This window comes from Streptomyces viridosporus T7A (assembly GCF_008704515.1).
Lineage (GTDB): Bacteria > Actinomycetota > Actinomycetes > Streptomycetales > Streptomycetaceae > Streptomyces > Streptomyces viridosporus.
Window position 1 is genome coordinate 230,687 of the sequence record NZ_CP023700.1, and the last position, 57,671, is coordinate 288,357.

The following is a 57,671-nucleotide window of genomic DNA, read 5'->3' on the forward strand; positions in this document are numbered from 1 at the left end:
TCGTGGCGGATCATCCGGCCGATGCATCGGCCGGGCAGCGTGCCGGAGCCGGAACCGCCCACCGGGGTGGACCTGCGCCCGCTGCACCCGGAGTCGGACACGGCGGTGGTGGCCGCGCTCGCCGACGCCGAGAAGGACGGCCGCGGCGCCGGCCGGGTCGGTCCGGAGGTGCTGGTGGCGGTCGAGGCGTCGGGGGAGGTGCTGGGCTTCGTGGCGTACTCCCCGCACCCCCTGGCCGGGGAGGCGCCGGACGGTCCGGGATCGGTGCACCTGCTGGCGCCGCCGACCCGGGGCGAGGCGCACGCGGTGTCACGGGCGCTGCTCGCGGCGGCGCTGAAGCGGCTGGCCGAGGCGGGCGTGCGGGAGGTGGAAATGTCGGTGGACCCACTGGACGAGCCGCTGGTGCGGGCCTGCCGCAGCGTCGGCTTCCACCACGACCAGACCGACGTGTGCTTCAGCGTGCCGGTCGACGCACCTGCCGCGGTCGTCTGACGGGCGCACCGGCACCGGCGGACGCGAGGCGGGGCTCCCCGAGGAGGAGGGGGCCCCGCCTCTCGCCTTCCGCGGACTCCCGGGCGCGTCCGGCAGCCTCCCCCCTCCCCCCGACACGGGCAGGCGCAGATCGACCCGCCGCCGGGACCACCCTGCACGCCCCTTCGCCCACCGGCCGGGCCGGGCCTCGCGGACCCGTCGCCCAGGGCCGGGGGAGGGCGCCGCGACCCGGCCGACGACCGAGAGTCCCTCGCCGTGTGCTTGACCTCAGAAACCTACAATCATAAGATTAAGTGAGCTTTTCGCAGACGGGTGCGTCCGGCGGCGAGCATGCGCCACCGGACCGCCCGCGGACCGGGGCCCACCTCGCCCACAAGATGCCCCACGCCCCACTCGTCGCCGTTCCCGTGCCTCCTCGGCGGGGTCGACGAAGAAGGGGAACCGACGTCGCGTGTCTCGCATCCCGCGTCGCGAGACCGCATCCGCCTCTGAGGTCCCGAGCCACCGCAGCGGCGCAAGGAACGCGGACAGTACAGGAGGACGACGTGACGGAATTTGATGCAAAGCGCGAAGAGCGAATTCGTCGCCTGCTCGAGCACCTGCGGAACGACACGACCGACCAGTTCGAGGGAACGGTCTCCTTCAGCCCGACGGAGTTCACCGACGCCGACCTCGCGGCCCGTGAGCGCGAGCTGATCTTCGCGCGGGTCCCGTCGATCGTCGCGCACGGCTCGGAGATCCCCGAGCCCAACGACTTCATCACCCTGCAGCTCCCGCGCAACAACGCCATCGTGGTGCGTCAGCCGGACGGCGGCATCAAGGCCTTCGTCAACCAGTGCCGGCACCGGGGCGCCCTGCTGGAGGAGGCGGCGTCGGGCAAGTGCCGCTTGTTCTCCTGCGGCTACCACCGCTGGTCCTACGACACCGACGGCACCCTGCGCACCATCACCCGCGACAACACCTTCGGCGACCTCGACCGCAGCCAGTTCGGGCTGCTCGAACTGCCCGCCGAGGAGCGACACGGCTTCATCTGGGTGATCGACTCGGTCGGCGCCGAGATCGACGTCGCCGCCTGGCTCGGCCCGGAGATGGACGAGGTCCTGGCCGGGTACAAGCTGGACAACCTGGTCTCCTTCCGTGCCGAGGGCTTCGACGAGCCGTGCAACTGGAAGCTGATGCAGGACGCCTTCCTGGACGGCTACCACATCCAGTACGCGCACCCGAACACCGCGGGCAAGATCGTCCACACCAATGTCTACGCCTTCGAGGACTACGGGCGGCACTGCCGCTGGCTGGCGCCCCGCAAGACGATCGACCGCTGGATCGACGAGGACCCGGGCGACCAGAGCCTCGCCAAGCACGTGACCGAGTCGCACCTGCTGCTGCCCAACAGCACCCTGCTGCGCCTGCCCGACAACCACTTCGAGCTGCTGACCTTCCGTCCCGACCCGGTCGACCCGGGGCGCTGCCGGATGGAGATGCGGGTCATCGTGCCGCGTCTGGAGGAGACCTCCTACGACGAGGAGACCTGGAACAAGCGCTGGCAGCGGAACTGGCAGATCCTGCTGGACGTGCTGCACGCGGAGGACTTCCCGCTGCTGCGCGGCTCCCAGCGGGCGCTGGCAAGCCAGGACGCCGGCCCCATGGTGTTCGGTCGCAACGAGGTCGCCAACCAGGTCTTCCACCGGGAGACCCAGCGGCTGCTCGCGGCCGACGACGCGAGCTGACGCCCGCACCTCCCCCGTGCCGGAGACCTCCCGGCACCCCTTCTCCCCCACCCCCGGCTCACGAGCCGCACCGGCCGGTCGGGGGCGGATGCCGCACACCCGCCGCACCCGCCCCCGACCGGCCCGGACCGGCCCGGACAGACAAGGACGGCACATGGGCAGCACGACGACACAGCGCCCCCTTCCCGAGAACGGCGTGCTGGACCTGTTCCGGCTGGACGGCAGGACCGCGCTGGTCACCGGCGCCAGTTCGGGGCTGGGCGCGGGCTTCGCCCTCGCCCTGGCCGAGGCCGGCGCACAGGTGGTCCTGACGGCCCGCCGCGCGGACCGCCTGCGCGAGACGGCCGAGCGCATCGAGGCGCTCGGCGGCGAGTGCCTGGTCGTCGCCACCGACGTGACCGACCCGGAGCAGTGCGAGGAGGCGGTGGCGGCGGCCGTCGCGCGCTTCGGGAAACTCGACATCCTGATCAACAACGCCGGTGTCTCCTCCGCGGTGCCCGCGCTGCGCGAGCGGCCCGAGGACTTCCGTCAGGTGCTGGACGTCAACCTGATGGGCGCGTACTGGATGGCCCAGTCGTGTGCGCGGGTCATGGGGCCGGGCTCCAGCATCGTGAACGTGGCCAGCGTGCTGGGCCTGATCAAGTCGGTGCTGCCGCAGGCCGCCTACGCCGCGAGCAAGGCCGGCCTCATCGGGCTGACCAGGGACCTGTCCCAGCAGTGGGCCGGGCGCCGCGGCATCCGGGTCAACGCCGTCGCACCCGGGTTCGTGGCCACCGAGATGATCGCCGAGATGCCCTCGGAGACGCTGGACGAGTTCCTGCGCGCGACCAGCCCGCTGGCCCGCACCGGCACCCAGCGGGAGCTCGACGCGGCCGTGGTGTTCCTGGCGGCCCCGGCCTCCAGCTACATCACCGGCACGACCCTCGCCGTGGACGGGGGCATGTCCGGGCACTGAGCGCCCGCGCCCCACCGGCGTCGCCGTACGCCGGCTCGGCCCCGCTCCGGTTCTCGCACCGGAGTCGGCCGGGCCGGCGCTCGTCGTTGCCTTCGAGCGGACGATCACTAACCTTCTTCCCATAGATCCTCTGCGCTTCCTTACGGGTGTACGCTCGACACCCGTCCGCGGCGACGCGACCCCGGAGGCGGACCGGCCTGACCGTGGCGACCCGCCAGCCCCCCGTCCGCGCGCCGCGAGATCCACCACGCACTCCACAACAGAACGCCCCGACCTGCAGCATCATTTGATTCGGGGCCCCTCCCCCGCTTCCCGCCGCCACCCCGACGAGGCCCCCGCGGGCACCGGGAGCGTGACACGACCGCGGCCGCCGGGAGGGCGCATCGCGCGAGGCGGAAAAATCCCCCGCCCGACCCTTGACCATAAACTACGGTCATAAGTTAAATGGCCACGTCTCACCCGAGTATTCCCGGCCGCCGCCTCTCCCGGAGGCACCGTCGGCCTCGTTGAGTTCCGCCACGCTCTCCTCTCCCCTGCCGTTCGGCCCGCAGCCGTCCGGCACCCCATCCTCCCGGCTGACCGGCCGCCGTCGATGCCACCCCGAGTGCCGTCGCCGAGGCCCGTCGGCCCGTCCTGACGCACCTACGGCCCGCCGCGCTCCGCACGCGGTCCGTCGTGTCCCGGCCGCCGCCCCTTCCTCGGGGCGGCCTCCGAGGGACACCGGGACACCGGGTCCGCGCCGCCTCCTCCCGTCGGGAGGGTGCCCGCGGAAGGAGAGCTCCACCACCCAGAACCGTCCACAGACCCCCGGGTCGGCGGACGTCTGCTCCACGACAAGGAGTTTCCCTTGACTCGACCCAGCTCGGCAGTGCGTCCGAGAACCTCGGCGGGTGCCCGGTCGGTGGTCTTCGCCTGTCTGGCGATCACGCTCATCGACGGACTGGACAGCGGCATGTACGGCGCGGTGCTGCCGACGCTGCTCCAGAACAAGCAGTGGGGCATCACCCTCGCCTCGGCCGGTGTCATCGGCAGCCTCTCCCTGATCGGGATGATGGTGGGCGCCCTGCTGTCCGGCTACGTCTCCGACCTCATCGGGCGACGCCCGACCGTGCTCGCCTGCGTCGCGAGCTTCAGCGTGTTCACCCTGCTGTGCGCGGTGGCCCCCAGCGTGGAGGTCTTCGGACTGTTCCGCCTGCTCGCCGGCCTGGGCTTCGGCGGGGCCCTTCCCTCGGTCATCGCCCTGACCATGGAGTACGTGCCGGTGGAGAGGCGGCAGTTCTACAACGGGGTCGTCCAGACCGGCTTCCCCATCGGTGGATGTCTGGTCGCCTTCCTGGCCATCTTCATGCTGCCGAACTTCGGCTGGGTCTCCCTGTTCGTCCTCGGCGGTGCCGTCGGACTGGCACTGCTCGCGATCGTCTACCGGCAGATCCCCGAATCACTCGCCTTCCTCAGCAGCCGGGGACGCCACGAGGAGGCGCGCGCCCTCGCCGAGCGCTACGGGGTCGAGCTGCCTCCGGAGCCGGCGGTCGGTACCGTGACGGAGAAGCCGAACTGGTCCTCCTCGCTGAAGCTGATGTTCGCCCCCGGGTTCCGGGTCGCGACACTGCTGTTCCCGGTGATCGGCTTCTGCGGGCTGCTGCTGGCCTACGGCATGAACACCTGGATCCCGCAGCTGCTGCGCGCCTCCGGCTACGACCTGGGCTCCGCGCTGACCTTCCTGGTCGCCTTCTACCTGGGCAGCACCATCGGCATGCTGGTCCTGGCCGGCCTCGCCGACCGCTGGGGCTCGCGTCCGGTGATCGCGGGCGGCTTCCTGTGCGGAGCCCTGGCGGTGACCTTCCTGACGATGCATCCCCCGCAGGCCGTCGTCTTCGCCATGGTGCTGGTGGTCGGGTTCTGCGCCTCCTCGCAGGCCGCGGTCGCCGGGTTCGTGGGCGTCTACTACCCGGCCGCGGCGCGCGGCACCGCTCTGGGTGCCTCGCTGGGCCTGGGTCGGCTGGGAGCCGTCTTCGGGCCGATCCTGGTGGGTCTGATCATGGGTTCCTCGCTCGGTACCTCGTGGGTGTTCTACTTCTTCGCCGCGGCGGCGCTGCTGGCCGCGCTGCTGATCGCGCTGGTGCCGCGGACCGGCATGCACGACCGCACCGCCCCGTCCACCGAACCGCAGGAGGCCGCCCCCGCCGCCTGACCCACGCCCCGCGCGCGACCCAGCTCCGCCCTCCCGGCGGTCGGCCACCCGCCGACCGCCGGGAGCGGCCGTCCGCCGCCGAACGATCGGACCGTCATGCCCCCTGCCGCACACACCCCCGACGGGCGGACGCCGCCCGACACCCGCGTCCCCTCCCCCTCGGCACCGGCTCCCGAGGAGAACGCCCCCGACGAGCACACCGCCCAGGGCCTCGCCGCCTCGCTGCTCGGCGGCTGGAACCTGGTCGACCACACCCGGCTGGTCGACGGACAGGTCGTCGGGCACCCGCTGGGGCCGGGGCCGCTGGGACGGCTGGAGTACCGGCCCGACGGGCGGATGAGCGCGCTGCTGATGCGTCGCGACCGCCCCTGGCCCGACGGCCTCTCCTTCACCCGGGCCACCGACGAGCAGCGGGGCGCGGCCGCCCTGGGCTTCGTCGGCTACGCGGGCCGGTACACGCTCCGCGGCGACCTGGTCCTGCACCACGTGGAGATGTCGCTGTACGTCGAACACGTCGGTGACGTCCTGACCCGGCGGATCTCGTGGGAAGGTCCGCGGCTCGTGCTGCACACCGAACCGCGTCCCACCCGCACGGGCGGCACCACGACGGACCGGCTGGAGTGGTCCCGCGATCCCGTCCGACCGGATCACCCCGCGTGAACGCCACCGGGCGCGCCCGACCCTGACGGTCGGGCGCGCCCGGTGACCTCCGCCCCCACGCATCAGAGGGTGTCCTCGCCGCCCAGCACCACAGCGCTGACCAGGGGGGCCGCGGGGCCGCCGGTGAGCAGCGAGACGCGGGCCCCGGGGACCTGGTTGGAGGAGGTGCCGCGCAGTTGCCGGACGGCCTCGGCGGCCAGACCGATGCCGTGCACGAACCCGCCCGCGATGTTGCCGCCGGCGGTGTTGACCGGGAGGCGGCCGCCGGGGGCGGTGAGGTTCTCGACGGTGAGCAGCTCCCCGATGTTCTCCCTGGTCACCAATCCCAGGTCGAGCATGACGGCGACGGCGGGGCCGGTGAAGTTCTCGTAGATCTGGGCGACGTCGACTTGTTCGGGGCGGATGCCCCCGTCCGCCCAGAGCTCGTCGGCCAGCGGGGCGAGGCCGGCCGAGGAGTAGTCACGGTCGTTCTCGTGCAGCTCGCCCCAGTCCTCCCCCGCGCCCTGGGCCCCGGACAGGACGTAGGCGGGGGTCTGCCGCAGGTCCCGGGCGCGTTCGGCGGTGGTGAGCAGCACGGCCCCGGCGCCGTCGTTCTCCCGGGAGGAGTCGAACAGCCGCAGCGGCTCGGAGATCATGCGCGAGGACAGGTAGGTCTCGTCGGTCAGCCGTACGTCCCGTCCGGCGGCCAGCGGGTTGCGCCCGGCGTGGACGTAGCAGGCCTGGGCGAACGCCCGCAGCGCCTCGGCCGGGACGCCGTCGTGCTCGATCATGCGCTGGGTGCGCAGGGCGCAGACCTGGGCGGGCGAGACCAGTCCGTGCGCGCGGTAGTGCTCGTCGAAGAAGTAGCTGGAGACGGCGGCGGACAGTCGTCCGCTCTGCTGCTGGGCCAGGGCACGGTAGACGATCACGTACCGGGCCTGTCCCATGGCCAGGGCGGTGGCGCCATGGAGGAGCGCGGCGCCCAGGCCGCCGCCTCCGCCGCCGGCCACCTGGGAGGCCCAGCGCAGGCGGCGGGTGCCGAGTGCGGGGGCGAGCGCGGTGGCGTCGGCGTCGTGGCCGTAGGTGGAGAAGCCGTCGACGTCGGCCGGGTCCACGCCCGCGTCCTCGCAGGCCTCGACGATGGCCTGCAACCGCAGGCCGTCCTCGTCCAGCGGCGCCTTGCCGCGCTTGTGGTACGGGGTCTCCCCGATGCCGACCACGGCCGTCGCGCCGCGCAGTGGGAACGTCATGCCGAGAGCCTCCAGCGCAGGACGGGGGTGTCATGGGTGAGCGGGCCCGCGGGCTGGATCACGCCGTGCAGGGCGGCTCCGATCCGCAGGGTGCTCTCGTCGTCGACGAGCATGCCCAGCAGGCGTACCGAGGGGACCTCGTCGAGTCGGGCCAGGACCACGGTGTAGGGGACGTGGTCGGCGAGTTCGGGCAGGAAGGGGTGCCAGGTGCGGGTCCAGGAGAAGACGGTGGCGGTCGGGGCGACGACCGGCCAGTCGAACGCGGCGCCTCGGCAGCCGGGGCAGATGCGTTGCGGGGCCCAGACGTGGCGGCCGCAGTCCCGGCAGCGGGGGATGCGCAGTTCGCCCCGGCGCAGTCCGTCCCAGTAGGGGCGGTCGGGGCCGTCGGGGTCCGGGGTGATCGGTCCGGCGGTGGGTGCCTCGGAGAGTTTCACGGGTGTCGGCCTTCCTCCGTCATGCGGTGGGGCGGGTCCTCGATGTCGGGCGGTCGCGCGGGGGCCGTCGGGCCCCGCGGTCGGGCCGGGCGCGGGCGGGTCCGAACCGGTGGGCCCGGTGATCCTCGGCGGCCCACTCCCCCACACCAACCTAAAGCTTTCTGGTTACCCACGACAAGCACATGCACTGAACCGCGACACCAGCGCAACCCTTGCCTGTTGAATCTTATGACATTAGGTTAATTCGACGGCCCTTCCTGCCGCCGTGCCGATGACCGCGGCAGCCTCGGCGTGCCGGGCCGATCTCATCGTGACGGGACAAGGAGCACCGATGACCAGCACAGTGATCGAGACGGAGGAGCCCCGTCCGGGCATCATGCTCGTGCGGCTGAACCGGCCGGACAAACTCAACGCCATGACCTCCGAGCTCATCCAGGGGTTGCACGAGGTGCTCGACCGTGTCCGGGACGACTCGCGGGTGCGGGCCGTGGTGCTCACCGGGGCGGGCCGGGCATTCTGCGCCGGCTTCGACTTCCGCGGTTACGGCGACGCGCCCGGCGCGGTGCCGGACGAGGGACGCCCGCAGGCCGGTCTGCGGGTGCAGGAGCACATCGTCGACCTGGGCGAGGCCTTCCGCCGGGTGCGCGCGCCGATCATTGCCGCCGTCAACGGGGCCGCGGCCGGAGGCGGCATGGCCCTGTCCCTGTTCTGCGACATCCGGGTGATGGCCTCCTCGGCCGCCTTCCACGCCTCGTTCATCAAGCGCGGCCTGGGCGGCGGCGACATCGGGGTCAGCTGGCTGCTGCCGCGTCTGATCGGCTTCTCGCGCGCCTCCGAACTGCTGCTCACCGGCGGCACCCTGGACGCCGCCGAGGCCGAGCGCATCGGCCTGGTGTCGACCGTGGTCCCGGACGAGGAACTGCTGGAGGCGGCGTTGGACCGGGCGTCGGCGATCGCCGAGAACAGCCCGTTCGGGGTGTGGATGACCAAGAGCGTGCTGTGGGCCAACCTGGAGAACCCGAGCTTCCGTTCGGCCGTCCAGCTGGAGAACCGCACCCAGATCCTGAGCACGATGACCGAGGACCACCAGGAGGCGGTCGAAGCGTTCCTGGAGAAGCGCCCGCCCGTCTACCGCAACCGCTGAGGCCCGCGTGGACGCACCCGACACGGAGCGCGCCGGCCGCCTCCCGGTCGCTCCCGCACACCGCGGAGGCACGCGCATGAAGGTCGGATTCCAGGCCGGCTACTGGGGCTCCGGCCCACCGGCGAAGGTCGAGCAGCGCCTGCACGAGGCCGAGGCGCTGGGCGTGGACAGCTTCTGGACCGCCGAGGCCTACGGCTCCGACGCCTTCACCCCCCTGGCCTGGTGGGGGGCGCGGACCTCGCGGATCCGACTGGGCACCTCGGTGGCCCAGATCTCGGCCCGCACCCCGACCGCGACGGCGATGGCGGCACTGACCCTGGACCACCTCAGCGGGGGCCGGGTGATGCTCGGCCTGGGCGCCTCCGGACCCCAGGTCGTCGAGGGCTGGTACGGGCAGCCCTACCCGCGGCCGTTGGAGCGCACCCGGGAGTACGTGGAGATCCTGCGCAGCGTCTGGGAGCGCCGTGAGCCCGTGACCTACGAGGGCCGCCACTACCGGCTGCCGCATCCGGGCGGCACCGGGCTGGGTAAACCGCTGCGGTCCACGGTCCACCCGCTGCGGCCCGACATCCCGATGCTGCTGGGAGCGGAGGGTCCCAGGAACGTGGCGCTGGCGGCGGAGATCGCCGACGGCTGGATCCCGCTGTGGTTCTCGCCCCGGAGCGACGCGTTCTACCGGGACGCGTTGCACGAGGGGTTCACCCGCCCCGGTGCCCGGCGCGGACCGGAGGACTTCGAGGTCGCCGCGGTCTGCCCGATCGTCGAGCACGACGACGTCGAGGTCGCGGCGAGGAGGATCAAACCGATGATCGCGCTGTACGCGGGCGGGATGGGCGCCAAGGGCGCCAACTTCCACACCGAGGTCTTCGCCCGGATGGGCTGGGGCGAGGCGTGCGCGGAGATTCAGGACCTGTATCTGGCGGGACGCAAGGAGGCAGCGGTGGAGGCCGTACCGACGGCGATGGTGGAGGACGTGGCACTGGTGGGACCGGTCGACAAGATCTGCGAGGAGATCGCCCGCGCGTGGCGTCCCACCTGTGTCACCACGATGATCCTGGCCGGCTGGCCCCGGTCAGAGGCGCGCGGGCGCATCCTGGAGGCGGTGCGCGGATGAACCTCGACCCCCGTACCCCCGTCCTGGTCGGCACCGGGCAGCTCAACCAGCGGGACGACGCCCTCGAACCGGTCGGCCTGCTGGCCGCGGCGGCCCGCGAGGCCGAGCGCGACTCGGGCGGCACCTCGCTGCTGAAGTCGCTGGACGCCGTCCGCCTGGTGCGCATGCTGTCCTGGCGCTACCGTGACCCCGGCGCCCTGCTCGCAGAGCAGGTCGGTGCCTCCCCCCGGGACACCGCGTACACCGCCGACGGCGGCAACAACCCGCAGGCGCTGCTGAACGGTGCCGCGTCGGACATCGCCGCCGGACGCGCCGACGTCGTGCTGATCGGCGGGGCGGAGACGTGGCGGACCCGGATGCGGCTGCGGGCCCGGGGCGAGCGCCCCGCCTGGACCGTGCAGGACGAGACGGTGCCGGCCGCACCGCTGCTGGGCGGCTCCGGTCCGCTGCTGGGCCAGGGCGAGAAGCGGATCGGGCTGGAGCCGCCGTCCTGGGTGTATCCGCTGTTCGAGCAGGCGCACCGGATCGACGCGGGCCGCACCGTCGAGGAGCAACTGCGGGTCGGCGCACGGCTGTGGGCGGACTTCAGCCGGGTGGCCGCGGACAACCCGCACGCCTGGATCCGGCGGGCGCACACGGCGGAGGAGATCCTGACGCCTTCGCCGGACAATCGCTGGATCGCCTGGCCCTACCCGAAGCTGATGAACTCCAACAACATGGTGGAGCAGGGGGCGGCGCTGCTGCTGTGCTCCGTGGAGGCCGCCCGCCGTCACGGGGTGCCGTCCGACCGCTGGATCTTCCCGCAGTCCGGCGCGGAGGCGAACGACACCCTCGAACTGGGCGCGCGCGGGGAGCTGCACCGCTCCCCGGCGATCCGGATCTCCGGGCGACGGGCACTGGAACTGGCGGGCACGGACGCCGGCTCCGTGGATCTGGTCGACGTCTACTCGTGTTTCCCCTCCGCGGTGCAGATCGCGGCCCGGGAACTGGGGCTGGCGCTGGACGACGCCTCCCGTCCGCTGACCGTGACCGGGGGGCTGACCTTCGCGGGCGGCCCCTGGAACAACTACGTCAGCCACTCCATCGCCACCATGGCCGCCCGGCTGCGGGACGCGCCGGGGGCGGTGGGACTGGTGACCGCGAACGGCGGCTACCTGACCAAGCACGCGATGGGCGTGTACGGGACGCGGCCGCCGCAAGCCGGTTTCCGGGCGCAGAACGTGCAGGCGGAGGTGGACCGCGAACCGCGCACCCGGGCGCTGGTGCAGTGGGAGGGCACCGGTGCGCTGGAGGCGTGGACGGTGCTCCACGACCGGGAGGGCCGCCCCGAGCGGGCGTTCCTGAGCGTGCGCACCTCGCAGGGCGGACGGACCCTGGCGGTGTGCCAGGAGGCGGACGACCTGGCCGAGATGACCGGACGGGAGCTGGCCGGCGTCCCGGTGCGGGTGGCCCTGGACGGCACCGCCCGGCTGGCGGACGCCGAGGACGCAGCCGGTCCCTGAGCCGGTCCGCGTGCAGGACGCCCCGGTCGGCTCCTCACCCCTCCAAGGCAAGAGGAGAGGGCGGAACCGACTGGGGCTTCGTCCGTTCCCGCGGTCGCGCGTGCGCGAGGGCCCGGTCGTACGTGTGCGACGACGTCACGCACCGGTGCGGAACCGACCACGCACCGGGACGGGACGCGTCGTCGTCGCACGCCGTCGTCACGCACCGGTGCCCGCGCCGCCCGAGGGGCGTGGCGCGGGCACCGAGGGGTTCGGGCGGGTCACTTACGGCCGATGAGGTCCCGACCGATGATCTGCTTCATGATCTCGTTGGTCCCACCGAAGATCTTCTGGATGCGGGAGTCCTGGAAGGCGCGCGCCACCGGGTACTCCAGCATGTAGCCGTAGCCGCCGTGCAGTTGCAGACAGCGGTCGACGACCCGGTTCTGCACCTCGGTGGCCCACCACTTGGCCTTGGCGGCGTCGACCACGGTGAGGTCGTCCTCGCCGTGGGCCAGGACGGCCCGGTCCACGAAGGCCCGGGTGACGTCGAGTTCGGTGCTCAGCTCGGCCAGTTCGAAGCGGGTGTTCTGGAAGTCCGCGATGGGCTGTCCGAAGGCTACGCGCTGCTGGGTGTATTCGATGGTGTCGGCGAGGACCGCGTCGGCGAGCGCGAGGGCGTGCGCGGCGATCGACAGGCGCTCCAGCGGCAGGTGCGAGACCAGCTGGCCGAAGCCGCCGCCGACGGTGCCCAGCACGTGGGAGTCCGGGACGAACACGTCGTCGAAGAACAGCTCGGCGGTGTCCTGTGCGTGCAGGCCGACCTTGGCGAGCTTGCGGCCGCGGGTGAAGCCGGGCATGTCGCGCTCGACCACCAGCAGGCTGAAGCCCTGCGAGCCGCCCTCCGGGTCGGTGCGCACCACGACGATGACCACGTCGGACTGGATGCCGTTGGTGATGAAGGTCTTGCTGCCGTTGACCAGCCAGCCGCCGTCCACGCGGGTGCCGGAGGTCTTGATGCCGCGCAGGTCGCTGCCGGTGCCCGGCTCGGTCATCGCGATGGCGCCGATGAGCTTGCCGGCGGCCATCCCGGGCAGCCAGCGCTTCTTCTGCTCCTCGGTGCCGAGCGAGGCGAGGTACGGGATGGCGATGTCGTCCTGGAGGGAGAAGCCGGACGCCAGCGAGGAGGCGAAGACCTTGGCCAGTTCCTCCTGGACGACGTTGCGGTAGCGGTAGTCGCTCAGGGCGGCCCCCCCGTGCTCCTCGGGTGCGGCGAGGCCGAGCAGGCCCTGTTCGCCCGCGGCGAGCCAGACGTCCCGGTCGATGAGACGCTGCTCGTCCCAGCGCTCCAGGTTCGGGACGACCTCCCTTCGGACGAACTCGGCGACGACCTCGCGGAACTCCTCGTGGTCGGCGGTATACAGGCCTCGTCTCATCGTGGCTCCTCGGGGCGTGGTGCGGGTGCGTCCGGCGTCATGGGGTGATGCCCCAGTCGGTGAGTACGGCGTGGGTGTCGGCGCCGGGGGTGGGTGGGGTGGTGGGTGGGGTGGGGGTGGTGCGGGAGAAGCGGGGTGCGGGGGCGGCCTGGGGGATGCCGTCGGGGGTGATGTGGGTGGTGCGGGCGGTGAGGTGGGGATGGGTGGTGGCTTCGGCGAAGGTCAGCACGGGGGTGACGCAGGCGTCGGTGTCGGCGAAGGCCTCGGCCCACTGGTCGCGAGTGCGGGTGGCGAAGACACGGGTGAACGTCTCGCGCAGTCGGGGCCAGCCCGCCCGGTCCTGGGGATCGGGCAGGTCGGCCGCCTCCAGACCCAGCCCTTGCAGCAGACGGGCGTAGAACTGGGGTTCCAGGGCGCCGACGGCGACGTGCCGGCCGTCGGCGCAGGCGTAGGTGTCGTAGAAGGGGGCGCCGGAGTCGAGGAGGTTGTGGGCGGGGGTGTCGTCCCACACGCCGGTGCCGCGGAACGCCCAGATCATCTGGGCCAGCGAGGTGGTGCCGTCCACGATCGCGGCGTCCACGACCTGGCCGGTGCCCGAACGGTGCCGTTCGTGCAGGGCCGCCAGGATGCCCATCACCAGGTAGAGGGAACCGCCACCGAAGTCGCCCAACAGGTTGAGGGGAACGGTGGGGCGGGCGCCGGAGGTGCCGATGGCGTGCAGGACACCGGTCACCGACAGGTAGTTGATGTCGTGCCCGGCCCGCTGCGCCCACGGCCCGTCCTGCCCCCACCCGGTCATCCGGGCGTAGATCAGACCGGGATTGCGCTCCACGAACGCCTCCGGCCCGATCCCGAGACGCTCGGCCACCTGCGGACGGAAACACTCCACCAGCACGTCGGCCCGCTCCACCAGCGCCCGCACCACCTCCAGACCCGCCGGGTCCTTCAGGTCGGCCGCCACCGAACGCCTGCCCCGCAGCAGCCAGTCCGCCGCGCCCTCGGGCACCGTGCGCAGACCCCCGCTCGGGCGCTCCACCCGCACCACGTCCGCCCCCAGGTCCGCGAGCAGCATCGCCGCGTGCGGCCCCGGCCCGATACCCCCCAACTCCACCACCCGCAGGCCGTCCAAAGGTCCGGGCATCATGTCCTCCTCGAGCCCCGCAGCGTGCGGGGCGGGCTTGTCGACGTTACGTGCGGGGGGGGAGCCGGTCAGCCGGCGGCGAGTGCGGCGACCCGCTCGACGAGCGCGATGCGCGCGGCCCGGTCGCCCGCGTCGGGGCCCACCGGCTGCAGGGACAGGGTGGTGACGCCGGCCGCGGCGTAGGCGGCGAGCCGCTCGGCGACCTCGTCCTCCGTGCCCACCAGGCACAGGGCGCGCACCAGTTCCTCGGGCAGCACCGCGGCTGCCTCCTCCTTGCGCCCGGCCAGGTAGAGGTCCTGGGTACGCCCGGCCTCCTCCTCGTAGCCGTAGCGGCAGGCCAGGTCGTTGTAGAAGTTCTTGCCCTTGGCACCCATCCCGCCGATGTAGAGGGCGAGTTGGGCGCGGACCGCGTGCAGCGCCTGTTCGGTGTCGGTGCCGACGGCGGCGGGGACGCCGATGCTGATCCCCAACTCGCCCAGTTCCGGGTCGCGTCGGGCCCGGCCCTCGTCCAGCGCGGGGCCGAAGACCTCGGCCGCCTTGCCGGGGTGGAAGAAGATCGGCTCCCACTCCTCGGCGATCTCGGCGGCCAGCGACACGTTCTTGGGGCCGATGGCGGCGAGCATCACCGGGATGCGGGCGCGCAGCGGGTGGTTGATCAGCTTGAGCGGCTTGCCGAGACCGGTGCCCTGCTCCGCAGGCAGCGGGATGCGGTAGTGCTTGCCCTCGTGGACGACGGCCTCGCGGCGCCAGACCTTGCGGCAGATCTCGACCAGCTCGCGGGTGCGGCCGAGCGGTGCCTGGTAGGGCAGGCCGTGGAAGCCCTCGATGACCTGCGGGCCGGAGGCGCCCAGGCCGAGGGTGAAGCGCCCGCCGGAGACGTAGTCGAGTCCGGCGGCCGTCATGGCCATCAGCGTGGGGGTGCGGGAGTAGATCGGCAGGATGCCGGAGGCGATCCGCAGCCGTTCGGTCTTGGCGGCGATGTAGCCGAGCTGGCTGACGGCGTCGAAGCTGTACGCCTCCGCGACGTAGACGACGTCCAGCCCCACGCGCTCCAGGTCGCGCAGTTCCTCGACGGCCTCGACGAAGCCGCCGCTGTAGTCCAGTTTCATGCCGATGCGCATGACGGGGTTCCCTTCCGTGGGGAGCCGGGTGGGTGCACCGGCGGTGCCGGGCGGGGACGGCGCCCACGGGTCCGCGACGCAGGTGCGGACCCGTGGACGCCAGGGGGACGGGAGGTCAGCGCGGACCCATCCGGATGGCGCCGTCCAGGCGGATGGTCTCGCCGTTGAGCATCGGGTTCTCCACGATGTGCGCGGCCAGCGCCGCGTACTCGACGGGGTTGCCGAGGCGGGCGGGATGCGGGATCTGCGCGCCGAGCGAGGCCTTGGCGTCGTCGCTCAGTCCGGACAGGATCGGCGTCTCGAACAGGCCGGGCGCGATGGTGACCACGCGGATCTTCAGCGAGGCGAGGTCGCGGGCGACGGGCAGGGTGAGCCCGACGACACCGCCCTTGGAGGCGGAGTAGGCGGCCTGGCCGATCTGGCCGTCGAAGGCGGCGACGGAGGCGGTGTTGACGATGACGCCGCGCTCGCCGTCGATCTCCTCGGCGCGGCTGATGCGCTCGGCGGCCAGGCGGATCACGTTGAACGTGCCGATCAGGTTGACCTGGAGGACCTTGGTGAAGTCGGCCAGCGGGAAGGCCCCCTGCTTGCCGACGGTCCTGATCGCGTTGCCGATGCCGGCGCAGTTGACGGCCACCCGCAGGGTGCCCAGTTCCTGGGCGACGTCCAGCGCGGCGGTGATGTCCTGCTCGCTGGTGACGTCGGCGGGGGCGAAGGCGACGCCGTCGCCGAGCCTTTCCGCGACTTCCTTGCCGGGCGAGGAGGGCAGGTCGACGATGACGACCTTGGCTCCGGAGGCGACCAGCTTCTCGACGGTGGCCAGGCCCAGGCCCGAGGCTCCGCCGGTGACCAGGGCGACGCTGCCGTTGATGTCCACGGCTGTTCCCTTCTTCTTACGAGGTGGGTGAAAGGGGGAGGGTCAGAGGCGCTCGATGACGGTGGCGTTGGCCATGCCGCCGCCCTCGCACATGGTCTGCAGGCCGTAGCGGCCGCCGGTGGCCTCGAGGTGGTTGAGCAGGGTGGTCAGCAGGCGGGTGCCGGAGCCGCCCAGCGGGTGGCCCAGGGCGATGGCGCCGCCGCGCGGGTTCAGGCGCTCGGGGTCGGCGCCCAGTTCCTGCTGCCAGACCATGGGGACCGGGGCGAACGCCTCGTTGACCTCGTAGGCGTCGATGTCGTCGATGCCGAGGCCGGCGCGGGCCAGGACCTTCTCGGTGGCGGGGATGACGCCGGTGAGCATGAGCAGCGGGTCGGAGCCGGTCACCGAGAAGGAGTGGAAGCGGGCCCGGGGACGCAGCCCCAGCGCCTCGGCCTTGGCCGCGCTCATGATCAGGGCGGCGGAGGCGCCGTCGGTCAGCGGGGAGGAGTTGCCCGGGGTGATGGACCAGTCGATCTCCGGGAAGCGCGCGCCCATGGCCTCGTCGCGGAACGAGGGCTTGAGGCCGCCCAGTCCCTCGACGGTGGTCGTGGCACGCACGGTCTCGTCGGTGGTCAGGGTGCGCTCGGTGCCGTCGGCGTCGGTGACGGTGATCGGCAGGATCTCGCTGTCGAAGGCGCCGGAGGCGGCAGCGGCGGCGGCCCGGGCGTGCGAGCGGGCGGAGAAGGAGTCCAGGGCGTCGCGGTCCAGCTTCCAGCGGGCGGCGATGAGCTCCGCGGAGATGCCCTGGTTGACCAGGCCCTCGGGATAGCGGGCGGCGACCGCGGGGCCGGCCGGGTCCTGGCCCTGCGAGCTGCTGAACATCGGTACCCGGCTCATCGACTCCACGCCGCAGGCGATGGCGATGTCGTAGGCGCCCGACATGACGCCCTGCGCGGCGAAGTGCGCGGCCTGCTGGCTGGAGCCGCATTGGCGGTCGATGGTGGTGCCGGGGACGGACTCGGGCAGGCCCGCGCCGAGGATCGCGTTGCGGGCGATGTTCATCGTCTGCTGGCCCGACTGGGAGACGCAGCCGGCGATGACGTCGTCGATCAGTGCGGGGTCGAGGTCGTTGCGCTCCACCAGGGCGCGCAGCACCCGGGAGAGGAGGTCGGCCGGGTGGATGCCCGACAGCTGCCCGCCGGGCTTGCCCTTGCCCGAGGGGGTACGGATCACATCCACGATCACGGCGTCGTTCATGGGACTTCCTTTTCCTGGGAGACGTGCGGACGGGGGTGGGGTGCGGACGCCCGCGGGGTCGCTGTGCGGGCGTCCGGGGTGGCCAAGGGCCGTAGGTCAGCGGCCGGTCCAGCGGGGTGCGCGCTTCTCGGCGAAGGCGCGCGGGCCTTCCTTGGCGTCCTCGCTGGCCATGAGGGCGCCCATCTCCTTGTTGTTGAGCGTCCACAGCTGCGGGTCCAGGTCCGAGCCGTAGGCGTGGCTCTCGCGCAGGAGCCGCTTGGTGCTCTGCACGGACAGGGGCGCGTTGGCGGCGATGGACTCGGCCAGTTCCAGCGCGCTCGCCAGCACGTGCCCGCCGGGCACGACGCGGTTGACCAGTCCCCATTCCAGGGCGGTCTGGGCGGTCATCGGCTCGCCGGTGTAGAGGAGTTCGGCGGCCACCTTGGCGGGGACCTGTCGGGGCATGCGGAACACGCCGCCGGCGGCCGCCATGAGGCCGCGCTTGACCTCCGGCAGGCCCAGGCGGGCCTCCTCGGCGGCGACCACAAGGTCGCAGGCGAGGACGATCTCGGTGCCGCCGCCGAGCGCGAATCCGTTGACGGCGGCGATCAGGGGCTTGTCGATGGGGTGCTGCACCAGTCCGGCGAAGCCCCACTCCTCGTGGCCCTCGGCCGACACCGGCCGTCCGGCGGCGAGTTCCTTCAGGTCGGCGCCCGCGCAGAACGCCCGGCCCGCGCCCGTGATCACGCCGACGCGCAGTTCGGGGTCGGCGGCGATATCCTCCAGTGCCGCGCCGACGGCGGCGGAGAGGGCGGCGTTCACCGCGTTCATGGCCTGCGGCCGGTTCAGGGTGATGATGCCCACGTGGCCGCGCCGCTCCAGCGTCGCGGCCGCCGCGGCCGTCTCCTTCGAGTTGCTCATGGGTGTCCTGTCTCCTGTGGTGTACGGGTGGGGCCGGTTGGCTGTCGCCGGTGCGGCCCGTGCGCCGGGCTCAGGCGGTCGCGGCCTGCGCGGGTCGGTAGACCGACTTCAGGGAGTGGTAGGGGGCAAGTCCCTCCGGTCCCATCTCGCGTCCCAGGCCGCTGGCCTTCACGCCGCCGAAGGGGGCCTGGAGGTCGACGCCGTACTGGTTGACGCCGATGGTGCCGGTGCGGATGCGGGCCGCGAGGTCCATGCCGTGGTCCAGGTCGGCCGTCCAGACCGTGCCGCCGAGTCCGTAGTCGGAGTCGTTGGCGAGGGCGACGGCGTGGTCCTCGTCCTCGTAGCGGATCACGCACAGCACGGGGCCGAAGATCTCCTCGCGCGCCACCCGCCAGTCGTTGTCCACGTCGGCCAGGACGGTGGGCCGTACGAACCAGCCGTCCGTCAGGCCGTCGACGGGTGCCGAGCCGCCGGTGGTGAGTCGGGCGCCCTCGCGCACGCCGAGGTCGACGTAGCCGCGCACGCGGTCCCGCTGGGCGGCGCTGACGAGCGGGCCGACCTCGGTCGACCTGTCGAGCGGGTCGCCGACGCGCAGGGCGCGGACGGTGTCGGTGACCGCGTCGACGATCTCCTCGTAGCGGGCGGCGGGGGCCAGGATGCGGGTGCTTGCGTGGCAGGTCTGGCCGTTGTTGGTGAGGCTGACGTCCAGCAGTGCGGCGGTGAAGGCGGCCAGGTCGGCGTCCTCGGCGAGGATCGCGGCGGACTTGCCGCCCAGTTCGAGGGTGACCGGGCGCAGCAGTCGTCCGCACTGTTCGCCGATGGCGCGGCCCGCCGCCGTGGAACCGGTGAAGGCGATCTTGTCGACGCCTGGGTGGGAGACGAGCTGTTCCCCGGCCTCGCGGCCGCCCGGCAGCACGTTCAGGACGCCGGGCGGGAGTCCGGCCTCCTGTGCGGCGTCGGCGAAGTAGAAGGCGTCCAGCGCGGTCTCGGGGGCCGGCTTGAGGACCACCGTGCAGCCGGCCGCCAGCGCGGGTCCGATCTTCATGGCGGCCAGTGACTGCGGGTAGTTCCAGGGCGTGATGGCGCCGACGACGCCCACCGGCTCGCGGCGCACGACGGTCTCCCCGATGAGGCTCGGCCGCACGTCCGTCTCGGGCAGTTCGCGCAGCAGTCGCGCGTAGTAGGCGACGGTCATCGAGGCGCTGAACCCGTTGACCGGGATCGAGAGCGACAGGGGCATCCCGTTCTCGCGGCTGACCAGCGGGGCGATCTCGCGTCCGCGGGCCTTCAGCGCGGCGGCGAAGCGGTCCAGCAGGTCCGCCCGCTCCTGGGCGGGCATGCTCCCCCACGGGTCGGCGAGTGCGGTGCGGGCGGCCGCCACGGCGGCGTCCACGTCCGCGGCGGAGGCCATCGCGGTCCGGCCGAGCACCTTGCCGGTGGCGGCCTCGATGACGTCCTGGCCGCTCCCGTCGGCCGGCTCGGTCCACCGTCCGCCGATGAAGAGTTGCCGTCGATCCAGTTCCATGGAGTTCCCTCGTTTCTTCCGCCTCGTTGGGTGGGCCGTTCCGCCGGGACGTGCCGGCTCCCTGACGGGCAGGGGTGACAGGCTCCAGGGGCGCGCGGCGGCGCGGGTGCGCGGCAGGCTCGCGAGAACGGCGACGGGCGCCGAAGCACGAGGGCAGCCTGCCTTCATTAAACTAATGGCTATAGATAATCATAGGGGCGCGGGGGTTCCGGTGCCAGCCCCTGCGCGGGTCCGTCGCCCGCGAGGCCCGGCCCGGCACCCGCACCCGCTCAGCCGTCGGGGGCCAGGTCACGCACGGCGCGCACGGGGTCCTTCGGGTCCCCCACGAGGTGGATCACGGGCGTGGTGACCCCGTTGTCGACGTACTCGTTGATCCGCTCCCGGCAGTGCTCGGCGGGGCCGTGGATCACCAGTTCGTCCACCACCTCGTCGGGCACCGCGCGCAGCGCCGCCCGGCGGTCCCCCTCACCCCAGGCCCGCCACATCGGTCCCAGGACATCATCGCGGCCCAGCCACTCGTGGAAGGCCCGGTAGACCGGGACGTTGAGGTAGGCGGTGATCATCCTTCGACCCAGGGCGCGGGCCGTCTCGGAGTCCGCGCCGGGCATCACGAAGATCCGCGCGACGATCTCCTTGGCCGGGTCGCGCTCGCGCACGTAAGGCGCGATCGTGCGCACGTCGCGCGCGGAGAGCCAGTTGACGATCGCCCCGTCCCCCTCCCGGCCGGCCAGCCGCAGCATGCCGGGGCGCAGCGCGGCGATCAGCACCGGCGGCGGCTCCTCGGGGACGAGCCGGGCGGTGAAGCCCCGGACCGCGAAGGTCTCGTAGGTCTCGTCCACCCGCTCTCCGCGCAGGGCGGCGCGCAGGAAGCGCACGGTGTCCCGGACCCGCTTGTAGGGCTCCTCGAAGGGGATGTCGTTCCAGTGTTCGACGATGACGTCGGAGGAGGTGCCCACGCCCAGGGCGAACCGCCCCGGCGCGGCCGCGGCCAGTGTCGCGGCGCTCATCGCCAGCGTGGCGGGCCCCCGGGTGAAGACCGGCACGATCGCGGTGCCCAGCCGGAGCCGGGGCGCCCAGGCGGAGGCCAGCGCCAACGGGGTGAAGGCGTCGGTCTCGTCCGCCTCCGCCGACCAGACGTCGGTGTAGCCCAGGTCGGGCAGGGAGGCAACCAACTCCTTCTGGTCCGCGATCGAGAGTCCCGCCACCGGGAGTGTGATGCCCCAACGCTTCGTCATGCCCGCTCCGTCGTGTGTCGTCGCCCCGGCCGCCGGTGCGGGCCTTCGCCCGTCACCGCGCCCGGCCGTCGCCTTGCCGCCGCGTGTCGTCCGTCCGGCGGACGGCGCCCCTTGCGCCGTCCCGCCCGGTCCGGCTCCGGCGGGCACCCGCACGTGCCCGCCGGAGGTTCCTCGACGCCGTACCGCGGGCCCCCGTCCGCACGCGATCGGGTCGATCGCGTGCGGACGGCGAGGGGGTGTGGCCCGCAGTCGCGCTGATGGTCAGGAGCTGCGCACCAGATCGCGGCTGATGATCTCCTTCATGATCTCGTTCGTGCCGCCGTAGATCCGCTGGATGCGGGCGTCCATGAACGCCTGGGCGATCGGGTACTCCTTCATGTAGCCGTAGCCGCCGTGCAGTTGGACACCGGCGTCGATGACCTTCCACTGCATGTCGGTGGCCCACCACTTGGCCTTGGCTGCGTCCACCGCGCTCAGCGTTCCGGCGTTGACGGCCCTGACGCAGCGATCCAGGTAGGCGCGGCTCACCTCGATGCTGGTGCGCAGCTCGGCCAGGGTGAAACCGACGCTCTGAAACTCCGCGATCGCCTTGCCGAACGCCTGCCGCTCACGGACGTAGTCGAGGGTCCAGCGGAACGCCGCCTCCGCCGAACTCTGCGCGGCCACCGCGATGCCCAGGCGCTCCCGGGGGAGGTTCTGCATCAGGGAGGCCAGACCGCTGCCCACCGGGCCGAGGAGGTTGGCGGCCGGGACGCGGGCGTCCTCGAAGAACAGCTCCGCGGTGTCCTGCGCCTGCAGTCCGACCTTGTCCAGCTTGCGCCCGCGGGTGAAGCCGGGGGTGTCCCGCTCCACCACGAAGAGGCTGTACCCCTTGCTGCCGGCGTCCGGATCGGTCCGCGCCACGAGCACGATCAGATCTGCCAGGATGCCGTTGGTGATGAAGGTCTTGGAGCCGTTCAGCACCCAGTGGTCGCCGTCGCGGACGGCGGTGGTGGTGATGCCCCGCAGGTCGCTCCCGGCCGCGGGTTCGCTCATCGCGATCGCCCCGACGGTCTCCCCGGTGACGAAGCCGGGCAGCCACCGCTCCTGCTGCTCCTCCGTCGCCAGGTTCAGCAGGTACCCGAGGACGATGTCGTCGTTGGTGCTGAACGAGGACTGCAGCGAGGACGCGCCGACGCGGGCGATCTCCTCGCACAGGACGACGCGGTAGCGGAAGTCGGGCTCGCCCGCGCCGCCGAAGCGCTCCGGCACCGAGAGGCCCACCAGTCCGGCCCGACCCGCCTTCTTCCAGGTCTCCCGGTCCACGCAGCGCTCCTCGTCCCAGCGCTGCATGTTCGGCACGACCTCCCGATGGACGAAGGACCGCGCGGTCTCGCGGTACGCCTCGTGGTCGGGCTCGAAGAGGTCACTGTCCATCAGCTCTCCTTGTTCGGGGCGGAATTGACGCGCCCATCGGGCAGCTGCACGGTCGGCCGCCGCCGGGGTGCGAAGGGGGCAGGCCCCGGGGTGCGCCGCCCGGTCGTGAGGGCGACTCGGCGGCGCGCCCCGGCGCACACGGCCCACCCCTCCCGGTCCTTGCGCCGGGGTGTGCCGGTGGCCCGGTTCGTCACAGATCCAGGACCAGGGTCGGTGACAGGCACCGGGACACGCACGGCATCATCGTCTTGCCCTGCCGGCGCTCCTCCTCGGAGAGCAGAGAGTCCCGGTGATCGGGACGGCCCTCGAGCACGGTCGTCTCACAGGTGCCGCAGGTGCCCTCGCGGCACGAGGTCGGCAGGTCGATGCCGGCGTCGTCGAGCACGTCGACGATGGAACGGTCGGCGGGCACGGTGGCCACGGTGCCCGTGCGGGCGAGTTTCACGACGAACCCTCCGGGCTCGGGGGCGTCGTGGAGTGTTTTGGGGGAGAACCGCTCGAGGTGCAGACTCCCCGGCGGCCAGGACGCGGTGAGTTTTTCCACCGCTTCCAGCAGCGGTTCCGGCCCGCAGCAGTACACGGCGACTCCGTCCCGGGGTTCGCCCAGGACCGACTCCAGGTCCAGCAGCCCGCACTCGTCCTGCGGCTGGATACGGACCCGGTCGGCGCGCTCACCGGCGAGTTCGTCGAGGAACGCCATGGAGGAGCGGGTCCGGCCACCGTAGAGGAGTGTCCATTCCGCCCCCGCCGCCTCCGCCCGGCGGATCATGGGCATGAGCGGCGTGATACCGATACCGCCGGCGATGAACAGGTACTCGGGGCTGTCGACGAGAGCGAAGTTGTTGCGGGGGCCACGGACCTGCACACGGTCCCCTTCCGCCACCCTGTCGTGGACGTGGGCGGAGCCCCCCCGGCCGGCCTGCTCGCGCAGCACCGCCACCTGCAATCCGGCCCGGTCTCCGACATCGCCGCACAGCGAGTACTGGCGTACCAGGCCGCCGCCGAGCACCAGATCGATGTGCGCACCCGGTTCCCAGAAGGGGACTTCGCCGCCGTCGGGGCACGCCAGCGTCAGGCGCACCACGCCCTGGGCTATCTGATCACGCCGTCGGACAACCAGATCATGAACACTCTCGTTCGCCGGCACCGCTCTCACCTCTCAAGCAGTTGCGGATCGACCGCTCGCCGCAACCAGATAATCTTATGACTGTAGATTAACTGCATCTACTGCGTGCCGCCACCCCCCTCTGCGAAGAAGACGGCTTCCCCCGTCCGGGGGTCCCCCGGGGTCGGGACGCACTGGACCGGGGACGGGAAGGTTCACGGAACCATCGCGAGGCGGCGGAGTGCGGGGGCCGGCCCCAAAGGCGGGACCGGCCAGGGAAAAGACGGCAGAATCTGCCCGACTCCCTGTCACGACGAGGAGAGGGCGACCCGGGCACGGCGGCGTCGCAGCCCGGCACGCGGAGACGCCCTCGACGCCCAGGGCAGACGTGGGCCCGACCGCGGTCGGCACGCACACGGCAGCCATTACGGCTCCCAAGTCCCGCACGACGCCGGCGCCGTCGCGTTCCAGCTCCGTCTCCGGGTGCCGCAGGACTCGCCCTGCGCGGCCCAGTGGGGGAACTTGGCGTGATTTCAGCCGGCCATCGGACCGTGCGCCGCCACCGTCAGCCCGGCCAGGTCCTTGCGCGCCTGCTTGGCACTGGGCAAGCCCGTCAAAGTCGTGACCATGTCAGCCATCTAGCCGCCGCCCGCACCTGCCGACACCGGGACCGAGGGGACGGCTTGCCGTCCACTGCCCCCGGCGACGTGGCCTCGCGGAGGCGTTGTCACGTTGGTGGGGGTGCGACCGGCTGATGGCGTGTCAGGGTGTGGTGTGGCCGGGTGGCAGTTTCGGGTCAGGCCGCAGCGGGCATGGCGGCGGCCCCGGTGATCTGCTCCCAGATCACGAAGCGGACGGTCATCTCGGCGCGGTGGCCGGCGGCGGTCATCAGGTGGCGGCGGGGCCGGAAGTGGGGTGAGATGCCGCTGAACGCGGCCAGGAACCGCTGGGCTCCGCCGACGCTGCGGAAGCCTTTCATGGCGCGTTCGCGCTGCCGGGTGGGCTGGTGGCTGTTCTCGGCCCGGTTGTTCAGGCCCCTGTGCGAGCGGTGTTCCACCGAGGGCATGACCTCGCGGTGCGCCGCGCCGTAGGAACGCAGCTTGTCGGTGACGACCACCCGCGGCACGGCGCGAGTCCTCTTCAGGAGCTTGCGGAAGAAGCGCCGGGCCGCGGCCTTGTTGCGCCGGTTCTGGACGAGGACGTCCAGCACGGTGCCGTCCTGGTCGACCGCGCGCCAGAGGTACTTCTGCTCGCCGTTGATCGTGAGGAAGACCTCGTCCAGGTGCCACTTATCGCCCGGCCTCGCACGCCGGCGGCGCAGCGCGTTGGCGTAGGACGGCCCGAACTTCAGACACCACCGGCGGATCGTCTCGTGACACGATGACGCCGCGCTCGAGCATCAATTCCTTAACCTCCCGGAAGCTGAGCGGGAAGCGGAAGCACAGCCAGACGCAGTGGGAGATGATCTCCACCGGGTACCGGTGGCCCTTGCACGACGGAGACACGGACGAACCCCTCCCCGGCACGATCAACTCCAAAATCATCTCAGGCCGGTCAGCCAACGTGACAACGCCCGCATCCGTCATGTCCGACGGATACCTTCGTGCCCGGTCGGGGTGATCGGCCGCGTTGCCGTACACGTGCGCGAGGCAATCGCACGATCGGGCGCCTGAGTTGAGATCAGCGGGCATGAGCGCGTACAACTGCGACAACCAGGCCTCCTGGTGCTGCTCGGTTCGGTTCGCACCTCCGAGCTACCAAGGGGCCCTGCCTTCATGCGCCGACCGCCAGAAGATCACCCCGGTGGGAAACCTGTTCGACTTGCACGTTCCATGATCGGTTGAGATACGGCTTCTCACTTAAGACCACCGGCCGTCGCACTCGGGACCCGGGTATGGCTCCGGAGGATTCTCGGCAGCGGCCTGGTCTCTCTCACTTGTAGCGATGGAGTTCGAACCAGACCATCTTGCCGGTGCTCAGCCGCGTCACGCCCCACCGCCGGGCCAGCCGGTTCACCACGTACAGGCCACGTCCGGCCTCGTCCATGGCTCCCACCAGCCGCAGCCGCGGCAGCTGCGGCACGTCGTCGCCGACCTCGCAGCGCAGCACGTCGGTGCGCAGCAGCCGCAGGGTGACCGGCCGGGTGGCGTACCGCACGGCGTTGGTCACCACCTCGCTGACCAGCAGCTCCACCGAGTCGGTCAGCTCCTCCAGGCCCCAGCGGGACAGCGCCCGCCGGGCGAGGCGGCGGGCCCGGCCGGGGGCGGCGTCCTCCGGCTCCAGGAACCAGTACGCCACGTCGCTCGGCGCGATCCCGTCGAAGCGGGCGGCGAGCAGCGCGATGTCGTCGTCCCGGTCGCCCGGACCGAGCATGTCCAGCACCTCGTCGCACAGCGCCTCCAGCGGCGGCGGATGGTCCGGGCCGGTCAGCTGCGCGGTCGCGGCGAGCTTCTCGCGCAGCTGCTCGATACCGGTCCACACGTCCCGCAGCCGGGACTCCACCAGCCCGTCGGTGTACAGCAGCAGGGTCGCCCCGGCGGGCGCCTCCAGCTCCACGGCCTCGAAGTCCACCCCGCCGACGCCGATCGGGGCGCCCGCGGGCACCCGCAGCACCTCCGCCCGGCCGCCCAGGTGCAGCAGGACGGGCGGCGGATGGCCGGCGTTGGCGATGGTGATGCGGTGCGAGACCGGGTCGTAGACCGCGTACAGGCAGGTCGCCATGTAGTCGGTGCCGAGCCGCTGGGCCTGCTCGTCGAGGTGGTGCAGCACCTCCTGCGGGGGCAGGTCCAGCCCGGCCAGGGTCTGCGCGGTGGTGCGCAGCTGGCCCATGAGCGCCGCGGACGTCATGGAGTGGCCCATGACGTCCCCGACGACCAGCGCGACCCGGTTGCCCGGCAGCGGAATGGCGTCGTACCAGTCGCCGCCGACCCGCGCGGTCTCCGCGGCCGGCAGGTAGCGGGACGCCAGCCGCACACCGGTGCAGCGGGGCAGGTGCTCCGGCAGCATTTGACGCTGGAGTTCGGCGGCAAAGTACGTCTCGCGCCCGTACAACACGGTCCGGTCTACGCCCAGTGCGCTGTGCGTGGCCAGCTGCGCTGCCACCAGTAGGTCGTCGGCTTGGAACGCTATACGTTGCGCACCACGCAGGAACAAGGCGACTCCGACTACACGGCGTTGGCCGCGCAGCGGTGCGAGAATTATGTGCCGCCCGGTGAGTAGGTCGAGTTCTTCCGCATCCCAACTGAGCAACGCCGCGAGAGCGGCGCGTGCGGTTGGTGTGTCCGAGAAAACCGGTCGCACCCCACGCAGCACCTCGGCGAGCGCGCTGCCCGGCCGCACCTCACACAGCTCGAGCCCCATCGCCTCCGGCTCGGAGGGCTCGGCCTGGGCGGTCGGCAGGAAGCCGCCCTCGGTGTCCTGCTCGGTCGGCATCCGATCGGTGCGCCGCAACCGCAGAACCAGCGGGCCGGTGGGCCGCTCGTCACCGACCGGCAGCGGCTCGCGCAGGTAGACAAGAATAACGTCCGCGAACATCGGCACGGTGGCCCGGCACAGCCCCATCACAACCTCGTCCAGGTCCATGCCCCGGGCGATCCGCCGGGTCGCAGAACCTATGTAGCGCAGACGATCAGCAGACAGGCGCGATTCGGTGACAGGAAGGAGAGCTTTAGAACTGACCAGATGGTTGTCCGGGGTTGTTCGGGACAACCCGGCGGGGTCTTCGACGGCTCGATGAAGGGGAGACTGTAATTCGGGTCTGTGCTGGGGCTGCGCCGGTACGATCTTCGTCGTAGGAGCAGCATCGAAGGCCGTGGCTGGGGCTGAGGGCGCCCGATACCCCATGTCATGGGCAGCCTGCTGAACGGTGTCGTGCTCCTCATCAAGCACGACACGGGCCTTCTCCAAGGCGAGATCGACGTCGTCGAGATCCGCATCATCGTCAGAGATCGCTTGCAAGCCGGGCTGAGGAACTTGCGGAGCCAGTTCCTCAGCAAAGTAGTGATATTCATCCCCCGCCCACTCTCGCAGCGCAGCGAGTTCGGCTTCCAAAGCCTGAATGCGACGTGCGGCATGGTCGGCAACCTGCTGGGCGGTGTCCCTCTCCTGCTCCGCACGAGCCAATTGCTGGCGCAAGTCGGTCTGCTGCCGCTGTGCACGCGATAGGCGCAGCTCCAGCGTTGTATGCGTCTCCGCGTCCGTTGGCGGCAGCACCTGCAAAGCATCGACCCGACGTTGCAGTTCCACCACCTTTGCCTGTGCCTGGCCGAGCATGGCGAACAGAAGGGTAGCGATCTGCAGTGCCTGTGCCCGGCTGCGTTCACTGGCCTCGTAGGCATGCCGGACGACCTGTAGTTCCTGATACACCTCGATGGTGCGGTCCTTGGCTGCCAACAGTTCATGGGCGAGGGCCAGCTCCTGAGTACCCTTCGCGAGCGGTGTTGGGCTGGTCCGGGCCCGTTGCCATAAGTCTCGTGCTGTCTGCAGGCGTTGCTCGGCGCTGTCGACTGGCTCGTCTGGGAAACAGACGTCAGCCACTGCCTCGACCAGGTCCCACGTCAGTGCTTCACCTGACAACAAATCACGCAGTCGTCGTAGTTCGGGCACTGTGCCAGTCGTGAAGTGGTCCGAGGTCAGACGTTGATGGAGCTGCACCACGGAGATGGATGCATCATCCAGCCAGGACCGTACCTGCTCAACCAACTGATTGATCTCAGCACACGATCCTCGCGGTGGTGCCCATGGCCGGCCCGGTCGTTTCCCCTTGGCGCCCACGCGCCCTCCCGCTCAGTTGTTCGCCGGACAACCCCCTGTTGTCGCCGAAGAACATTCAACCTGCTCAGCAGCGGGTTTTACTCGGGATCGTCCTAATCCCTTGCCCGTGAAACATCATCAAGGCGGTGCACTCGTGAACCATGGCTCCACAGCGTTCCTGCTTCTCGTCTTGGCGGTGGCCGTTCTGTTCGCCGCCGTCGCCGCGGTGATCGCCTTCGGCCTTGCCCGCTGGGAGGGAGCCGCCGTTCCGGCGGCTCTCTCGCGAAGCGGTGTCGCCTTTGCTGCCACCCTGACCTTGTGCCTGGCCGTTCTCGCCTCGCTGAGCCAGTAGCAGTAGCGACAGGTGCGCTACCTGCGGCCGGACTAGAGGTTGTCCCGTAACTGCTGGTCAGGGGCGAGATGATCTTGCCGTGGCTGGTGTGATCACGGCGTCGGAGCCCTCGTGGATAGGTCCGTTTGCCGGGCTGAGCCCGCGGCAGTTCGCCAAGCTGATCACCGCGCTGCGCCGTGAGGGGGCCGATCCGGTCCGCAGGGGCCGGCCGTGGTCGCTGACGTTGGAGGACCGGGTGCTGCTGGTGGCCGCGTACTGGCGCACCAACCTCACCCTGCGCCAGCTGGCTCCGTTGTTCGGGGTGTCGAAGTCGGCGGCCGACCGGATCGTCGCCCACCTCGGTCCGGCTCTCGCCCTCCAGCCCCGGCGGCGGTTCCGCAAGAACACCGTGCTGATCGTGGACGGCACGCTGGTGCCCACCCATGACCGGGCCGTGGCGGCCTCCAGCAAGAACTACCGCTACTCGACCAACCACCAGGTCGTCATCGACGCCGACACCCGCCTCGTGGTCGCCGTCGGCAGGCCGGTGCCCGGCAACCGCAACGACTGCCGGGCCTGGGAGGAGTCCGGCGCGAAGGCCGCCGTCGGTACCACTCCCACGGTGATCGCCGACGGCGGCTACCGGGGCACCGGCCTGACCATCCCGCACCGCCGCGAACCCGGCCAGACCGAACTCCCTGACTGGAAAGAGGCCCACAACCGCTCGCACCGCAAGGTCCGCGCCCGCGTCGAGCACGCCTTCGCCCGCATGAAGACCTGGAAGATCCTCCGCGACTGCCGCCTCAAAGGCGACGGTGTCCACCACGCCATGCTCGGCATCGCCCGCCTGCACAACCTCGCGCTGGCCGGATGACGCAGAAACCACCAAGTCACCAGGCACGTCAAAGATCATTTACGGGACAGCCCTTAGTGAGCCGAAGCTCAGGAGTTGTCACCAGCGGGACCGGCTGAGCTGGCGAATGGGGACGACCGAGGCAGCCTGGTTGTCACACGCGAGGCATCTGACTTGTCACAGGCGCTCATTCGGCAGTCTTTCTGTCACCAGAAAGATCTGTCGGGCTGTGCACCGGAAGTGGGAACGACGGGTGTGGCCCGGGACCTACGCTGGCGCTACCTTCCACCCCGTATAGGAGTAGCGTGCCGCCTGCCTTCGTTCACCGGATCACGAAGTACGACCCCGCCGACCGTGACGAACACGGCACCTACCAGGGTGCGGAGGAGGCGGTCAGCGACCACGGACCGGTCGAGGCCGCATACCTGGAGGCGATCTCCGCGTTTGCGGAAGCTGCGGGCATTGACCGGCTGGAGATTCGTGAGCCCTCCGTCACCGGGCACGTCCACTTCGGTGCCCAGCCGGCGGTGGAGGGGCACGGTCTCAGCGGGCTCTTCCCGGCTGACCTCGCCGGTTACCACGACGGGGCCGAGGTCTCCCTGGCGGTGGCCCTGGAGCTGATCCGCGTCATGCTCCGTGAGCAGGGCGCCTGGTGCCAGCTGGAAGCAGAAGACGTTTTCGCCGTGCACGTCGGATGGGACCAGTACGTGTACGTGGGCAGCGACCAGCCTTGCACAGTCGCCGTGGCCCGTACGCGGGAACTCGGCCTCTTCGCGGAACGGCTGGTGGCTTCCCCCTACGCCGCGGAACCAGAGGTGACAGAAGCCGCCGACGAAGGGTTCTGGGCGTCGGTGTGCACCGAGCTGGTGGCGCGACAGGGCCTGCTCCTGGAGGAAACCCATATCGTCAACGCCACACGCTGGCACCGTCTCACCGCGGAAAACCTCAACGCAGTGCGCGCCGGTCTCGGCCCGCGCGCCCTGCTGACCGTCTGGCCCGACTTGCAACCCGACGTCGGCGCGGTCCTGACCGCACTGCCGTCCGAATGGCATATCGAGTTTGTCTGGGAGACGGAGGACGGAACGATCAGAGACGTGACCGTCGATGAGACCCAGTACCAGGAGCTCGCTGCCCTGGTAGCCGACGCGCGAGCGGCCTGCGCTCTGTCCCTCTACACCGACGAACGCAGTCCACTGCTCCAAGCCGTTCTACCCGACAGCGACGGTGTGCTGCGCGCACGATGGTGACCATGAGCCGAAGCTCAGAAGTTGTCACGGCACCGGCTGACCTGGCGAATGGGGATGGTCGAGGCAGCCGGGTTGTCACACACGAGGCATCCGACTTGTCACAGACGCTCATCAGCAGCCTTTCTGTCACCAGAAACGAAGATCGGGAATCTGAGGTTCTCCGCAGGGCTTCGATGGGCTCATCGCTACACGTGCTGGGTCGGGAAGGGTAGTCGACGCCGCTGACGCCGGGTCGGTCTGGTCGCATCAGTGCAGCTGGGAGGACCTTTTCGTGCCGACGGGCGTCGACGCGGGCAGGTCCGGCCTGGATCTGGGCGACGGCTGGACGAGACGGTGGGCGGTCTCGTGGCGGGCAGGCGGGGACGATGCGTCCTGCTCGGTGCACGATCTCGTACAGGAGCCAGTGCTCACGAGCGACCCAATGCGGCACTTCACCTGGCGCCGGGACCAACGGCACCGTCCTGGCCTGCAGTTTCTGACCAGCACCGGCCGCGGCACCACGGCGCGGAGAGCCTGGAGGAGAGCCGGGTACTGCTGCCCCTGGACTTCGCCGGCGACGTGGTCGACGTCGTCTCGCAGCCGCTGAAGATCTCCTTCGGGACCTGCGGGAAGCGCCGCTCCCACACTCCCGACTACCTCGCGGTGACCCGCCACGGCGTCTGGCTGATCGACGTACGCCCCGAGCCTTTGATCAAGGAGTCGGACCGGGAGTCGTTCGCCGCAGCCGCCGAGGTCGCCGTCGTCTGCGGCTGGCGCTACGCGGTGGCCGCCCGCTGGCGCGAGCACGCCTTCGCAGGGCTGGACGCGATGGCGTCGCGGCGCCGGCTGAGGTCCGATCCGCTGAGGCTGCGGCCGGTGCTGCTCGCCGAGGCAGGGGGCGGGCGGAGGTTCGGCGAGCTCGCGGCGGCGACGGGCTGTGAGCCGGTCGCCCGGGCCCAGCTGCTTCACCTGCTGTGGTCCCGGCAGCTGGGAGTCGACCTGGCCAGCCCGCTCCAGGACCGCTCGCTCGTGCTGCCCGCCGGGGAGACGGCCCGGTGACCGCGGCGGCCGTGCTGGACCTTTCCCCCGGCGCCGGGCTGGTGCTGGACGGGACGGAGTGGACGGTCGAGCGCCGCGAACCGCACCTGGGCCGAGTCCAGTTGGTGCAGGACGACGGCACCCGCGAGCGGATGACTTTCCGGTTCCTGGCCAACCATCCGCAGTGCCGCCCGTCGTCGCGGACGTCGTCGGCGGGGGCCGACCGGGGCCGCCAGCGCAAGGCATCCGAGGACCTCAAAGCGGTCCGGCTGGAGCTGACCGAGCTGCGGATGGCCCACCTGCTGGAAGTCGCGACCGGGTTCCGCTCCGGCGACCCGTTCCACCCGGGCCCGGCCAAGCCGAGAGCCGAGTACGACCCGGCGACCACGACGCTCACCGAGCGTCGGCACGCGAAGGTGGCGGAACTCGCGGCCCTGGACCCGCAGCACGCGAGGCTTCTGGGGCTGGGCTCGGTTGGCTACCGCACGCTGATCCGGTGGGAGAACGCCCGCCGCCGGTTCGGGCTGGTGGGCTGCGCGGACGACCGGTGGCTGCGCCGCAGCGGCGGAACCCGCACGGTTTCCGAGCCGGTGCGGGAGGCGGTCCTGGCGGTCCGCGAGGAGACGAAGCGGATGGCGAAGGTGTCGATGCGGACCAAGGACCGCATGATCCGCCAGTACGTCCGCGAGGAGTTCGGGCCCGAGACGAAGGTGCCCAGCTACGACACCCTACGCCGGCTCTGGCAGGAGTGGTTCGGCCCCGGCGGCGCCCGGCAGCGCTACGCGAGATCGGCCGACCTGCCGAAGTCGGAGGGGCACGTCCTGGTGCACCGGCCGGGCCAGGTCGTCGCGCTGGACACCACGGTGCTGCCGGTCATGGTCCGCGAGCACGTCTTCGGCGATCCGGTGAAGATGCACCTCACCCTAGCCCTGGACGTCTGCACGCACTCGCTGGTCGCCTTCCGGCTGACGCTGGTCTCCGACACCTCGGTGGACGTCGCGATGGTGCTGCGGGACGTGACGATGCCACTGCCGATGCGGGCGGACTGGGGCGAGGACCTGGAATGGCCCTACCCCGGCCTGCCCGCCGCGGTGGTGGCCGAGTTCGCCGGGCACGCGGTGGCCGGCCTGCCGTTCTTCACCCCGGAGACGGTGACCACCGACCACGGATCGGTCTATCACAACCACCACCTGGTCGAGGTCGAACGGGTCCTCGGCTGCCAGGTCCTGCCCGCGCGGGTGCTGCGGCCGACCGACAAGGCCGCCGTCGAGCGGGCCTTCGGCGTGATCCGGCAGCTTCTGTTCGAGCACCTGGTCGGTTACACCGGCGTCGACGTCGCCGACCGCGGGGCCGACCCGGCCGCGGACGCGGTGCTGACGGCCGACCAGCTCAAGCACCTGATCGCAACCTGGATCGTCGGCGTCTGGCAAAAACGCAAGCTGGGCGAGTACGCCCCGGCCTGGGATCCGGACGGCTCGCACAGCCCGAACTCGCTGTTCGCGGCGTCGTTCGCGCAGACCGGCTTCGCGATGGACATCCCCTCCCCGGAGCTGTTCTACGAGCTGCTTCCCGCCCACTACGTCCGCATCGACAAGCGCCGCGGGGTGAAGATCCGCGGACTTTGGTACGACGACACCGACGTCCTGCGCGACTACCGCGGCGAGCTGTCGACGCGGGGCGGCAAGCACAAGGGCAAGTGGCTCATCCGCCGCGACCCGCGTGACCGGCGCCAGGTGTTCTTCCAGGACCCAATCAGCCGTGCCTGGCACCCGCTGCCCTGGACGGGCATCCCCCGGGCCGGTCAGATGCCGGCCTTCGGGGATGCGCGGGCCAGCGCCCTGCTCGCGAAGGCCGCCACGGCCGGGCTGAAGCCGAAGTCGGACACCGAACTGCTGCCGGTGCTGCTGGAGCTGATCGGCTCGCACATCCCGGTCAGCAAGTGGCCGACCCAGCTGGAGAAGTCCCAGCGCACCGAGCATGCCCGCGAGACCCACCAGGCCAGGGCCGCGCAGGCCGACCGGCCACCGAGCACGCCCGCACCGGCCCCACCACCCGCTCCCGCTCCCGCTGGGGAGGAGACGGCGACGGTGCTGAGCTGGCCGGGCCGGGCCCGCCAGACGCAGGAAGCGGTCGCCGGTGAACGGCGCCGGCGGCGGGAGGCCGTCCGGCCCGCTCCCGTCCCGCCGCCCGAGCTGGGCCACAGCTTCCGTGCCCGCAGCGTGTTCGTCCTGCCCGAGGACGACCTGGAGGAGGACCGTGGTGGACCAGACGACGCCGGATGAGCACGCGGTCGTCCCCTTCCTGCGGGCCGGCCCGCCGCCGGACCGCACCCGCTGGGAGGGCTGGCAGCAGTGGCGGAAGATCCGCGGCACCTTCGTGCCCGCTCCGCGTCTGAGCCTGGCCGAGCACCAGAGCCTGAGTCCCCAGCGTCGGGCCCTGCACGACCTGCACCGCACCGCGACGCACGTCAACATGCGGCTGCAGGAGACGCCGATGAGCGCGCCGGTCGCGAACCTGATGCGCGGTCGGCTGCAGAACAACGCGGTGAAGTTCATGCCCGGCACCCGCGACGGCTTGATGATCAACGGCGGCGGGTTCCAGGGCAAGACCGAGACCGCCTGCGACGCGGCCGCGTCCTTCGAGGACGTCTGGCGCGAGGTCCACCACCAGCTGCTGCCCGGCCCCGCTCCCGGCACCCGGGACGTGTTCGTCCCTGTCGCCTACTGCCGCCTGCCGGTCCGCGCGACACCCAAGGGACTCTGCAAAGCGATCTTGAACGTCTACGGCAACCCGCACCCCGGAACCCTCGACGACCTGGTCAGAGCAGTGCGGGACGCGATCCGGGACCATCACACCACCGCCCTGCTGATCGACGACATCACCCGGCTCCGGCTTCACCGCGAGGACGACCAGGACACCCTCGACCTGATCCGCGAACTGATGGACCTCAACGTCACCCTGATCCTGATCGGCGTGGACATCCCCGGCTCCGGACTCCTGCGCGGTGCCTACGTCGACCACCGCACCGGTCAGTGGGTCTTCCCCGACAACGGGCGAGGCGGGCGCCACAGCACCGCGGCCGCCACGCAGACCGGCCGCCGGTTCGACATGGTCGATCTCGACCCGTTCGACTACTCCACCCCGGCCGCCATCACTGCCTTCCTCGACCACCTGGCCGGCATCGAAGACCAACTGCGGCTCCTGCGGTCCTTCGAGGGCATGCTCACCAGTGGCGAGATGCCCGAGTACCTCTTCGGCCGCACCCGCGGCGTCGTCGGCCTGCTGCGGCGGCTGATCGAGGACGGCTGCACCGAGGCGATCCTCACCGGCGAAGAACGCCTCACCCCCGAACTGCTCGCGAAGACCACGATCCACCTCGGCAACCTGGACGACCTCGACCCCGGTGCCGGCGAGGTCCCCGACATCCCGCAGACCACCGCCCCGCCCACGAAGCCCCGCCGACGGCGCGGACGCAACACGGTCCTCGACGACCGCGGGAACAGGCCGGCCGCGGGTGACTGACATGGCCATGAGCTCCGGGCGGCGGCCCTTAGAACTCAGCCTCGACCCTCTCAAGGGCGAGTCCCTGACCGGTTTCGTCCTGCGTCTGGCCCACCGCCTGCACATCTCGCCCCACGAGCTCGCCCAGCTGACCGGCCTGACCGAAAAGGAGCGGCTCGGTCGGGCCCGGGCGTCACTCTCCACGCGGCTGCCCCCGCCGAGATCAAGAACTTCGCCGCCACCACCCGCCTGGACCCCCGCGAGGTTCGCGCGATGACGCTGGAACCTCTCGCCTCCCGCTATCCGCCGGCGGCCCGCAGCGTCGCCAACGTGCGGGCCGGCAAGGTCTACTCCATGCACACGGACGGATCGCTGTCCGCCACGACCGCCCGCTACTGCCCTCGCTGCCTCGCCGGCGACGGCTCCGACATCCAGAACGCCCACGGCGGGCCCTGGCAGATCCTCTGGCGCCTTCCGGTCGTCTTCGCCTGCCCGCTCCACGAGGTGTTCCTGGAACACCTCTGCCCCCACTACCACAAACCGGTCAACTCCAGCAGCAGAGCCCAGCTGTTTCCCCGTCCCGCCGCCTCCGAAGTCCACCCTGCCCACTGCCGGTCTTCCACGGATCAGGACATCCCGACCAGTCGGCCCGGCGCCCCCTGCGGGGCACGGCTTGCGCACCACCCACTGCACCATCACCGTCCCGGCCCCGCCCTGCTCGCGCTCCAGCACAAGATCCTTCGACTACTCCGGCCGGGCGGTCCGAAACAGCCGGCCCAGCAGTACTTCACCGAGCTCATCCTGCTCGCGGGACTATCATGATCTGCTGGCCGCGCGTCCAGCCGGTCGGCACCACCCGCCCACTCGCCGAAGCCGTCGACCGGCACCTCGCCATCCACGACGGAGTCGACTCCCGTCCCTACCGCTCCACTGGGGCGCCCGTCGACGCGTTCGCCTGCGCCGGCCTCCTCCAGGTCACCGACCGCATCCTGACCGCCGGCGACCTCCGCGAAGCGCTCTCCGCGCTCGCGCCCGAGGAGAACCGGACCCGCAGCGGGATCCCGCCCACACGGCACCTGATCTGGGACAAGAACTTCAAGAAGCACCGCAGCGCATGCTCCGAACGCTTCCAGCTCGCCGCCGACACGACCGTTCCCACCTTCCGACGCACCGGCAAAGGCGGACTCCGCCGCCCCTCCACCGGTGTCGGCCTGCGACCCGAACACATCCCTGCGTTCTTGCCCCAAGCGCTCGCCGAACATCACCTCAACTTCCTCTCGGCCATCGCCCCCAAGATGCGCCGACGCAGTGCCTCGGTCTTCCTCGTCCGACGCGCACGCGGCGGCAGCCTCGACGAAGCCGCCCAGTTCCTCGGGATCAACCCCCAGGGCAAGAGGAACGGCTACACACAGCTGCTGAACCGCCATCTCCGCGCCAGCGGTACGGCCCGCGACTTCGAACAGGCCCTCGACACCATCACCGCCGAACTCCTCGCCGGGCCTGTCATCGACTACCAGCGCCGACGCGAGGCCCTCGCCACCTGGACCCTGGAACCCGAGAACTGGCAGCACATCCTCGCCCAGCTCCCGGTCCTCACAAGCCACCGAAAACCCATCAGCGACGACCGCAGACGCCTGGCCGTCAGCGCCTACATCTGGACCCGCGCCACCGAAGGTGAGCCCGACTTCGCCCCCTGCCCACCGCACATCGCACCCGATCCAGCGCTACGCGCTGTCTGGACGCGGGAGCGGCACAACGTCTTCCACTGGCTCCGCACAACGGACTACCAGCCCTACTACGGCGCCCTCAAGCCGCTGCTCGAAGACCACGCCGAGCACCTGACCAAGGTGATCGACAGACGCTGAGCCTGAGCGTGATGGGCAAGGTCAGGACCGCGCGGTCCGGAACGTCAAATACCGACTGAAGGCTTCGTGGCTGTCGGGGGTGAAGCGCCACGCCAGCAGGGCCGACCGCAGCTCCGGCTCGGTCAGCCAGCCATGCCAGGCGACCTCATCGGGATCGGGGACCACGGCGTCCGGCACCACGGCTTCGTGCACGCCGAGCCAGTGAGGGCTCAAGCCGCTGCGGTTGAGGAACGTGAACAGCAGGCGCGGCAGCGCACGAATGCCCAGCTCTTCGGCCAGCTCCCTCGCGGCGGCCTGTTCATAGGACTCGCCGACATTTGCGGCACCACCGACCTCGACCTCATAGAGCCCGGGGAAGCGCGATACCTGCTCCGACCGTCGGTGGACGAGGATCCGTCCACGCTCATCACGACACACCGTCACGGCGACTCGGTGCAGCCAACCCTCCTGGATGGCCTGCCGGCGGCTGACCACCATCCCCAGCACACGATCTTGATCGTCGACACGCTCCACCAGTTCATCCACGACGCACACCCTGGCAGAGCCCACTGACACTGACGCGTCTCTGAGCCCGCAGAGGCCGACCCAGGAGAACCAGAACTTGGACGGACACGGATGACCACAGTTGTCGACCTGTCGCGCTCAGGCTCAACCGCCCACAGCACCGTCGGTGACAATCAGCCTGCCTATGTGACAACTATCGTGCTTCGGCTCAGCACGACGGCACCCGAAAGCGCCAGCATGCGCCGGACTACTTCGTGCGGCTGGCCGACGGCCGAGGCCGCGTCGTGGACGTGAGGGCCGACGATCAGGTCGATGACGCTGCGGCCGAGTCGTTCGAGGCGATGGAACAGGCCTGCCGAGCGGTGGGCTGGGAGTTCGTCCGGGTCGGGCCCCCCGATCCGGGTGGAGACCGTCGTCGCCGCGATCACTACCGACGTCCCCGCCGTCCCAGCTTCTGGCCCCGCCGGGACCGCGATCGTCGTGCAGGCACTGCTCCCGCGGACCAGCGCACCGACCCCGGCGAGCACCTCCTGCTTACTGAACTACTCAACCGCATCTGCAGGAGCGCCCCCTGTTCACGCGTCAGGGCGGCGGAGCTACGGCCAGGTGCTCTTGGAGCTCCCTGTGGCGGAATTGCCAGGCCGGTCCGGCTGTGCGCAGTAGGCCGGCCTGCTGGCACCGCCGGAGAAAGCTGGCCAGTCTCCAGGGGAGTCTCCCCCGTACGTGCAGACGGAAGATGGTGTAGCGCGTCCAGGCCCGGCCTCCGAGGCCGAGTGCGAGGCCGGACGCCAGCCCGGTCGCCAGGGCCGCCCCAGGATCGGCGACGAGCCTGTAGACCAGCCCGGTCGTCGTGCCGAACAGCGCTCCCGCGACAAGCCCGCCCACCAGGTCGCCGCGCAGCGGGGAGCCTGGATCGGTTCTGGGGACATGGCTGTTCATGGACAGGCACATGATCAGGGCGAACACCAGCCCGTACGCAAGGCCGACCGCGCCGCCGTAACCCGCCCCGGCCAAGATACCCGAGCGCATCTGGCCCCGGGCCGCGAAGTAGGCCCCGCCCACGGCTCCCAAGAGAGTGGGACCCCAGACTGTCCCGGCCAGTTCTTCCGCGACGCTCCGCAGCCCGAAAACGCTGCTCAGTCTGGGCATGCGCAGCGGGCGTGGGACCGGCCACGCACCTGCCTCCACGCACGACAGGGCTATCACGAGGAGGAGGGCGCCGGTGAGGTACATCCACGACTTAGAGGGCTGCTCGGGCAGCGCCCGACCGAAGGCGACCCACGCGCCGCAATTCAGCAGGACTGTCAGGAGCACGTCCTGTAAACGGATGGCTCGTGCTTTGACGAGCGGCCACAGGTCGTGCAGGACGAGGTCGCTGGAGGACAGGGCCCGGCCCTGCTCGGTGCGGCCGGCCGCGTTGGCGTGCAGGTAGCGGGCGAGCACTGTCAGCACCCGGCGGGTCTTGGCCGGATCGAGGGCCGGCACAGCGGCCGCCCCCGGGCCAGGAGTCGCCGTGACTGCGGCGTCGATGTAATGCGTGAGCAGGTGCTGGTGCAGGGTGCCGTTGCCGGCTCGCGTTAGCAGGTCCGCGGGCTGACGGCCGGTCGCGGGGTGGTAGACGGTCGCGGCCAGGGTCAGGCGCCAGGGAGTGTCCAGCGCCCGCCGCAGGGCAGTTGCCTCGGGCCGTACGGCCGTCACACTGGCGGAGGCCGGCGGGTCGAGCGCGTCCAGGACCGGCTGCCAGGCCGCGCGCCCCACGGAGGTGTCTGCCACGCGGTGTTCCAAGAACGCCCGGGCCTGGGCGGGGGAAACGCGGTCCAGCCGCACCAGGGCCATTGTCCGAGCCGGGACCTGGCCGTGCTCCAGCGCCTCGTACTGCAGGCGCCGGCAGGTCAGCACCACGGGCGCGGGCGCGGTGCCGAGCTGGTAGCGGTTCACCTCGGCCATTAGCGCCGCGGCGCGGGAGCCGGGACCGGGCGCATCGCCCGGGTCCAGCTCGTCCACACCGTCGATGACCGGCAGCACCAGCTGGGCCTCCAGCAGCAGTCGGGCCTGCGCGCGCTTCTGCTTCCAAGCCTGCTCCAGCTCGCGGGCGAGCCAGTCCTCGATCGTGCCGCCGGGCCAGGAGGTCGCGGTCAGCCGGACCGGAACCTGCACCGGTTCCCCGTCGGCACGCGCCCGGGCCAGGCCGATCACCAGCGCCAGCGCGGTCAGCGTCTTGCCCGCACCGGCATCCCCCGCAACTCCCGCACCGGGCGGCGCGGGAGTACCGGTCACCACCACCCGGCCGGGCGTCAGGCCCCGGTAGAAAGACACCACGTCCTCCAGCCGACCCGTCGCGGTCGCCCCGCGCACCCGCCCGGTCATGTCAGCGGTGAACGACAGGTCGATCACTCCGTTCACATCACCACCCAGCAACTGCGCGAACGCCTCCTGTTCCACTCGTACGACCGACCGCGCCAAGCCTGCGGCCACCTCGGCCGAGTCGTACCGGCGCCGCGCAGTCCACAGCCCAACGAGGGCGATGGCCAGTCCCACGGACGCGACGGCCAGCCCGCCCGGGTCAACGTCGCCCCAGCCCTTCTCCAGCGCCGAACGGACCGGCAAGACCACGCCCGACAGCAGTGCGATCGCGCCGACCGCAGCCGACGCCCTCCGCCCCCAAGTCCCCATGGCAGTAGACCTTCCCCACTCGACCCGCTCTGCGCAACATCCGGGCCGATGATCCGCATACGCACCGGGGACGGGGTCGGAGCGGTGGTGCGGTCCAGAGGTGACCACTCGTGCGATACGCACATGCCATGGGGCCGCCCCAGATGGAGGCGGCCCCACTGACGGAGATGAAGTCGTGGCTCGTGGAGCCGAAGACTGCGCAAGTCAGTCAGGCCCAAGGGCATCGTCGGGTTCCTGCGCCTGGGGCACTTCGGATCCAGGTGTGCTCGATGCGTCTGCCCGGCGACAGACGGCTGGACAAGTTCGAGGAGTCCCCCATGCCGTGCCGTTTTGGCCGCCGACCGAGCGGTGGGTGTGGACTCCGGAAGAGAAGTGCGATGAGGGGATGATGGCCGCCGTGATTCACGGCGGCCACGCGCGTCCTTTCAGTACAAGCAAGAAGCAATGAGCGCCGTTCCCGGTCTGGTTTACGCACGAACCCTGCCGCCCGAAGCTGGCTCATCGGTCCAACTTCAGTGACAAACGATCCAGGTTCGATGTCAGAGGACACCGGAGGAGGAGAGTTCTCCCCCTCCGGCGGCCGGACTCTGTCCACAGGGCCGCAATCCGAGCATCGGGTTCGAGGCCGCCGCGATCAGCGGGGCGGCCCGTACGTTGAGGAGCCGACATGCCCAACACCACGCCGCTCGCCCCGATGACCCCGCACGCGGCCATCAGCGCCTTCAACTACCTGTGCCGTTCAGAAACGCGTTGCTGCTGGTCAGGCTGCGTATCCGTACTCGTTGATAACGCCGCCGAGCACTCGGGTGCGGAGGAGTCGGCGCGCGGCCAGGTCGGTCGGGGGCGCTGGGTGCTTGTGGGCGAGGGGTGGAAGCTGTCCCCGGGCCTGGTGCGGGCGATGACGGCTGTAGTGCCGGGCGTAGGCGTCCAGGGCCTGTCGGGCGTGGGCCTCGCTGCATATCAGCAGGTGGTCGAGGACCTCGCGCCGCAGGGTGCCGATGACCCGTTCGCAGTGCGCGTTCATCCGAGGAGCTCGCGGCGCGGTCCTCACGACCTCGATGTCGTCGGCCGCGAAGACTGCATCGAAGGACTCCGTGTACTTCGCGTCCCGGTCGCGGAGCAGGAAACGCAGCGAGTCGGCCCGCACACCCAACTCGATGGCCGGGTTTCTTGCCTGCTGCACCGTCCAGAGCCCGGTGGGATGGGCGGTCACGCCGGCGATGTGCAGGCGGCGCGTGCCGTGCTCAAGGAAGACCAACGCGTACACCCGGCGCAGGTCGACGAGATCGATGTGCACGAAGTCGCAGGCGATGATGCCCTCGGCCTGCGCGGTCAGGAACTCACGCCATGTCGGCCCGCCGCGGCGCGGGGCGGGATCGATTCCGGCCGCCGTCAGGATCCCCCAGACCGTCGTGGCGCCGATCGAATGCCCCAGACGAACGAGTTCACCTTGGATCCGACGGCATCCCCACCGCGGATTCTCCCGGGCCAGCCGCAGCACCAACGCCTTCACCGCGCTCGCGGTCGGCGGCCTGCCCGGCCTGCTCCGACGCTTGCTGTAGTCCCACTTGCGCACGATAAGTCTGCGGTGCCACGCCAGCACAGTTGCAGGCGTCACCGGGAAAACGCGCGCCCACCGACGCCGCGGGATCAGCGCAGACAACGCCGCGAACCACAGCCGGTCCGCCGGCGCATACCGCACCGGTCCCTTGAGCTGCCTGCGCAGCACCGCGTTCTCATGCCGCAGCACCAGCAACTCAGCATCCTTTGCCGCGCGTCGGCGTAGCAGCACCGCCGGGACCGACAGCAGCTTCCGCGCCACGTGATACACCAGTGAGACGAGCATCCGGACAGGGTTCCAGGAGCTCATAGTGGCGCGCCCGACCCACTCCGAGCAACAGCGATGAGTTTCCGAACGGCACAGGCGAGCAGAGCCTGCACGCAGCGGGCCGTCGTCGGCGCGGCCGGGGCGGTAAACGATGTTCTGTTCCTCCACCATGCGTGGTCGGCCCGCCTGGTGAACTCCTGGCGTTCGGCCACGGAGTCCCGCCTCGACGCCGCAGAGCCCGTACCCGACGCGGCGCCCCAGCCTTCGAAGACCGCCGCGCCGCCTTCCTGAACCATGGGACGACCCGAACCGTCATGAGCCTGAGCAGCAGGGATCGGACGGGTGCGCCCGCGGTGCGGTATGTGTCCATGCCTCGCAGCGTGGCGGCGGAGGCCCGCCGGGGCATGGGCGGGATGGGCCGAATGGGTGGCCGAAGGCCTACGGCACGGGCTGCTCCGTGAACGTTTCGACCAGGGACATGTAGTCGGCCAGAAACGCCTCGGCCCATCGCGGTCCGAACCGCGAGGCGTCGGTGCGCAGTTCGACCACGACGCGCGCCCCCTCGTCACGCACGAGCAGCCGTACTCCCCCGCGCGGCACTTCGTCGCGGGGGATGCGGATCATGGTCACCCGCAGGGCACCGTCGGTGAACGCCCAGGCGGCTCCGGCCTCCGAGACGTCGAAGTTCACGTAGCCCGGCACCGCCGCCGGATCGTCCCGGTGACGCACGCCGTAGCGCTCCGGGTCGAGCTCCCTCGTCATCAGCGCGTGCGGCACCTCCTGGTGGCGCAGTGTGCCGAGGAGTGTTCCAGTCTCCCTACGGACGGCTTCGGTGAAGGGCGGCGCGTCCCGGAGATCGGTGCGCAGCACACACGGTGTGGCGAAGTAGCCCACGCAGTGTCGGATGTCGCGGCGGTGGCGGTTGCTGATCGAGCCCATCACGGCCACGTCCCCGGCCTGCTCGACGGTCATGCCGAGGCTCAGTCGGCGTTGGCGGACGACGTCCTTGAGCGCCGCGGCGAAGACGGCTGTCAGCGTGGCGCGCCGGAGGCGTGTCGCATCCCGCAGGCGGGTGGTCCGGGGCTCCTCGATCACGGCCCTGCGCACCAGGAGCCGACGCTCTGGTGCGGGCCTGCGCCCGTCATCGGTCGCGAGGTCGCGCAGGTGGGACCGCGGGATCGCTCCGACGCCGTCGAGTTTGCGGCGCCAGTACGCGAGGAGTGTGTCGAGCGTCCGCCCCTGGAGGTGGAGTCGTTCGGAATGGGCGAAGTCGGGGAACTGAGTGCGGACGGAGGGCAGGTTTGTGGCGTCGGGGCCGTCCGCCGAGTACAGCCTGAACAGTTCCTCGGCCATGACGGTGCAGGACTCGCCGTCGACGACGATGTGGTCGACCACGCATCCGACGAGGTGCAGCACCGGGGTGATCCGCACGCACAACAGCCGCACCAGCGGCCCGGTCGCCAGGTCGAACGGCGCTGCGGCGGCCTCGGCAACCAGTGCTTGGGCCTGCCGCAGCCCTGCGTCCGGAGCGTCGGACGTAACCTGCTCGACGTGGAAGCTGGTGTCCTGGGGCGGACGCAACTCCGCTGTGCCGCCCGTGCCATTGGGTTGCTCCGGGAAGACGAGGCGGAGGCTCTCGTGCCGCTGCTGCAGGGTTAGGAAGGCATGCCGCAGCCGTCCCGGGTCCAGTGCGCCCTCCACGAGGCAGCCGAACGTCAGCACGTTGTTCTGGAGATGCACGTGCCGCCCGGTGGCCAGTCGTTCTTCCTGGGTGAAGGAGGCGTGCAGGGCGGCGTCCCGGTCGGCCTCGACCATCTTCATCGCGTACACGACATTCCTTCCTGCGTGGCGAGCATGTCGGCCAGGTCGGGTGGGCATGTCCGTCCTTGCCCAGCGGCGAGCAGGGCCTCGTGGGACGGCCGCAGAAACTCGGGGTCGAAGCCCGCCGCCTGCCACTGCTCGTAGCGGACCCCGAAGCCGAGCCGGCACCACAGCCGGGCGTTGTGCTCCTCATGCCGGCCGGCGGGTTCGAGCAGGACGAGGGGCGTGGCGGACCAGAGGGAGTCCAGGAGGGTGCCGCCGCCCGGTTTGCTGACCATGGCCGCCGCCTGGCGGGCCAGGTCGAAGGAGGCGTGGTGCGCGGTGCCGCGCCGGTACCGCACCGAGCCGGGATCTTCACCCGGGTGGAGGCGGCCGAGGGGCGGGTAGCCGTCGTCGTGCCAGGGATGCCAGGACGGGTCCATTAGGTACGCGTGGGTGCCCTGCGGCGCGGTCACCGCCTCATCCGGCTCGTGGATGACGAGGTCGAGGGTGTGCCCGGCGGCGGCGAGGTCGGCGGCGCGTTCACGGTAGGTGCCCATGCCCCAGCCTCCGCCGTGGACGAGGAGCCGCCCACTGCGTTCGGCCCACGGCACCGGCGCCCGGCGGGTGACCGGGATGGTGCAGGGCAGATTGCCCGTGGCCCACGAGGCGAGCCTCACCACCTGCGCGTCGGCGGTCACGGGACCGGCGCGGCGGAACGACGGCGACTCCACGGAGTCGACATGGCAGACGGTCACCCGCGGCAACGGCAGGCCCATGCCGGACAGCCGTGCGAGCGGGCCCGTCCAGAAGCCGGAGAACACCACCACACGCTGGACCCCGAGGGCCGTCCAGCGCCGGTGCAGCTCCTCCAGCGCGGCGTCGTCGACTGCGGAGGAGGGGTCGGCGGCGAGCTGCTGGCCCGCCCGGGCCGCGCGGAAGTCCCGGTGGAACATGGTCCGGGAGGCCTCGATGCTACGCAGCCGGCCGGCGGGGAGCAGCCTCTCGACCACCTCCACGACGGCTTCTGCGCCGCGCTCACGCAGTCGTGAGGCGAGCAGCAGGCCGGGCACATGGACGCCAAGCGCTACACCCGAAGTGAGGAGGGCGATCACGGCTGGCCGGCCAGGGCCGAGGCCACCGCGTCGAGGCTCGCCGTCAGGTGCTTCCCCACAGTTCGGCGGGTCCAGGCGAGCTGCTCGGGAGCATAGCGGCGGGGTACCGCCTCGACGAGCATGATGAGGTACAGGTAGCAACGGTACAGGTCGAGCCGCAGGCGCACGACGTCCGTGAAAGCCACCTCGCCGCCAGCCTCGGCGTAGCCGGTCAGGAAGGCGTCGTCGCGCTCGATGTCGTCGAAGAGCGCGAGGGAGACGAACTCGGCTACCGGGTCGCCCCAGAACATCCGCTCCGCGTCGATCACTCCGGCGAGGGTCCTGGCGCCCGGGTCGCCGTCCAGAAGCAGGTTGCCCTGCCAGAGATCGAAGTGGACGAGGGCGGGCCGGGTGACGTCGGTCAGCACCTCTCCGGCTTCCGCAAGCAGCTCCCGTACCCGTGCCGTGGGCCTGGGCAGTTCGACGCCGTGGTGCTCGGCGTCGTCCAGGACGGCGCCGGTCATGGCGGTGAAGGCGCTCCGCCAGTCGGCCGCGGGCGGTCCGAACGGCCGGGCGGGATAGCCGTACTCCGGACCAGTGAGGGAGTGCAGCCGGGCGACGACGCGGCCCAGCTCCTGCCGCAGGGTCGTCCGCTCTCCCGCCGTGAGGGAGGTGTCGACCTCGCTCCAGGCTACGCCGGGGCATTCGGTCATCACGATGCCTGACACCACGGGCGGGCTGCCACCAGCCTCCACGTGCACCAGCTGCGGTACCGGTACGCCCGATACGTTCCGCGCCGCCCGGAAGAACTCCGCCTCGCCTCGCAGCAGATCGTGCTCGTACCGCAGCGCCGACCCGCTGCCTGCGGCCGGTGGCCGTTTAACCACCCAGCGCCGCCCGTCCCGCAGTACAAGCCGCAGCAGGGAGTTGTACGTGCCGCCGGTCATCGGCGCGCATGCCGCCACCTCCGCCGGCGTGACCTGGACCGCCGCGAGCAAGGCGGTGACCGCCGGGTCGAAGTCCTCAGGGCTCATGTGTGCTCCTTGTCGAGGGCGGCGGCACGGATCTCCCGCCGCGCCGTACGGTGAATGTGCTCCATGATGCGGATCCGGTCGCGCGTCGCCGCCGACTCGGCGCCCCAGTGTCCGGCCCGGCCGCTCAACAGCTCCGCGAGGCGTTCGAGTTGACGTGGGTAGTAGGACACCGGCTCGGTGCGTGTGATTTCCGTGTGGCCGGTCGTGGTGCGGATCGCGACGTTCAGCGCAACGGCGCCCGCAGCGGGCAGCAGGACTCCTCGAACCCGCACACGCGCCTCGTCGAGATGGAAGAGGTGCTCGGCGGTGTGCTGTGCGGCGAACGAGCAGGTCAGGGTGGCGGCCGCCCCGTCCGGCAGGGGCAGAACGGCCTCGAAGGCGTGGTCGACGCCGTGCGGCTCCGCACACCACGCGGTGCCGGTACCGCCGGACGACGGCAGCCCGACCGTCTCCTGCAGGGCCTGGAGCCAGTAGCTCGCCACGTCGTGGAAGATGCCGCCGCCCAGGTCGGGCCGGAGCCGGTAGCCCCCGGGCTCGGGCGTCCGGAAGGCGAACCGGCTCTGCACGTCCCGCAGGCGGCCGAACCTGCCCTCGCGCAGCACGCGCCGCACGACGTCGTGCCAGGGGTGGCCGAGGGTGGGAAGTGCTTCGAGGACCTGCCCGCCGCCCCGCTGCTCGGCCTCCCGCAGCAGGTCGTGCTCGGCGAGGGACAGGCACAGCGGCTTCTCCACGAGTACCGTCCTGCCCTCGGCGCACGCCCGCTGAGCCCACTGGACGTGCGCCGAGTTGTGGAGCGAGATGTAGACGACGTCGACGTCAGGTGCCGTGATCACGTCCTCGTAGCTCGGCAGCACCATGACACCGTGCCGCCGGCCGAACGCGGCCGCCCGGTCCCTGTCGGACGCCGCCACCGCGTGCACGGCGATGTCGTGCCTGTCGCGGCTCGGTGCGATCACGGCGCGCGCGGCGATACCGGTGGCGCCGATCAGTCCGATGCTCCAGTTCATGCCGCCCTCGCCAGGGGAATGCCGGCCGAGGCGGCGACAGTGCGGGTGGCCGCGCGCAGGCGCGGGAATGCGTCCGGCGGGCAGAGCGCCGCGCAGACCAGGCGCCCTCGCGGCGCAACGAGGGCGCCGCCCACGAGGAGGAGCACACCCGCGCCGCTCCCGCCCTCATAAAGCAGCCCTTCCTCGCGCAGTAGCTTCAGGAGGTGGTCCACGTCGAAGCCGTCGTGGATGGTCACGTCCTCCTGCCAGAGATGACTGCGTAGGCCGTGCTCGCGGACCCGGTTGTCGAGCCGGAGGTTCAGCCCTCCCATCGACATGCGGGCGTTCACCTCCAGGATCGGGATCCAGGTGCCGTCCCGGAGCACCATGGAGTCGACGCAGACGGGTCCGAGGTAGCCCTCCTCGGCGAGTGAGCGGGCCACCAGTTCCATGACCTCCGGGTGGGCGGGACGGCGCAGGTCGCCGACGAGGGCGTGGGGGACAGGGCCGGACATCTCGTGGCGGTAGCCGGAGTTGGCCAGGTGCTGAACGCCGAGCAGGCGCCAGGAGCCGTCGGGGTTGATCAGCAGGTGGCTGGAGAAGTCCGCGACGCGGTCGTAGAGCGGCTGCACCACGAACTCGACGGCGAGACCGCGGTCCTCCTGGCGGCGCAGATGGGCGACCAGCCGGGCGAGCCGCCGTTCCGAGGTCACCTCGAAGGTGCCCCGTCCGGCCACTCCGTAGCTGTCCTTGACAAGGACCACCGAGTGTCCTGGCTCGACGTATGACCTTACCGCTTCGGCGAGTTCGGCCGCCGACCTGACGACACGGCCAGCGCCGGGCAGGCCGTGTCGCGCGGCCAGCAGGCTGGACCAAGCCTTGCCGTTGACCCTGACCACTTGCTCGCCGCCGGGTACGTCGGTGGCGTGGCCGGTGAGGTCGGCCAGTGCGCCGGTCGCGGGGAGGACGGCGTACGGGTGCAGCCGGGCAAACCCGCCGATCCGACGCAGGAGTCCGGCATTCGCGAGCAGCCGGTGCTCCACGTCGGCGTCCGCATCGGGGCCGGGGTGCGTCCCGCCCGTGTGGTGGTGCTCGCACGTGTAACCCGCGGCTTCCCGTGCGGCGACGAGCGCCGGGGCGACCGGGTCCCGGGTGATCAGCAGGTCGCCCGGTTCGGCGGCGGCGAACAGGGCCTCGTCCATGCACGCCACGAGTCGGTCGGCGCCCGGGTCGGCGAGCTGTGGCAGCGAGGCGAGGCCCTCCGGCCGCCAACGTCGCTCGGCGTCGAAGGATCCGAAAAGGACGGCCCCGGTGCGGGCCTGACACGGTTCGTTCACTGTTCGCGCGCCGGCCGCCCGAGGACTTCAGCGGTGAAGAACCGCACCGAGCGCAGATGGTCCAGGCTGAGGCTCTCGTAGTCGAGCTCCACGTCGAACTCGTCTTCGACGCGCAGCAGGAACTGAATGGCCTGCAGCGAGTCCAGGCCGAGATCCTGGACCATGTCGGCGTCCACGGTGATCTCCTCCACTGGAATCCTGCCCTCCAGCACCTCCGCGAGCACGTTCCGTACGCGGGTCTCCGTCTCGGTGATCTCGGTCGCGCTGCTCATGAGGTGTCACACTCCGTTCAGGTAGAGAAGGATGCACTTGGAACAGACCGGCATCATGCCGGTCTCGGCGAGGACGGAGCGGACACGACGGAACCGCTCGCTCTGCCACAGCTGCGTCGTCGAGGATTCGTAGAGGTTGCCCACGACGAACTCCGGAAAGAACTTGCACGAGCTGACGTTGCCGTCCGCGTGCACCTCCATCCGGTTGGTGACCGCGAGGCAGCGGGTGCGCCGCTGCGCCGGGCGGGACGTGCCGAGAATGAACGGCTCAACCTCGTCCGGTTCCAGTTGGGGCTGGTAGCGGACCCGGGGGCGCCAGACGCGGCCGGCCAGCCGCGCCATGGAGTCACGCAGCACCGGCAGCAGGTCGGGAGGCAACTGGTAGGTGTAGGAGTGCCAGGTGGGGCGCGCGGTGCCGGTCTCCGGCGACAGCCATGCGAAGTGCTCGCTGTAGACGGAGTCCATCGCCTGCGCGACCTCGGGGCTGATGTACCAGGGGAACTGGAAGTAGACCGTGTTGACGTCCAGTTGCTCCGCCCACTCCATGAACTCGTACATTCGGTGGACCGTCACGTGCGAGACCATGCAGGACAGCGACAGCTCGCCCTGGAACTCGCCCTTGCGCTTCAGGTCGAGCATCGTCTCGATGTTCCGTGTGGTGCGTGCGAAGGTGCCCTTGCCGCGCAGTTCCTCGTGGTCCGCGCCGAGACCGTCCAGGCTGACCAGCAGGTTGAGGTCCCGTCCGATCCGCAGCAGGTCGTCCATCCGGCGCTGGAACAGCAGGCCGTTGGTGCACATGTTCACGGTGCGGGGGTAGCGCTCGATCAGGCGCGCCACCTCGGCGAACCCGCTGTGCATCAGCGGTTCGCCGCCCCACAGGAACAGCTTTCCGCGCACCGGCGCGGTGGCCTGCAGCACGTCCTCGACGACGGACAGGTCGAGTTCGGTGCGCTGCTTGTCGATTCCCCAGTCGCGGAAGAAGCCCTGCTCGTTCCACTGGTAGCAGTGGGTGCAGCGCAGATTGCACTTGTAGGTGAGTTGCAGACTGACCTCGCGGGGGACGTCCGAGGCATAGCCAGTGTCCTGGCGCAGCCGGGCCCGCGACTGGGACCGAATCGACACCGTGTGCTTGATGTCGGCGAACTCTTTGGCGGTCAGAGTACGGCTTGTCCGGGGGTGTCGCATTCCGCTCCTAGTGATCTCGGGCATGGCGTGTGTCGGGGGCCTGGCCGGCCGGGGCCTTCGGTTCCTGGGGCGGTCGGGTGGCCGGGAGTCTGCGCACGGCGGGCATGAGCAGCAGCGCCGCGCAGCCCACCAGGAGGGCCGCGGAGGAGGTGAACAGGACGGCGGCCGCACTCGTCCAAGCCGTCGCCACGCCGGTCAGTGCCCGTCCCGCCGGCATGAGGCCGATGGAGCCGATGACGTCGTAGGCATGGATGCGGCTCAGCGCGTGCGGCGGCGCGTGCGACTGCACGGAGGTTGCCCAGGCCACCGCCCAGTAGGCGTTGGCGGCACCGCCCGTCACCATGGCCACCGCAACCAGCAGCACGGGCAGATCTAAACTGATGACGACCGGCAGCGGTGCGAAGCCGAGCAGCGCCAGCAGGCCCGCGCGTAGCGGCCGGCCGGGTGTGGTCCACAGGGCGATTAGTCCGCCGAGTGCGGCGCCCAGGCTGAAGGCCGACATCAGCCACGCGTAGGACGAGGCTCCGAACCGATCGATGAGCAGGACGGCCTTCAGCACGTCGAACGGGCCGAAGACCACCAGGCCGAACAGCGAGAATACCGAAACCACGGACCACAACCACGGCCGGGCGGTGAACTCTTGCCAGCCTTCCCGCAGTTCGCGCCAGACCTTGGGAGGGGCCGTCACGGGGGCGACGCCTCCGAGACGGATGCCGGCCAGCAGCCAGGCACTCGCGGCAAAGGTGCAGGCGTCCAGTGCGATGACGAGCGCCGCGTCCGACATGGCGATGACAACCCCGGCAAGAGCGGGCGCGGTGAGCGAGACGACCGACTCCAGCGTGCGGATGGTTGCGTTCGCCTCACGGAGCCGTTCCGGTGCCAACTGCCGCAGAATGCCGGCCACTCCAGGCTGGTAAAAGGCCTGCGTCGCCCCGGAGACCAGCGAAAGCATCAGGATGAACCAGAGCGGCGGGCGGCCGGCTAGCAGCGAGAATGCCAGCAGCCCTTGGAGGACCGTACGGACGGTGTCAGCGGCGACCATCGGGATCCGGGCGTTGAAGTGGTCCAGGACCACTCCGCCGATGGGCATCAGCAGGACCACGGGCGCCAGGGAGGCCCCCATGACGAAGCCGACGTCGGCGACCCCGAACGACTGCTCGACCATGGCAGCGGCCAGGCCGATGGGAAAGACCGCGTCGCCGGCCCTGGAGAGCGCGCGGGCCACGACGAACCTGCGCAGTCCGGCGTTCAGCGCGAGAACTCTCCTCATTAGGGGGCGATCCAGCCTTTCTGTTCGGGAACGCGGCTACGCACCGGGAAATTTTGCATTCCTGGGCCGATCCGGATTCAAGCGCGTGAATATTCCCGTGTCAATGACGTATAAATTCGGCCACCGGTCGCACTCCGGTGCGACGCTACCCCTCGCCACTCGCCTTAACCGTCGCTGAACTGGGCTTCTACGCTCTTCGGTTGACGACGGGGCGCGGTGTGGGCCCCGTCCGGAGCGTGACACGTATCAAGACATAACACCCATGGCTGATATTTGCTCCGTTTGAAATGCGACTTGATTCAAGCCATGAAGAAAGCATGGCGGGGTATTTCAAAGAAGCCTGATAAATTCGGCGGCGCGACTGCCGGGAACCCCCGTGGGCAGCGTCAGCCAGCCTCCGGCGGGACCGGACGTGGCGCCATCAGAGAGATGTCGTTCACCCCATGCACCTCAGGGCCGTCCCGCCGCCCGACCCTGGTAGCACTTCTTTGCGTTGTGTGTTCCCGACGGGTAGTGGGCGGCTTCTCTGGGTCAGACTGGGGAAGTGGAACGGCTCCATGGCCTGCATGTTCCCGTCCCGCATCTGCTCGGCCATCGGCTGGACTGACTTCCGCTGGCCATCAAGCAGGAGGCCACGCAGAAAACCATTAGCAGTTCGTGCACCAGTTGCCGTGGGATCCGCTGCCGCCGCAGGGCATCGGTCCATGCCGCGCGACCCCGCCAGTCGGCGATCAGGTGGCTTTCGTCGTGTTCTGCTTCTTCCTGCCCGCGAGGAAGGCGCGGCGTCCGTCGCGTGCGCCGACGGCCTGCGCACCTGGGTTCCGGTGGCATCCAGACGCGGCTCAACGCCTTCGACATGGGCGTAGGCGAACGCATCCGCAGCGTCCGATACGCGAGCGAGCCCCGAACCGTGTCGGTCCGGGGCTCGCGGGCTGTTCGGGTCGCGGCTGCTAGTAGGACTCCGTTAGGCGTCATTTGCTGGTTGTGTCCGTCCGCGGCACGGTGGATGGATGGACATGCGGCAAGTGGAGGACCTACGGGCGGAGTTAGCCCGGTTCGTGGCGGATGTGTTCGCCTCGGTGCCGCGGCGGGATCAGCGGACGAAGGGCGACTGCTACCTGCGGGGGCTGATGCTGGACGGGCGGCGCAAGTCGGTCGCCGCGATGGCGGGCCGGCTGCCGGACGGCGATGAGCAGAACCTGCAGCAGTTCGTGAACCAGTCGCCGTGGGACCCGGTGCCGGTGCGGCGGCGGATCGCGGAGCGGATGGTGCCGTTGATCGGTCCGGACGCCTGGGTGATCGACGATGTGTCCTTTCCCAAGGACGGCCGGATGTCGGTGGGGGCGTCGCACCAGTACTGCGGTGCGCTGGGCAAGCAGGCGAACTGCCAGGTCGCGGTGAGCGTGCACGCCGTCACCGACGCGGCGTCCGTCCCGGTGCAATGGCGGCTGTTCCTGCCCAAGGAGTGGGACCGGGACACCGAACGCCGCCGGGCCGCCGGGGTGCCCCAGGGGGTGGGACACCGGGAGAAGTGGCGACTGGCCCTGGACATGCTGGATGAGCTGGCCGGCTGGGGGCTGACGCCTCCGCTGGTGGTGGCTGACGCCGGATACGGGCAGAACGCCGACTTCCGGGCCGCGGTGGCCGACCGGGGCATCCCCTTCGTGGTCGGTGTCCGCGCCGACCTGGCTGTTCAGCCCTATGAGGCCCAGCCCACCGCGCCGGCCTGGTCGGGTAACGGTCGCCGGCCCCAGCCCCGCTACCGGCAGCCGGCAGCGTCCGTGGGAGAGTTCGCCGCGGGCCCCGGGCTCTCGCAGTTCACCGAGGTCACCTGGCGTGAAGGATCCCGCGGGCCGATGACCTCCCGCTTCCGGGCGCTGCGGGTACGGCCGGCCGGCAGGCGCTCACGCCAGATCGCCCACGCCGCGGCAACAGCCGGACAGACGCAGTGGGACGGCGTCCTGCCCGATGTGTGGCTGCTGGCGGAGTGGCCCGACGGCGAAGACGGGCCGACCCGGTTCTGGCTGTCCGACCTGCCCGAGGACGTCCCCCTGGCCGATCTGGTCCGCCTGGCAAAGATCCGTTGGAGGATCGAGCACGACTACCGCGAACTCAAGCACGGCCTGGGCCTGGACCACTTCGAAGGCCGGTCCTGGAACGGCTGGCACCATCACGCCACCCTGGTCACCGCCGCCCACGCCTTCCTCACCGAGCAGCGACTGTCCCCAAAAGCCGGCACACCGGCCTCACCCTCTACCAGATCCTCGACGCTATCCAGGACCTGCTGAACTGCTGGACGGGCATCTGCACCACCTGCCACCGGCCGCTGCCCACACCCCGGACCAGACACCAGCCAGCAAGATCTGCAAAGACCTAACGGAGTCCTACTAGAAGACTGATGAAGATCTTGGGTTCTGGCCCCGCCGCGTCAGCGGTGGGGCCAGACTCGTGTGGTGGTTCAAGGGGAGTGGGCCGGGGAGACGGTCGGGCCGGACGTGTGGGAGTTCTGCCGTGAGTTGATCCCGGCAGGGAGTGTCTTTGCGTTCCTGGCGGAGCATCGTGCCGCGCTGTTCCCGGCGGAGATGTTCGCGGACATGTATCCGTCGGCGAACGGGCGGCCGAGTATGCCGCCGCAGGTTCTGGCCGCGGCGGTGGTTCTGCAGGACCTGCATGGTCTGTCGGACTTCGAGACGGTTCAGGAATTGCGGTGTGACCTGCGGTGGAAGGCCGCATGCGGGCTGGGCCTGCACGACACGGCGTTCGATCCGTCGCTGTTGTCGTACTTCCGACGGCGACTGGCCCGCTCGGCCCGTCCGCAACGGATCTTCGACACGGTGCGTGAGGTCGTGCAGGCCACCGGCGTGCTCAGGGGCAAGCAGCGCAGGGCTCTGGACTCCACCGTGCTGGACGACGCGGTGGCGACCCAGGACACCGTCACCCAGTTGGTGTCCGCGATCCGGGCGGTGATCCGTGAGGTCCCTCAAGCGGCCGGCCTCGCGACCGAGCACTGCACCGCGCACGACTACTCGTCGCCGGGCAAACCACGGATCGTCTGGAACGACGAGGAGGCCCGGGCCGCCCTCGTCGACGCTCTCGTCGGTGACGCGCTGCGGCTGCTGGGCCGTCTGCCCGAGCAGAATCTCGGGGAGAAGGCGGCGAACGCGGTCGGACTGCTGGCCCTGGTCGCGGGCCAGGACGTCGAACCCGCGGACAACTCCGACGGGCGGGACGGCCGCTGGAGGATCAGCCGGGGCACCGCGTCCGAGCGGATCGTCTCCACCGTCGATCCCGACAGCCGGCACGTCCACAAGACCCGCTCCCACTACCAGGACGGCTTCAAGGCCCACCTGGCCATGGAACCGGAGACCGGGCTGATCACCGCCGTCGAGCTCACCCCCGGAGCGGGGCCGGCCAACCACGAATCGGTCATCGGCCTTGGTCTGCTGGCCGACGAGGACCGTCCGCTCGACGTCCTGGGCGACACCGCCTACTCCACCGTCCAGGCCCGGGCCGCTCTCACAGCGGCCGGGCACCGGCTGTTCCTCAAGCCCGCTCCGCTGCGGCCGGTCGTCCCCGGCGGGTTCACCCCGGACGACTTCGTCATCGACACCGCGGGCGACACGGTGGTCTGCCCGCGGGGAAGAACCGCTGAACTGCGGCCGCCTTCCGGCATGCACCGGCAACGAAAGGCCTTCTTCCCGGCAGAGCAGTGCGCCGGCTGCGAACTGAGGCAGCGGTGCACCAGGGCCAAGGGCGACCGCATCGTCACGATCCGCCCCCGCCACGATCTGATGGCCGAGGCCCGCCGCCGGGCCGCCACCGACCCCGGCTGGCAGGACAGCTACCGCCGCTGGCGGCCACCCGTCGAGCGGGCTGTCGCCTGGCTCGTCCACCGGGGCAACCGGCGCCTGCGCTACCGCGGCACCATTCCGAACAACACCTGGCTCCACCACCGGGCCGCCGCCCTCAACCTCCGTCGCCTCATCAACCTCGGTCTCACTCACACCAACCACACCTGGCACCTCGGAACGGCCACCGGATGACCAGAAGGGCTGCCCGGCCTCCGGCCGGACAACCCCTCCAAGATCTTCATCAGTCTTCTAGCTTGATCTTTAACGTCGGCGTCGAATGGCGCCTCGAACTTGATCACTCGGTTCGGTATCCGGCGGACGCGGAAGCGGCCTTCGTCTGAACATGTGCTCCGACCAAGGAACACACACGCCCAGCACGAAGGCCGCAAGGATGAGTTTGCTGCACCGCGACGACCGGCAAGAGGCATTGGCGCAACTGTCACGCTTCCGGGGCGAGTTCTACGCCACCCTCACCGCTCGTTCGGATGCGTTGTTCGAGCTGGCCGACGCCGTCCTGTGCGGCGACGGACCGGTGAGATCGCTGGCCGAGCTGTCGCTGGTGGGCGAACACCGCCGCGGTCACGGCGGACTTTACGCGGCAGTGGCCCGCGGCCGGGTGGACGCGGACCGGCTGCGGCGGGCACTGACCACGGTGCCCCTGCCGCGGGCCGTTGACGGCCGGCTGGTCCTGGCCGTCGATGTCACCTGCTGGCTGCGGCCCGATGCCCACACCTCACCGGAACGGATCCTGTGCCACACCTACGGCCGGGGCAAGGACCAGCACATCCCGGTCCCCGGCTGGCCGTACTCCATCGTCTGCGCGCTCGAGCCCGGCCGCAGCTCGTGGACCGCGCCGCTGGACGCGCTGCGGCTGGCGCCCGGCGACGACACCGCCACCGTCACCGCCCGACAGCTGCGCGACCTCCTCGGGCGGCTGATCACGGCAGGGCAGTGGCAGGCCGGCGACCCGGATGTCCTCATCATCGCGGACGCCGGCTACGACGCACCCCGCCTGGCCTTCCTCCTGCGGGACCTGCCCGTGCAGGTCCTGGCCCGGATGCGCTCGGACCGCGTCCTGCGCAGGGCCGTCCCGCCCCGCCGGCCGGGCACCCTGGGCCGCCCGCCCCGGCACGGTGGTGAGTTCGTCTTCGGACAGCCCGACACCTGGGGCACCCCGGACACCGAGACCGTCACCGATACCCGCCTCTACGGCACCGCCCTCGCCCGCTCCTGGGACCGGCTCCATCCCAAGCTGACCCACCGCTCCTCCTGGGCCGCGGCCGACGGCACCCTCCCCATCGTCGAGGGAACGGTGATCCGCCTGGACATCGACCACCTGCCCAGCGGCGCCACCCCCAAGCCGGTCTGGCTGTGGTGGTCCGGCACCGACGCCACCGAAGCAGACGCCGACCGCCTCTGGCAGGCGTACCTGCGACGCTTCGACATCGAGCACACCTTCCGCCTGTTCAAGCAGACCCTCGGCTGGACCTGCCCGAAGATCCGCACTCCCGAGGCAGCGGACCGGTGGACCTGGCTGATCCTCGCCGCCTACACCCAGCTGCGGCTTGCCCGGCCGCTGGCGGCCGACCGGCGCCGGCCCTGGGAGAAACCCAGCACGCCGGACAGGCTCACCCCCGCCCGCGTCCGCCGGGACTTCCGGCACATCCGCCCCAAGGCCGCCTGCCCGGCCCAGGCACCGAAACCCTCCCGGCCCGGCCCCGGACGACCACCGGGCCGCAAGAACACCCGGCCGACACCCCGTTACGACGTGCACACACCCCGCAGAACACAGTCGGCGCAACGACGAACGAAGAAGTCGACCACCCCACGGCCCCGCCGCACAGGTTAAAGATCAAGCTAGGGCCTGTTGCGAAAGTGGATCTTGGTTGTAGATGATCACGTCCTGTGAGGCGTGGTGACCTGACGAACAGCCAGTGGGCCCGGCTAGAACCGTTGCTGCCGAGGGGCATCAAGCCGGGCCGCCCACCAGTGTAGACGCGGCGGCAGCTGATAGACGGCATACGGTGGCGGCCCCGGACCGGCGCCCCATGGCGGGACGTGCCCGAACGCTACGGCCCGTGGGACCGGGTCTACGACCTGTTCCGGCGCTGGCAGCGGGACGGCACCTGGGCCTGGATCGTCACCCAGCTCCAGGCCGAGGCGGACGCGAAGGGCCTGATCACCTGGGACGTGAACGTCGACTCGACGGTTTGCCGGGCTCACCAGCATGCCGCCGGGGCGGCGAAAAGGTGGCTCTCCCGGCACCGCACCCGGCTGCACGTGCGACTCCGTGTTTCACTTCCGACCCCCGAGTATCTGGTTGGTATTAATCATTTGTAGATCGAATGTAAATCGGGGCCCATGAGGATGCCTGTGCCGTCTGATCACAGACTGCTACGCCAAGAGGAAAGGCATACTCATGAGATACGGCAGAACCAGCCTGTGGGCTGCGGGTTCGGCCCTGGCCGCGGCGATGGCGCTCGTCGGCACCCTCGCCCCGGGCGCCAGCGCCGAGCAGCAGCGCGACGGTAACAGCGAGAAGAGCGTCCCGATCTCACAGGCTGTCGGCGCCGACAACCTGCGGAAGATGAACGAGCAGCGACCCCTCGTCGCCGCTGCGAGCATCCTGGCCAAGGCCCAGGAGCGGGGCCACTACGAGGGCTACACGGGCATCGGCCTTCAGGAAGACCACGTCACCCTGTGGTGGAAGGGCGACCTGCCCGAGCCCGTACAGCGGGCCGCGGAGCGGGCCCGCAGAACCGCCCCCGTGCACATCGTCGCCGCGGACCACTCGCTGGCCGAACTCAAGGACGCCTCCGAGCTGTTACAAGCCCGGCTGGAGAAGGACCCCT

The 57,671-nt window shown here is 70.8% G+C and carries 44 protein-coding genes and 5 pseudogenes (2 of these 49 running past the window's edge); 22 read left to right on the forward strand and 27 right to left on the reverse strand.

The genetic code is table 11. From position 1 onward, the window contains the following. The 5 genes from CP969_RS01220 to CP969_RS01240 all read left to right on the forward strand — a co-directional run. Nucleotides 1-492, forward strand: partial view of a GNAT family N-acetyltransferase gene (locus CP969_RS01220; protein WP_016828302.1) — the 3' portion only. 462 nt of this gene lie to the left of the window's left edge; only the last 492 of its 954 coding nucleotides appear in the window; its start codon lies off the left edge, out of view; the stop codon is at nucleotides 490-492. 545 nt (nucleotides 493-1,037) lie between these two features. Continuing rightward, on the forward strand, nucleotides 1,038-2,219 hold the full coding sequence (locus CP969_RS01225) for an aromatic ring-hydroxylating oxygenase subunit alpha (RefSeq protein ID WP_016828301.1): 1,182 nt from the start codon (nucleotides 1,038-1,040) through the stop codon (nucleotides 2,217-2,219). Nucleotides 2,220-2,373: 154 nt separating this feature from the next. Next, entirely contained in the window at nucleotides 2,374-3,174 is an 801-nt protein-coding gene (locus CP969_RS01230; RefSeq protein WP_016828300.1) for an SDR family NAD(P)-dependent oxidoreductase, read from the forward strand. Nucleotides 3,175-4,021: 847 nt separating this feature from the next. Continuing rightward, on the forward strand, nucleotides 4,022-5,365 hold the full coding sequence (locus CP969_RS01235) for an MFS transporter (protein WP_039831371.1): 1,344 nt from the start codon (nucleotides 4,022-4,024) through the stop codon (nucleotides 5,363-5,365). Between the two features lie 96 nt (nucleotides 5,366-5,461). Further along, a complete protein-coding gene (locus CP969_RS01240) occupies nucleotides 5,462-6,025 on the forward strand; it encodes a lipocalin-like domain-containing protein (RefSeq protein WP_016828298.1) in 564 nt (187 codons plus the stop codon). A gap of 62 nt (nucleotides 6,026-6,087) precedes the next feature. On the opposite strand, the gene CP969_RS01245 is transcribed toward CP969_RS01240, so the two are convergent. Further along, entirely contained in the window at nucleotides 6,088-7,254 is a 1,167-nt protein-coding gene (locus CP969_RS01245; RefSeq protein ID WP_016828297.1) for a thiolase C-terminal domain-containing protein, read from the reverse strand. Then, on the reverse strand, nucleotides 7,251-7,688 hold the full coding sequence (locus CP969_RS01250) for a Zn-ribbon domain-containing OB-fold protein (RefSeq protein ID WP_016828296.1): 438 nt from the start codon (nucleotides 7,686-7,688) through the stop codon (nucleotides 7,251-7,253). The genes CP969_RS01245 and CP969_RS01250 overlap by 4 nt, the downstream gene beginning before the upstream one ends. A gap of 331 nt (nucleotides 7,689-8,019) precedes the next feature. Between CP969_RS01250 and CP969_RS01255 the strand changes: the two genes are divergently transcribed. The 3 genes from CP969_RS01255 (at nucleotide 8,020) to CP969_RS01265 (ending at nucleotide 11,448) form a co-directional block, all read left to right on the forward strand. After that, nucleotides 8,020-8,832 (forward strand): enoyl-CoA hydratase/isomerase family protein, encoded by an 813-nt coding sequence (locus CP969_RS01255; protein WP_016828295.1) that lies wholly within the window; start codon nucleotides 8,020-8,022, stop codon nucleotides 8,830-8,832. 76 nt (nucleotides 8,833-8,908) lie between these two features. Continuing rightward, nucleotides 8,909-9,946, forward strand: coding sequence for an LLM class F420-dependent oxidoreductase (locus CP969_RS01260; RefSeq protein ID WP_026085555.1), 1,038 nt, complete (start codon nucleotides 8,909-8,911; stop codon nucleotides 9,944-9,946). Then, nucleotides 9,943-11,448, forward strand: coding sequence for an acetyl-CoA acetyltransferase (locus tag CP969_RS01265; RefSeq protein WP_016828293.1), 1,506 nt, complete (start codon nucleotides 9,943-9,945; stop codon nucleotides 11,446-11,448). The genes CP969_RS01260 and CP969_RS01265 overlap by 4 nt, the downstream gene beginning before the upstream one ends. A gap of 260 nt (nucleotides 11,449-11,708) precedes the next feature. Here the strand turns inward: CP969_RS01265 and CP969_RS01270 are convergent, their stop codons facing one another. The 12 genes and pseudogenes from CP969_RS01270 to CP969_RS01330 all read right to left on the reverse strand — a co-directional run bounded on the left by CP969_RS01270 (nucleotide 11,709) and on the right by CP969_RS01330 (nucleotide 27,262). Continuing rightward, nucleotides 11,709-12,863, reverse strand: a complete 1,155-nt coding sequence (locus tag CP969_RS01270) for an acyl-CoA dehydrogenase family protein (RefSeq protein ID WP_016828292.1) — start codon at nucleotides 12,861-12,863, stop codon at nucleotides 11,709-11,711. A gap of 37 nt (nucleotides 12,864-12,900) precedes the next feature. Continuing rightward, nucleotides 12,901-14,004, reverse strand: coding sequence for a CaiB/BaiF CoA transferase family protein (locus CP969_RS01275; protein WP_026085554.1), 1,104 nt, complete (start codon nucleotides 14,002-14,004; stop codon nucleotides 12,901-12,903). Between the two features lie 68 nt (nucleotides 14,005-14,072). Beyond that, entirely contained in the window at nucleotides 14,073-15,125 is a 1,053-nt protein-coding gene (locus CP969_RS01280) for an LLM class F420-dependent oxidoreductase (RefSeq protein ID WP_016828290.1), read from the reverse strand. Nucleotides 15,126-15,240: 115 nt separating this feature from the next. Further along, nucleotides 15,241-16,002, reverse strand: a complete 762-nt coding sequence (locus CP969_RS01285; RefSeq protein WP_016828289.1) for a 3-hydroxyacyl-CoA dehydrogenase — start codon at nucleotides 16,000-16,002, stop codon at nucleotides 15,241-15,243. A 42-nt stretch (nucleotides 16,003-16,044) separates the two neighbouring features. Continuing rightward, a complete protein-coding gene (locus CP969_RS01290) occupies nucleotides 16,045-17,238 on the reverse strand; it encodes a thiolase family protein (RefSeq protein WP_016828288.1) in 1,194 nt (397 codons plus the stop codon). A gap of 96 nt (nucleotides 17,239-17,334) precedes the next feature. Further along, complete coding sequence (locus CP969_RS01295; RefSeq protein WP_016828287.1) at nucleotides 17,335-18,138, reverse strand: crotonase/enoyl-CoA hydratase family protein; 804 nt, start codon at nucleotides 18,136-18,138, stop codon at nucleotides 17,335-17,337. Between the two features lie 70 nt (nucleotides 18,139-18,208). Further along, nucleotides 18,209-19,663: an aldehyde dehydrogenase gene (locus CP969_RS01300; RefSeq protein ID WP_016828286.1), complete on the reverse strand. Its 1,455-nt coding sequence runs from the start codon at nucleotides 19,661-19,663 to the stop codon at nucleotides 18,209-18,211. A gap of 269 nt (nucleotides 19,664-19,932) precedes the next feature. Next, complete coding sequence (locus CP969_RS01305) at nucleotides 19,933-20,898, reverse strand: LLM class F420-dependent oxidoreductase (RefSeq protein ID WP_016828285.1); 966 nt, start codon at nucleotides 20,896-20,898, stop codon at nucleotides 19,933-19,935. Between the two features lie 261 nt (nucleotides 20,899-21,159). Then, entirely contained in the window at nucleotides 21,160-22,314 is a 1,155-nt protein-coding gene (locus CP969_RS01310; protein ID WP_016828284.1) for an acyl-CoA dehydrogenase family protein, read from the reverse strand. Nucleotides 22,315-22,504: 190 nt separating this feature from the next. Further along, entirely contained in the window at nucleotides 22,505-23,398 is an 894-nt protein-coding gene (locus tag CP969_RS01315) for a PDR/VanB family oxidoreductase (RefSeq protein WP_016828283.1), read from the reverse strand. Between the two features lie 817 nt (nucleotides 23,399-24,215). Beyond that, nucleotides 24,216-24,963, reverse strand: a pseudogene (locus CP969_RS01320) (IS6 family transposase). A 388-nt stretch (nucleotides 24,964-25,351) separates the two neighbouring features. Beyond that, nucleotides 25,352-27,262, reverse strand: coding sequence for a SpoIIE family protein phosphatase (locus tag CP969_RS01330; protein ID WP_078495546.1), 1,911 nt, complete (start codon nucleotides 27,260-27,262; stop codon nucleotides 25,352-25,354). 3 nt (nucleotides 27,263-27,265) lie between these two features. On the opposite strand from CP969_RS01330, the gene CP969_RS33060 reads away from it, so the two are divergent. The 9 genes and pseudogenes from CP969_RS33060 (at nucleotide 27,266) to CP969_RS01375 (ending at nucleotide 36,985) form a co-directional block, all read left to right on the forward strand. After that, nucleotides 27,266-27,583, forward strand: a complete 318-nt coding sequence (locus tag CP969_RS33060; RefSeq protein ID WP_016828280.1) for a hypothetical protein — start codon at nucleotides 27,266-27,268, stop codon at nucleotides 27,581-27,583. A 742-nt stretch (nucleotides 27,584-28,325) separates the two neighbouring features. Beyond that, on the forward strand, nucleotides 28,326-28,523 hold the full coding sequence (locus CP969_RS01335; RefSeq protein ID WP_016828278.1) for a hypothetical protein: 198 nt from the start codon (nucleotides 28,326-28,328) through the stop codon (nucleotides 28,521-28,523). A 79-nt stretch (nucleotides 28,524-28,602) separates the two neighbouring features. After that, nucleotides 28,603-29,376, forward strand: a complete 774-nt coding sequence (locus CP969_RS01340) for an IS5/IS1182 family transposase (protein WP_026085552.1) — start codon at nucleotides 28,603-28,605, stop codon at nucleotides 29,374-29,376. 284 nt (nucleotides 29,377-29,660) lie between these two features. Beyond that, the gene (locus CP969_RS01345; protein ID WP_016828276.1) at nucleotides 29,661-30,602 is read left to right on the forward strand and encodes a hypothetical protein; all 942 of its coding nucleotides are present in this window, start codon (nucleotides 29,661-29,663) and stop codon (nucleotides 30,600-30,602) included. 558 nt (nucleotides 30,603-31,160) lie between these two features. Then, nucleotides 31,161-31,640 carry a hypothetical protein gene (locus CP969_RS33500; protein WP_016828275.1) on the forward strand — a complete coding sequence of 160 codons (480 nt, stop codon included), beginning with the start codon at nucleotides 31,161-31,163 and terminating at the stop codon, nucleotides 31,638-31,640. Continuing rightward, on the forward strand, nucleotides 31,637-33,901 hold the full coding sequence (locus CP969_RS01355; protein ID WP_016828274.1) for a DDE-type integrase/transposase/recombinase: 2,265 nt from the start codon (nucleotides 31,637-31,639) through the stop codon (nucleotides 33,899-33,901). Before CP969_RS33500 ends, CP969_RS01355 begins: the two co-directional genes overlap by 4 nt. Continuing rightward, the gene (locus tag CP969_RS01360; protein WP_016828273.1) at nucleotides 33,879-35,141 is read left to right on the forward strand and encodes an AAA family ATPase; all 1,263 of its coding nucleotides are present in this window, start codon (nucleotides 33,879-33,881) and stop codon (nucleotides 35,139-35,141) included. Before CP969_RS01355 ends, CP969_RS01360 begins: the two co-directional genes overlap by 23 nt. 132 nt (nucleotides 35,142-35,273) lie before the next feature. Next, nucleotides 35,274-35,942 (forward strand): annotated as a pseudogene (locus CP969_RS01370) (TniQ family protein); the annotation flags it as partial. Further along, a complete protein-coding gene (locus CP969_RS01375; RefSeq protein WP_016828271.1) occupies nucleotides 35,939-36,985 on the forward strand; it encodes a hypothetical protein in 1,047 nt (348 codons plus the stop codon). The pseudogene CP969_RS01370 and the gene CP969_RS01375, both read left to right, overlap by 4 nt. Before the next feature lie 21 nt (nucleotides 36,986-37,006). On the opposite strand, the gene CP969_RS01380 is transcribed toward CP969_RS01375, so the two are convergent. The 13 genes and pseudogenes from CP969_RS01380 to CP969_RS33515 all read right to left on the reverse strand — a co-directional run. Continuing rightward, entirely contained in the window at nucleotides 37,007-37,510 is a 504-nt protein-coding gene (locus CP969_RS01380) for an NUDIX hydrolase (protein WP_399474046.1), read from the reverse strand. A gap of 561 nt (nucleotides 37,511-38,071) precedes the next feature. Beyond that, entirely contained in the window at nucleotides 38,072-40,162 is a 2,091-nt protein-coding gene (locus CP969_RS01385) for an NACHT domain-containing protein (RefSeq protein ID WP_016828268.1), read from the reverse strand. A gap of 760 nt (nucleotides 40,163-40,922) precedes the next feature. After that, the gene (locus CP969_RS01390; RefSeq protein ID WP_016828267.1) at nucleotides 40,923-42,008 is read right to left on the reverse strand and encodes an integrase core domain-containing protein; all 1,086 of its coding nucleotides are present in this window, start codon (nucleotides 42,006-42,008) and stop codon (nucleotides 40,923-40,925) included. A 420-nt stretch (nucleotides 42,009-42,428) separates the two neighbouring features. Continuing rightward, entirely contained in the window at nucleotides 42,429-43,811 is a 1,383-nt protein-coding gene (locus tag CP969_RS01395; protein ID WP_223887141.1) for a condensation domain-containing protein, read from the reverse strand. Further along, nucleotides 43,808-44,809 (reverse strand): glycosyltransferase family protein, encoded by a 1,002-nt coding sequence (locus CP969_RS01400; protein ID WP_223887017.1) that lies wholly within the window; start codon nucleotides 44,807-44,809, stop codon nucleotides 43,808-43,810. The genes CP969_RS01395 and CP969_RS01400 overlap by 4 nt, the downstream gene beginning before the upstream one ends. Before the next feature lie 92 nt (nucleotides 44,810-44,901). Further along, nucleotides 44,902-45,918, reverse strand: coding sequence for a phosphotransferase family protein (locus CP969_RS01405; RefSeq protein WP_016828264.1), 1,017 nt, complete (start codon nucleotides 45,916-45,918; stop codon nucleotides 44,902-44,904). Continuing rightward, nucleotides 45,915-46,925 carry a Gfo/Idh/MocA family protein gene (locus CP969_RS01410; protein WP_016828263.1) on the reverse strand — a complete coding sequence of 337 codons (1,011 nt, stop codon included), beginning with the start codon at nucleotides 46,923-46,925 and terminating at the stop codon, nucleotides 45,915-45,917. Before CP969_RS01410 ends, CP969_RS01405 begins: the two co-directional genes overlap by 4 nt. After that, nucleotides 46,922-48,241 (reverse strand): peptide ligase PGM1-related protein, encoded by a 1,320-nt coding sequence (locus tag CP969_RS01415; RefSeq protein WP_016828262.1) that lies wholly within the window; start codon nucleotides 48,239-48,241, stop codon nucleotides 46,922-46,924. Before CP969_RS01415 ends, CP969_RS01410 begins: the two co-directional genes overlap by 4 nt. After that, nucleotides 48,238-48,513, reverse strand: coding sequence for an acyl carrier protein (locus CP969_RS01420; RefSeq protein ID WP_004993499.1), 276 nt, complete (start codon nucleotides 48,511-48,513; stop codon nucleotides 48,238-48,240). Before CP969_RS01420 ends, CP969_RS01415 begins: the two co-directional genes overlap by 4 nt. A gap of 6 nt (nucleotides 48,514-48,519) precedes the next feature. Then, on the reverse strand, nucleotides 48,520-49,635 hold the full coding sequence (locus CP969_RS01425) for a radical SAM protein (RefSeq protein ID WP_223887018.1): 1,116 nt from the start codon (nucleotides 49,633-49,635) through the stop codon (nucleotides 48,520-48,522). A 70-nt stretch (nucleotides 49,636-49,705) separates the two neighbouring features. Then, nucleotides 49,706-50,968: an MFS transporter gene (locus tag CP969_RS01430; protein WP_016828260.1), complete on the reverse strand. Its 1,263-nt coding sequence runs from the start codon at nucleotides 50,966-50,968 to the stop codon at nucleotides 49,706-49,708. A 547-nt stretch (nucleotides 50,969-51,515) separates the two neighbouring features. Then, a pseudogene (locus CP969_RS34725) lies at nucleotides 51,516-51,674 on the reverse strand (transposase); the annotation flags it as partial. Continuing rightward, nucleotides 51,644-51,890 (reverse strand): annotated as a pseudogene (locus CP969_RS33515) (transposase family protein); the annotation flags it as partial. The pseudogenes CP969_RS33515 and CP969_RS34725, both read right to left, overlap by 31 nt. Nucleotides 51,891-51,978: 88 nt before the next feature. Here CP969_RS33515 and CP969_RS01445 point away from each other — a divergent pair. From CP969_RS01445 to CP969_RS01465, 5 genes and pseudogenes are all read left to right on the forward strand, one after another. Continuing rightward, on the forward strand, nucleotides 51,979-53,256 hold the full coding sequence (locus CP969_RS01445) for an IS701 family transposase (protein WP_026085548.1): 1,278 nt from the start codon (nucleotides 51,979-51,981) through the stop codon (nucleotides 53,254-53,256). A gap of 207 nt (nucleotides 53,257-53,463) precedes the next feature. Continuing rightward, nucleotides 53,464-55,011, forward strand: coding sequence for an IS1182 family transposase (locus CP969_RS01450; RefSeq protein ID WP_106431109.1), 1,548 nt, complete (start codon nucleotides 53,464-53,466; stop codon nucleotides 55,009-55,011). A 199-nt stretch (nucleotides 55,012-55,210) separates the two neighbouring features. Then, entirely contained in the window at nucleotides 55,211-56,668 is a 1,458-nt protein-coding gene (locus CP969_RS01455; RefSeq protein ID WP_026085546.1) for an NF041680 family putative transposase, read from the forward strand. A 56-nt stretch (nucleotides 56,669-56,724) separates the two neighbouring features. Continuing rightward, a pseudogene (locus tag CP969_RS34145) lies at nucleotides 56,725-57,066 on the forward strand (IS5 family transposase); the annotation flags it as partial. 172 nt (nucleotides 57,067-57,238) lie between these two features. Continuing rightward, on the forward strand, nucleotides 57,239-57,671 hold the start of the coding sequence (locus CP969_RS01465; protein WP_016828255.1) for a trypsin-like serine protease. 761 nt of this gene lie beyond the right edge of the window; 433 of the gene's 1,194 nt are visible here — the first part of the coding sequence; it begins with the start codon at nucleotides 57,239-57,241; its stop codon lies beyond the right edge, outside the window.

What these genes read in the sequence shown, in the direction of transcription:
- CP969_RS01280 (WP_016828290.1), bottom strand. Translation starts at nt 15,125, where the DNA reads ATGCGCATCGGCATGAAACTGGACTACAGCGGCGGCTTCGTCGAGGCC.
- CP969_RS01240 (WP_016828298.1), top strand. Translation starts at nt 5,462, where the DNA reads ATGCCCCCTGCCGCACACACCCCCGACGGGCGGACGCCGCCCGACACC.
- CP969_RS01405 (WP_016828264.1), bottom strand. Translation starts at nt 45,918, where the DNA reads ATGAGCCCTGAGGACTTCGACCCGGCGGTCACCGCCTTGCTCGCGGCG.
- CP969_RS01305 (WP_016828285.1), bottom strand. Translation starts at nt 20,898, where the DNA reads ATGACGAAGCGTTGGGGCATCACACTCCCGGTGGCGGGACTCTCGATC.
- CP969_RS01420 (WP_004993499.1), bottom strand. Translation starts at nt 48,513, where the DNA reads ATGAGCAGCGCGACCGAGATCACCGAGACGGAGACCCGCGTACGGAAC.
- CP969_RS01310 (WP_016828284.1), bottom strand. Translation starts at nt 22,314, where the DNA reads ATGGACAGTGACCTCTTCGAGCCCGACCACGAGGCGTACCGCGAGACC.
- CP969_RS01445 (WP_026085548.1), top strand. Translation starts at nt 51,979, where the DNA reads ATGGACATGCGGCAAGTGGAGGACCTACGGGCGGAGTTAGCCCGGTTC.
- CP969_RS01390 (WP_016828267.1), bottom strand. Translation starts at nt 42,008, where the DNA reads ATGCTCGTCTCACTGGTGTATCACGTGGCGCGGAAGCTGCTGTCGGTC.
- CP969_RS01395 (WP_223887141.1), bottom strand. Translation starts at nt 43,811, where the DNA reads ATGAAGATGGTCGAGGCCGACCGGGACGCCGCCCTGCACGCCTCCTTC.
- CP969_RS01295 (WP_016828287.1), bottom strand. Translation starts at nt 18,138, where the DNA reads ATGAGCAACTCGAAGGAGACGGCCGCGGCGGCCGCGACGCTGGAGCGG.
- CP969_RS01265 (WP_016828293.1), top strand. Translation starts at nt 9,943, where the DNA reads ATGAACCTCGACCCCCGTACCCCCGTCCTGGTCGGCACCGGGCAGCTC.
- CP969_RS01275 (WP_026085554.1), bottom strand. Translation starts at nt 14,004, where the DNA reads ATGCCCGGACCTTTGGACGGCCTGCGGGTGGTGGAGTTGGGGGGTATC.
- CP969_RS01455 (WP_026085546.1), top strand. Translation starts at nt 55,211, where the DNA reads ATGAGTTTGCTGCACCGCGACGACCGGCAAGAGGCATTGGCGCAACTG.
- CP969_RS01260 (WP_026085555.1), top strand. Translation starts at nt 8,909, where the DNA reads ATGAAGGTCGGATTCCAGGCCGGCTACTGGGGCTCCGGCCCACCGGCG.
- CP969_RS01255 (WP_016828295.1), top strand. Translation starts at nt 8,020, where the DNA reads ATGACCAGCACAGTGATCGAGACGGAGGAGCCCCGTCCGGGCATCATG.
- CP969_RS33060 (WP_016828280.1), top strand. Translation starts at nt 27,266, where the DNA reads ATGGGCAGCCTGCTGAACGGTGTCGTGCTCCTCATCAAGCACGACACG.
- CP969_RS01330 (WP_078495546.1), bottom strand. Translation starts at nt 27,262, where the DNA reads ATGGGGTATCGGGCGCCCTCAGCCCCAGCCACGGCCTTCGATGCTGCT.
- CP969_RS01375 (WP_016828271.1), top strand. Translation starts at nt 35,939, where the DNA reads ATGATCTGCTGGCCGCGCGTCCAGCCGGTCGGCACCACCCGCCCACTC.
- CP969_RS01300 (WP_016828286.1), bottom strand. Translation starts at nt 19,663, where the DNA reads ATGGAACTGGATCGACGGCAACTCTTCATCGGCGGACGGTGGACCGAG.
- CP969_RS01270 (WP_016828292.1), bottom strand. Translation starts at nt 12,863, where the DNA reads ATGAGACGAGGCCTGTATACCGCCGACCACGAGGAGTTCCGCGAGGTC.
- CP969_RS01410 (WP_016828263.1), bottom strand. Translation starts at nt 46,925, where the DNA reads ATGAACTGGAGCATCGGACTGATCGGCGCCACCGGTATCGCCGCGCGC.
- CP969_RS01290 (WP_016828288.1), bottom strand. Translation starts at nt 17,238, where the DNA reads ATGAACGACGCCGTGATCGTGGATGTGATCCGTACCCCCTCGGGCAAG.
- CP969_RS01430 (WP_016828260.1), bottom strand. Translation starts at nt 50,968, where the DNA reads ATGAGGAGAGTTCTCGCGCTGAACGCCGGACTGCGCAGGTTCGTCGTG.
- CP969_RS01385 (WP_016828268.1), bottom strand. Translation starts at nt 40,162, where the DNA reads ATGGGGACTTGGGGGCGGAGGGCGTCGGCTGCGGTCGGCGCGATCGCA.
- CP969_RS01230 (WP_016828300.1), top strand. Translation starts at nt 2,374, where the DNA reads ATGGGCAGCACGACGACACAGCGCCCCCTTCCCGAGAACGGCGTGCTG.
- CP969_RS01245 (WP_016828297.1), bottom strand. Translation starts at nt 7,254, where the DNA reads ATGACGTTCCCACTGCGCGGCGCGACGGCCGTGGTCGGCATCGGGGAG.